The following is a 56,396-nucleotide window of genomic DNA, read 5'->3' as shown; positions in this document are numbered from 1 at the left end:
CCTCGCCGGCTCGCTGGCCGACGGCGACGTGGTGGTCGTGACGTCCAAGGTGCTCTCGAAGGTCGAGGGCCGCCTCGTGCGGGTGCCCAGCGATCCCGACGAGCGCGACACCGCGCGCCGCGCGCTCGTCGACCGCGAGACCGTGCGCCTGCTGGCCACCAAGGGCCGCACCAAGATCGTCGCCAATCCCCTGGGGATCGTGCAGGCCGCCGCGGGGATCGACGCCTCGAACGTCGCCGGTGACGAGGTCGCGCTGCTCCCCGAGGACCCGGACGCCTCGGCCGCCGCCCTGCGCTCCGCGCTGCGCGAGCGGCTCGGGGTCGACGTCGCCGTGGTCGTCACCGACACCATGGGCCGCACCTGGCGCGTCGGGCAGACCGACGCCGCGATCGGCGCCGCCGGGCTGGAGGTCGTGCACGCCTACGGCGGCGCGGTCGACAGCCAGGGCAACGAGCTCGTGGTCACCGAGGTCGCCGTCGCCGACGAGGTCGCCGCGGCCGCCGACCTGGTCAAGGGCAAGCTCGGCGGTGTGCCCGTCGCCGTGGTGCGCGGCCTGCCCGCCTCCCTGCGGTCGGAGGCGGCGCGGGGTCGCGACCTCGTGCGCCCGGTCGACGAGGACCTCTTCTGGCTGGGCACGGACGAGGCGCTCGCGCGGGGACGGCGCGAGGCGGTGCCGGCGCGACGCTCGGTGCGGGCGTTCGCCGACACCCCCGTCGACCCCGAGGCGCTGCGCCGGGCCGGCGCCGCGGGCCTCACCGCGCCCGCGCCGCACCACACCCGCCCGGTGCGCTTCGTGCGCGTGGCGACACCGGAGCTGCGCACCCGGCTGCTCGACGCCATGGCCGAGGCGTGGCGCGCCGACCTGCGCGGCGACGGGTTCTCCCCCGACGCGATCGAGCGCCGTGTCGCCCGCGGCGACCTGCTGCGCGCCGCGCCCGAGGTCGTGCTGCCGTTCCTCGTCCTCGAGGGCGCGCACGCCTACCCCGACGCCCACCGGGCCTCGGCCGAGCACACGATGTTCACGGTCGCGGGTGGCGCGGCCGTCGGGAGCCTGCTCGTCGCCCTGGCCGCCGAGGGGCTGGGGTCGTGCTGGGTGTCGTCGACGATCTTCGCGCCGGAGATCGTGCGCGAGGTGCTCGACCTGCCCGCCGACTGGGAGCCCCTCGGCGCCGTCGCGATCGGCCACCCGGCCGCCGAGCCGCCGCCGCGGGGCGGGCTCGCCGTCGACGACCGGTGGGTGGAGAGATGACGGACACGGAGCGGACGCTGGCGTCCACCACGCGCGCGGCCGTCTCGACGGCCGCCGTGCACGCCGACGCCCGGGAGGTCCTGGGCCGGTGGCGGGCCGGGACGCGCGAGCTGGAGTCCGTGCGCCTGGGGCTGGTGTCCTACCTGGACGCCCGCCCCGACGCGTGCTCGCGCTCCTGCGCGCCGGGGCACCTCACGGCCTCGGCGCTCGTCCTCGACGCCGCGGGCGAGCGAGCGCTGCTGACCCTGCACCCCCGGGTCGGCGCGTGGATCCAGCTCGGCGGGCACATCGAGCCGGAGGACACGACCCTCGCCGGCGCCGCGCTGCGCGAGGCGGAGGAGGAGTCGGGCATCGAGGGCCTGACCCTCGACCCCGAGCCCCTCCACGTCGAGATCCACGCCCTGACCTGCTCGCTCGGCGTCCCCACCCGCCACCTCGACGTCCGCTTCGTCGCCCACGCCCCGCCCGGCGCCGTCGAGGCGATCAGTGACGAGTCGCTGGACCTGCGCTGGTGGCCGCTGACGGAGCTCCCGGACGAGGTCGCGTTCGGCCGGTCGCTGGTCCGGGCCGCCCCGGGTCGAGACCCTCGCTGACGACGCTTCGGTTCCCGAAGCGTCGTCACCATCGATCACGGTCGCGGGGGCGCGTCGCGGCCGGGTCGGAACCACTCCTGACGACGCTTCGATTTCCGAAGCGTCGTCACGACCGAGCGGGACGCGGGGTCAGTAGCCCCGGTAGTCCTTCGGCGAGAAGCGCGGCCCGAAGCGGGGCCGGCGGAACCCCGAGGCCTCGATGTAGCGCACCGCCCGCTGGCGCTGGGGGGCGTAGCAGGCCAGGACCTCGAGCATCCCGGCGTCGTCGAGCTTGCGCCCCACCAGGGCCCAGCCGACGGTCGAGGGGATGTGGAAGTCGCCGACGCTCACGGCGTCCGGATCGCCCCAGGAGCGCTGGGCGACCTCGGCGGCGGTCCACACGCCGATGCCCGGGATCTTCATCAGCAGCGCGCGCCCGGCCTCGCCGCGCAGCTCGGCGGCCTTCTCCAGGCGGTGGGCGACCGTTGCCGACGCGAGGATCGCCCGGCGCCGCGACTGGTCGACGCCGGCGCGGTGCCACTCCCAGTCGGGGATCTCGCGCAGCCGCCGCGGCGTCGGCGGGAGCTTCATCCGGCGCGGGCAGGGGCCCGGGGCGTCCTCGCCGAACCGCCAGCACAGCTCGCGCCACGACCGGCGGGCCTCGGTGCCGGTGACCTTCTGCTCGAGGATCGCGGGCACCAGCACGTCCCACACCGTGCGGGTGCCGCCGAGGCGCAGGCCCGGCATGCGGCGGCGGGTCTCGGTAACGAGCGGGTGGTGGCCGACGAACCCGGAGTCGTCGTCCTCGGCACCCAGCAGCATCGGCACCCCGTCGACGGCCCACTGCGCGCCCGGACCCCAGGCGCGGGCCCGGACCTCCCCGTCGCGTCGCGAGATCGCGAGCGTGGCGGGGCCGTCGGGGGTCGGCGTCGAGCGCCAGATCTCGCCGCCCTCAGCGCCCTCCAGCTCCATGTGGAAGGTCGGGTCGCCCCGTCCGCGGCGCAGCGGCGCGAGCAACGCCCGGACGTCGAGGACGAACTCCGGCCGCCACACCCGTTCAGCCGCGGCAGCGAGGACCTCAGGCACCACCCGAGAATCGCAGACCGCCGTCCGGGACGACGAGTCCGGGCCAGACGCGCAGCCCGGCCAGCAGCTCGCAGGACGCCCCGATCGAGGCGCCGTCGCCGACGACCGCGTCGCGCACCACGGTCTCGTCGCCGATCGACGCGCCGGGACCGATCACCGAGCGCTCGATGAGGGCGCCGTCGCCGATCCGGGCGCCGTCCATGAGCACCGAGCCCGAGACGCGGCTGCCGTCGCCGATCTGGACGTCGGCACCCACCGTCGTGCCGTCGGTGAGCGACGCCGAGGGCGCCACCTTCGCCCCGGCCAGCAGCAGCGCGGTGCCCACGGGGCCGGGCAGCGCGGCGGTGGGCGCCGCCCCCTGCACGAGGTCGGCGCTGCCGCGGACGAAGGACGCGGGGGTGCCGAGGTCGAGCCAGTACGACGACTCGACGTGGGCCTGCAGGCGGCGACCGCTCCGGAGCAGCCCGGGGAACGTCTCCCGCTCCACCGACACCGGGCGCCCGGCGGGGATCGCGTCGAGCACGTCGCGGCGGAAGACGTAGCACCCGGCGTTGACCTGGTCGGTCGGCGGCGTGGGCGTCTTCTCCAGGAACGCCAGGACGCGCCCGTCGGCGTCGGTGGGGACGCAGCCGAAGGCGGTGGGGTCGGGGACCCGCACGAGGTGCAGGGTCGCGTCGGCGCCCGCGGCCCGGTGCTCGCCGACGACCGCGCGCACGTCGACGCCCGAGAGGATGTCGCCGTTGAACACGACGACCTCGTCGTACCCGGGCTCCAGCGCGTCCGCGGCGAACCGGATGCCGCCGCCGGTGCCCAGCGGCTCCGGCTCGGGGCAGCACTCGAGCTCGAGGTCCTCCAGCCCACCGGTGGTCTGCTCGCCGAGGAACGCCTCGAAGACCTCCGCCCGGTAGGCGGTGCCGAGCACGACGCGGCGGATCCCGGCCGCCGCGATCCGCGAGAGCAGGTGGGCCAGGAACGGCACCCCGGCCGTCGGCAGCATCGGCTTCGGCGTGGTCAGCGTGAGCGGCCGCAGCCGGCTGCCCTGACCACCGACGAGGACGACCGCGGCCGTCCGCGCCGGGTCGATCTCGGCGGTCTGATCTGCCGCGTGTCCCGCCGTACGCCCTGCCGTGTCCCCCGAGTGCTCCACTCGAGACCCCCCTCGTCGATGACGAATCGTGACCGAGGGCGATAGTGTGGACCCTCCCGGGGCCGCCGACGGCAGTGACCCGGAAGTGACCCGCCCGTCGGGGGAACGAGCAGGAGGGTCGTGGTGGCCTCGAATGCATGGGAGCGTGCCCAGGACGCCATCGCGCACGCCTCCCAGCGGGCCACGGAGCGTGACGACAATGTGATCACGCCCGACAACGCCGAGTCGCCGTTCGACGCCTCCGCCACCACCGTCCTCCCGGGCGGGCTGGCCGCCCGTCGCGGCGTGCCGGTGGACCCGGAGCTCACCCAGCGGCTCCCGCAGAACACCGGCGGCCGCCGCACCAACGGCCACCACCGGCGGCCCGACGAGGACGTCGACGACGACAGCGACGCCCGCACCGTGCGTTTCGGCACGGGCCCGGCGCACCCGGGCACCTCGCCGTTCCCCGCGAGCCCCTTCACCTCGGGCCCCTTCCCCGCCGGCGACGACGGCGCGCGTGCCGAGAGCCCGCAGGAGAAGCCCCGGCGCCCGTGGTGGCGCCGCCTGTTCGGCGGCTGACCGCGGCTGTGGCCGCGACCAGCACGAGCAGCAGCAGCGCGAGCCGGTCGACGCGGCGCCGCCGCACCAGCGCCGCGAGCACCCGCACCGCCGGCCACAGCGCGCCGAGCAGCAGCGCCGGCACCGGCGCGACCCCGAGCGCCCGCGCCACGTAGTAGACGACCACGGGCGCGACCACCTCGACGCCCGCCAGGACCAGGCCGCGCCGCCCGCTCACGCGTCCACCCGCGCGTGGAACGCCTCGAGGCGGGCGTCGACCGCGTCCGCACAGGCGCTCGGCAGCGCGTGGGTCGCGTCCGGCCAGACGTCGACCTCGACGTCGGCGATGCACCGCCGGGCCCGCGCCGCCCCCCGCCCCGCGTTCCCGACCGTGCTCCGCCCGCCGAGCAGGGCCAGGACGGGCATCGCGAGCGAGCGCAGCGCCGCGTCCGTCGGGTAGCCGGGCGGGCCGAGCGCCATCCGGTAGGTCGCCGACCCGAGCTCGAGCACGGGGCCGAGCGGGTCGTCGGCGGGCGGCGTCTCCCCGCCGGCGTGGCGCAGGAAGAACCGCCGGGCCCCGACGAGCGAGGCCAGCGACGCCAGCACGAACCCCGCGCGCAGCCGGGACAGCGTGTGCGCCGGCTCGAGCAGCGCCAGCGAGCGCACGAGGTGCGGGTGCCGCACGGCGAGCTCGGTGCCCCATCGCCCGCCCAGCGACGCGCCGACGACGTGCAGCGGGCCGCCGAGAGCGTCGACCACCTCGGCGAGCCAGGACGCCTGGTCGGCGTCACCGGTGATCAGCGCGGTCTGGGTGCTCGCGCCCGGCTCGCCGAGCAGGTCGAGCGCCCACACCGTGCGCCGGGCCGCGAGCGCCGGCAGGTTCGGCGCCCACATCGCCGTCGTCCCGAGCCGCCCGGGCAGCAGGAGCACCGGGGTCCCGGTGCCCCGTCCGAACCGGTGGACCCGCACCGTCCCCCAGCTCGTCGCCACGTCGTCGCTCTCGTGGGGCGGGAGCGCGGCCATCGCGGTCTCCAGCGCCGCGGCGTACCGCGCCCGGGCGCCCTCGTCGACGAACCCACCGACCGCCATGACGCCCTCCCCGCTCGCGGTACGATCGGATCGTAACACCGTTGCAAGCCGATCGGACCGTCAACGATGCCCAAGGTCGTCGACCACGACGCCCGGCGCCGCGAGATCACCGGCGCGCTCTGGCGCCTCGCCGCGCGCGAGGGCCTCGAGGCCGCGAGCCTCGCGTCGGTGGCCGCGGAGGCCGGCGTCTCCAAGGGCCGTGTCCAGCACTACTTCGCGAGCCGTGACGAGCTGCTCGCGTTCGCGGCCTCTGCGCTGCGCGAGCGGCTGGGTGCCCGGGTCCGCGCGCGGGTCGCGGCGGCCGACGAGGACCCGCGCGCGGTCGTGCGGGCCCTGCTCGCCGGCCTGCTGCCCCTCGACGAGGAGGGGCGCGCCGACGCGCTCGTCGGCTCGGCGTTCCTCGTGCGCGCGATCGCGGACCCGGCGGCGCGTGCGCAGCTGCGCACCGGCGAGGAGGAGATCCTCGCCGCGCTCGCCGACGGCCTCGCGGCCCTGCCGGGGGTGCGGGACCCGCGCGCCGAGGCCGAGGTCCTGCACGCCCTCGTCGGCGGCCTCGCCGACTCCCTGCTCGTCGAGCGGCACACGCCCGACTCGGCGCTCGCGGTGCTCGACCGCCACCTCGCAGCGCTGGGCTGATCAGGGAGCCGCGCGCACCCCGGTGCGGGCGCGCAGCCCCAGGCCCAGGCGCAGGCCGAACCGCACCGGCGCCCAGCGCGCGCCGCGGTAGCGGTCGGCGAGGAACCGGTAGGCGCTGCGGTGGTGCTCGGCGAGCATCCGGGACGACGTGGGGGCGTCGCGCTCGGTGGCGTGCCCGCCGGTGTGCACGACCTCGGCGTCGGGGACGTAGACGTTCAGCCACCCCGCCCGGCCCAGCCGGTCGCCGAGGTCGACGTCCTCGAAGTACATGAAGTAGCGCGGGTCGAAGCCGTCGACGGAGTCCCAGGCCTCGCGGCGCAGCAGGACGCACGAGCCCGACAGCCAGCCCGCGGTCCGCTCGGCGACCGAGCCCTCCTGGCGGTAGGAGCGCGTCCACGGGTTCGCCGGCCACACCGCCGCGAACAGCGCGTGCCCGACGCCGCGACCGAGCGACGGCTGCAGGCGCGCCGACGGGTAGACCTCGCCCCCGGTGCGGATCAGCGGCCCGAGCGCGCCCGCGCGCGGCCAGCGGTCCCCGGCCTCGATCAGCGTGTCCAGCGCGCCGGGGTCGACGACGATGTCGGGGTTGGCGACGAGCACCCAGCCCACCTCGGCGGGCAGCCCCGCGACGCCGCGGTTGGCGGCCGCGCCGTACCCCACGTTCTCGCCGATGCGCAGCAGCTCGACCCGCTCGTCGGCGGCCGCCGCGGCCTCGGGGGCGCCGTCGACCGACCCGTTGTCGGCGAGCACCACCCGGTACGGGCGCGTCGTGGCCTTCTCCAGGGACGTCAGGAACTCCGCGAGGGAGTCGCCCGGCGAGTAGGTCACGGAGACGACGGCCAGCCCGGAGCCGTAGGGGGCGGACACGGGTTCGGGCAGGTCAGGGTCGGACACGCCCCGCATTGTGGCCGACTCAGTCGTCCCACTCGTCGACCAGCCCGCGGTACTCGGCCTCGAGCACCGCCAGGGCGTCCGGGTCGCCGCGCCAGGCCGCCTCCTCGAAGAACGGATGGGCGTCGTCGGTGCGCCCCTGGTCGTAGAGGAAGCGCGCGAGGTGGAAGGCGGCCCCGGGCTCCTTGACCTCGTGGGCCCGGCGCAGCTGCTCCTCGGCCCCCTCGGGGTCGGCGCGCCGGTCGCGCAGGAACCAGCCGTAGTAGATGTGCGCGCACGCCCCGCCGCCCTCCGCGGCCTTCCGGTAGAGCTCCTCGGCCTCGTCGACGCGGTCCTCCGCGAGCCGGCAGTCGGCGAGCGCGACGAGCGTGGAGGGCTTGGCGTCGTCCCGGTACGCCTCGGCGAGCTCGGTGGCCGTGAACGGGTCGTCGAGCTCCTCGAGGTGCAGGGCCACGAGGTTCAGCGGGGCGAGGTCGTCGCCGAGCCGGGCCGCACGGTCCAGCACGTAGGCGGCCTCCTGCGTGCGGCCGCGGGCACGCAGGAAGACGCCGTAGTCGTTCATCGCGTCGGGGTGGCCGCCGTCGATCCCGACGAGGAACGCCGCCTCCGCGCCCTCGTGGTCGCCGAGCGCCTCGAGCGTCTCGCCCAGCAGGCCGGCGAGGTCGCTGCGCCGGCGCCCGTGCACGGCCCGGGTGAGGACCTCGACGGCCTCGCGGCGCTCGCCGTGGTCGAGGTGGGCGTCGGCGAGCAGGCCGGGCGCGGAGTGCTCGCCGCTGGCGTGGGCCCGCCGCAGCAGGGCCACGAGGTCCTCGTGGTGCTCGACCGGATCGTCGCCCGGCGAGGCGGCGAGCGCGCGCGCCTGGGCACAGAGGGGTTCGTCCGTGGAGTCCGATCCCGACGAGGTGGTCGTCCCCGGCGCGGCCTGCTCCGTCATCGCCTCAGGGTGTCACGCTGGGGCGCCCAGACCCAGGAACTCGGACCCAGCACGTCAGAGCCGCGGACCGCGCGAGGTGTCGTCGGCGGACGGCAGTGTCATCGGCCAGTACCGCCAGGAGTTCGGCGTCGGGACCGACGAGGCCGTCGGGGCCGCGAGGCGTGCCGCGCGGCGGTCACTGCGCCGTCGCTCGGCCTGCCACCGCTCGTCCCGGGCCACGCGGGCACGCAACCGATGACGCTCACGCCCGGCGTCGATCACCAACCACACGGCGACGAGACCGAGCAGCGCGAGGAGCACCGTCTCCACAGCCATGACCGCTCAACGCGCGACGGTGCGGCGAGGACACGCATATGACACCGATGGGATTAACGAGCAGGGCCGTTCAGCCCAACAGGAGGTCCGGATGGCGGACGACGGCGGTGTGCAGGGCGTCCCGCCAGGGTGGTAGCGGCGCGAGGCCGGCCGCGCGCCACGACGCGTCCGAGAGGACCGACCAGGCGGGACGCGGCGCGGGGCGCGGGAACGACGCCGTGTCGCACGGCTGCACCCGCGACGGATCGGCGCCCATCTCCTCGAGCACGGCCCGGGCCAGGCCGCACCAGGTGGTCGCCCCGCCGCCGGCCGCGTGCCGCGTCCCCGGGGGCGCCGCGGAACGGGCGAGGGCGAGCAGGCCGTCGGCGAGGTCGCCGGCCCAGGTCGGCGAGCCGTGCTGGTCGTCGACGACGGTCAGGGTGTCGCGCTCGCGGGCGAGCCGGGCGATCGTGCGGACGAAGTTCGCGCCGGTCGGGCCGTAGACCCACGCGGTCCGGACGATCTGGTGGGCGCCGGGCAGCGCCGCGCGCACCCGCTCCTCCCCCGCGAGCTTGCTGCGGGCGTAGACGCCTTCCGGGCCGACCGGGTCCCCCGGCTCCAGCGGCCGGTGCGCGCCCCCCGGCAGCGGCCCCAGGACGTAGTCGGTGGAGACGTGGACCATGGCCGCGCCGACCTCGCCGCACGCCGCCGCGAGCAGGCCGGGCGCCTCGGCGTTCACGGCCCAGGCGTCGGCGGCCGCCTCGGGATCGGTCTCGGCGCGGTCCACCGCGGTGAAGGCGGACGCGTTGAGCAGCACCGCCGGCTCGTCGCCCGGGGCCAGGCCGGCGTGCACCGCGTCGCGCACGGCGGCCGGGTCGGTGACGTCCAGCTCCGCGCGCGTCAGGGCGACGACCCCGCTCGGTGCCCCGTCGGCCGCCGGGGCGTCGGGCGGGGTCAGCCGTGCGACGAGCTCCCCACCCAGGGCGCCGCCCGCCCCGGTCACCATCCACCGCACGAGAACCCCCCACCCGTCGATCACGCACGGGGAGTCTCCCACCGGTCACGGAGGGCTCCGAACGCGGCGGGTCACCGGCCGGGCGTCCCGTCCACCCCCGGAGACCCTGCTCGGGAGCGGATTCCTGATCGACAGCTGACCCGCCGTGGCCACGACGCGCCGAAGGGCCGTCGTACGGGTGAGAAGCCCCGAACCGCTCGGGCGCCGTCTAATCTGCGATCCGGACGTCCTCCCGGGCCGCGCAACGCCGGTGACCAGGGATCGCGTGCCCCGGACCGATCCGGTCGACGGGGTGCTGCGGACACCAGGGCGACGGTGGACGAGATCGAGAGCGGCCCGTGGGCCCGCACGTGGAGGGAGGCCGGGCCGATGGACGACGACGAGCCCGGCCAGACAGGTCGCGAGCAGGCCCGTCGCGATCCGGCCCGCCGCTACGGCCCCACGGCCGCCCGCCGCAGCCCCGGGCGTGCCGGCGGGCCACCCGACGTGGACGTCGACCCCACCGTCCCCGAGCGCGAGCCGGTCCGCCGGGAGCCCGAGCGCGGCGGGGCCCGCCTGCGCCGGCGCGACCTCGCCGAGCTCTCGACCCCGTCGGTGGAGGTGCGGGGGTCGTCGAAGTCCGCCAAGGGGACGACCAAGGCACGGCCGTCGCGCCCCGACGACGACCGCCCCCGCCGACCGGCTCCCCCGCCCCGTGAGCGCGACCCCCGGGACCGCGACCCCCGGGACCGCGACCCCCGGGACCGCGACCCCCGGGACCGCGACCCCCGGGACCGCGACCCCCGTGACACGCGCGCGGTGCGCGAGCGCGACCGCCGCCCCGGGTCCCCGCCGCCGCGGGCCCCGCGCCCGCCCGCTCCGGGCCGCGGCGACGTCCCGCCCGAGCGCGGTCGCCGGTCGATCGGGCGCACGCTGCGCCTCGCGATGATCGTGCTCTCGGTGCTCGTATTCGCCCTGTCCGGCACGGCGTGGGCGGCGCTCTCGGGCTCCATGGGCTCGTCCGGGGCGCTCGGCGACGGCCCCGTCGGCGACGCAGCGGACGGCGCGACCGACATCCTGCTGGTCGGTGTCGACAGCCGCACCGACGCGCAGGGCCAGGCGCTGCCCGACGACGCGCTGCGCGCGATCGGCGCCGGCGCCGCGGACGGCGTCGTCAACACCGACACGATGATCCTGGTCCGGGTGCCCAACGACGGCAGCCGCGCGGTGGCCTTCTCGATCCCGCGCGACAGCTACGTCTCGATCCCCGGGGCGTTCCGCCGTGACAAGATCAACTCCGCGTACCCGGGCGCGAAGGCCGACGAGGCCAACCGGCTGGTGGCGTCCGGCGTCACCGACCCGCGCGAGGTCGACGTGCGCTCCTCGGAGGCGGGCCGCCAGGAGCTGGTGCGCTCGGTCGCCGACCTCACGGGGCTGACCGTCGACCACTACGCCGAGGTCAACCTCATGGGCTTCTACACGCTGACCAACGCCATCGGCGGGGTCGACGTGTGCCTCAAGAACCCGGTCGACGACGAGCTCTCCGGCGCCCGCTTCCCCGCGGGCCCGCGCACGGTCGCCGGGCACGACGCGCTCGCCTTCGTCCGCCAGCGCCACGGCCTGCCCAACGGCGACCTCGACCGCATCCGGCGCCAGCAGGCGTTCCTCGCGTCGATGTCCCGCAAGATCCTCTCCAGCGGCACGCTCGCCGACCCGCTCACCCTGGCGCGGCTGCTCGACGCCGTCCGCGGGTCCGTCGTCCTCGACGGCAACTGGGATCTCCTGCGGTTCGGCCAGCAGATGCAGGACGTCAGCGGCGGCGCGGTCGCGTTCCTGACCATCCCGACCCAGGGCACCCAGAACATCGACGGGCGCGGCGACGTGATCGCCGTCGACCCCACGGCCGTCCAGCGGTTCGTCGCCGACGCCATCGGCCCCGAGAACTCGGCCGCCGAGGACGACGGGCCCGCGCCCAGCACCATCCCCGTGGACGTGCGCAACGCCTCGGGCGCGGAGGGCGCCGCGGCCCGCGTCGTCGCGGTGCTGTCCGCGCAGGGCTACGCGCGCACGGTCGCCGGCAACGCCGAGGCGCCCGCCCCGCGCTCCGAGGTGCTGTTCGGTCCCGCCGGCGATGCGGCGGGCGCCCGCGTGGCGCGCAGCCTCGGCGACCTACCGGCACGCTTCGACCCCGCGGTACCGCCGAACTCGGTGCGCGTCGTGCTCGGCAACGACTACGACGGCCCCGGCGCGGCGCCGCCGCAGGCCACGGGCCTGGGTGGCTCCGGCGGCGAGTCCTCGAACGGGCTCACGGGCTCCGCGGAGACCCCCGCGCCGGTGCCCCCGCCCCAGCCGGCGATCACCGCCGAGGGCGTGGCCTGCGTCGACTAGCCTGCGTCGACCAGCCTGCGTCGACCAGGGCCCACCGATAGCGTCGCGCCCCGATGACCGTGACCGACGCCCTGCTGAACCCCGTGCTCGCGGCCGACGCCGCGCGCCCCCTGATCACCTTCTACGACGACGCCACCGGCGAGCGGATCGAGCTCTCGGGCGCGACGTTCGGCAACTGGGTCGCCAAGACCGCCAACCTGCTGCGCGACGAGTGCGATGTCGAGCCCGGCACGACCGTCGCCGTCCTGCTGCCGGCGCACTGGCAGACCGCCGCGGCCCTGTGCGCGATCTGGTGGTGTGGCGCGGAGGCCGTCGCCGACCCCGCGGGCGCCGACGTCGCCCTCGCCGCCGAGGACACGCTCGAGGCCGCGGCCGGCGCCGGCCTGGTCGTCGGGTTCTCCCTCGACGCGTTCGGGCGGGGCCTCGGTTCTGTCGAATCGGGTGGGCGACTGCCGTCCGGGGCCGTCGACTACGCGACCGAGGTGCGCCTGCAGGGCGACCACTTCGACCCGCTGACCCCGGTGCCCGACGACGCCCCCGCGCTCGCCGGGACCGACGTCGCGGGCGTCGTCGCCGGCGCCCGGGCGCGCGCCGCCGAGCTCGGCCTCGGCGCGGACGACCGCGTCCTCAGCACCGCCGCGTGGCCCGTCGCGAGCACCGGCGGCCTCGTCGACGGCTTGCTGGCCGTGCTCGCGGCGGGGGCCTCGCTGGTGCACGTCCGCCACCCCGCCCGCGACCAGGAGCGGCGCGCGGGGACCGAGAAGGTCACCCGGGTGCTCGACGCGTGATCAGCACCGAGATCACCCCCGAGCTCGTGCGCGGGGCGCTCGAGCTGGAACCCACCGGCGACGGCCTGCGCCCGCACCGCCTGCCCGCCCGGGCCCGCGCGCAGGCGGATGGGCAGTTGCTCATGGCGGAGGCGCAGCCGTCGGGGGTGCGGCTGGTCCTGCGCACGCGGGCGTCGGTGGTCGAGCTGGACACGCTGCGCACCCGCGTCGGCTACCGGGGCCTGCCGCTGCGCCCCGACGGCGTCTACGACCTGCACGTCGACGGCCGGCTCGTCGCCCGCGCGGGGACCTCGGGCGGGCGGGTGCTGCGTCTCGACCCGGCCACGGGTGACGCGGAGACCGAGCCGGGGCCGGCGGGCACGGTCCGGTTCGACGGCCTGCCCGCGCACGACAAGGAGGTGGTGGTCTGGCTCCCGCACACCGAGATCACCGACCTCGTCGCCCTGCGCACCGACGCGCCGGTCACCGTGCCGCCCCTGGAGCGCCCGGTGTGGCTGCACCACGGCAGCTCGATCAGCCACGGCTCGAACGCCGCGAGCCCGTCGACGACCTGGCCCGCCCTCGCGGCCGCGGCGGGGGGCGTCGACCTCGTCAACCTGGGCTTCGGCGGCAGCGCGATGCTCGACCCGTTCGCCGCCCGGGCGCTGCGCGACACCCCCGCCGACCTGATCAGCATCAAGATCGGCATCAACCTCGTGAACGCGGACGTCATGCGCCGGCGCGCCCTCGGGCCCGCGCTGCACGGGTTCCTCGACACCATCCGCGAAGGCCGCCCGACGACGCCGCTGCTCGTCGTGGCCCCGATCCTGTGCCCGATCCACGAGGACACCCCCGGACCGGGCGCCGTCGACGTGGACGAGCGCGGGGCGATGTCGTTCCGCGCGACGGGCGACCCCGCCGAGGTCCCCGCCGGGCGCCTCACGCTGCGGGTGATCCGCGAGGAGATCGAGCGCGTCCTCACCCAGCGGATCCCCGACGACCCGCACCTGCACCACCTCGACGGCCTCGAGCTCTACGGCGAGGCCGACGCCGCCGAGCTGCCGCTGCCCGACCGTCTGCACCCCGACGCGGCCACCCACGTCCGGATCGCCGACCGCTTCGCCGCCCGCGTCTTCGCGCCCGGCGGGCCGTTCGCCTGACGGCCGCACCCAGGCAGGCCCCGACACGACGACACCGGACCCGGCGGGCGCCGGATCCGGTGTCGGGGTCGTGCGGGGTGGGGCGGGATCGGATCAGGGCTGGCCCTGGTACCCCTGCTGCTGCGGGTAGCCACCCTGCTGCGGGTAGCCCGGCGCCTGCTGCTGGGGGTAGCCGCCCTGCGGGTAGCCGCCGCCCATGGCGTCCTGCTTCGGGTCCATGCCGTGCTGGTTGGGGCCGCGGGTGCCCTCGAGGCACATGAACACCAGCAGGACGATGCCGCCGACGATCGGGATCAGGCCGATGAGGAGCCACCAGCCGGTGCGGTCGGTGTCGTGGAGGCGACGGACGGTGACGGCCAGCGTCGGGATCAGGACCCCGAGGGCGTAGATGCCCTGGAGCAGGCCGGGCGAGTAGAAGACGCTGGACCCGGTCGCGACCATCGTCGACGTCCCGATCAGCGTGTCGATCAGGCCCAGGACGATCGAGGCGATCGCGCTGAACAGCGTGAACATCCAGAATTCGGTGCGACGCGCACGCCCGCTGAAGTCGGCGTACTGCTTGAGCACCTTCAGGTACCACTGCATGGGGGAGACCTCTCACGGAGCGTGGGCGGGGCCGCTCCGTTCTGGCGGTCCCTTTCGCCCGGCCAGACTAGCTACTCTCACGCTCCGTGAGGAGTACCCCGAACGGGTTACTTCTTGAGGAGGCTCCTGGCCATGACCATGCGCTGGATCTGGTTGGTGCCCTCGTAGATCTGCGTGATCTTGGCGTCGCGCATCATCCGCTCGACCGGGAAGTCGACCGTGTAGCCGGCGCCACCGAAGAGCTGCACCGCGTCGGTGGTCACCGACATGGCGGTGTCCGAGGCGAAGCACTTGGACGCCGACGCGATCAGGCCCATGTTCTTCACCCCGCGCTCGGCCCGGGCGGCCGCGGCGTAGACGAGGTGCCGCGCGGCCTCGGTGTTCATCGCCATGTCGGCGAGCATGAACTGGACGCCCTGGAACTCGGCGACGGCCTTGCCGAACTGCCGGCGCTCGCGCACGTAGTCGACCGAGGCGTCGAGCGCGCCCTGCGCGATGCCGACCGCCTGCGCGCCGATGGTGGGCCGGGTGTGGTCGAGGGTGGCGAAGGCCGTCTTCAGCCCCGTGCCGGGCTCGCCGATGATGCGGTCGCCCGGGATGCGGCAGTTCTCTAAGTAGATCTCGGTGGTGGGCGAGCCCTTGATGCCGAGCTTGTGCTCCTTTGGCCCCACGGAGAAGCCGGGGTCGTCCTTGTGCACCACGAAGGCCGAGATGCCGTTGGCGCCCTTGTCCGGGTCGGTCTTGGCCATGACCGTGTACCAGTCGGAGATGCCGCCGTTGGTGATCCAGCACTTGGTGCCGTTGAGCACCCAGTCGTCCCCGTCCTGCTGGGCGCGGGTGCGCATCGAGACGGTGTCCGAGCCGGCCTCGCGCTCGGAGAGCGCGTAGCTGATCATCGACTGGCCCGAGGCGATCGTCGGCAGCACCTGCTGCTTGAGCTCCTCGGAGCCGCTCAGGATGATCGGCATCGAGCCCAGCTTGTTCACCGCAGGGATCAGCGACGCCGACGCGTCGACGCGCGCGATCTCCTCGATGACCATGCAGGCCACGATGGAATCGCCGCCCTCGCCCCCGTAGGCCTCGGGGATGTGGATCGCGTGGAACCCGGCCTGCACGAGGGCCTTGCGCGCCTCCTCGGGGAACCGGGGCGTCTGGTCCACCTCGAACGCGTGGGGCGCGATCTCCTTCTCGGCGAGCGCCCGGACCGACTCACGCAGCGCGTCGCGCTCCTCGCCGAGGCTGTACAGGTCGAAATCGGGGTCCACGGCGATCCTCCATACACGGCTGCGTTCCGCCACACGATACTCGGACGTCCGACCATCGTGGCCCCTCGCACGACCCCGAAGGGATGTGGTCCCGGCTACGCTCCGCCCCCGTCGCCACGTCCACAACCCCGAGGCGAGGGAGTCCTGCGATGCGGGCACTGCTGGTCACCGCGGGGTCGCGGGGAGACGTGGCGCCGTTCCTCGCGCTGGCGCGCCACGGGGTCGCCCGGGGCGACGAGGTGCACCTCGCGGTCACCCACGAGGCCCGCGACGACGCCGACCGCACGGGCGCCGTCGTGCACGGGCTCGACGGCGATTTCGCCGCGCTCATCGCGGCGCAGGGCACCTCGCCGTGGACCGCTCTGCGGACCTACCGGACGACGATGGCGCCGATGCTCGCGGCCATCGAGCGCTCCGCGGTCGCCGCGGCGCTCGCCGCCGCGCCGGACGTGCTGCTCACCCATCCGAAGATCCTGACGGCCGGCGCGATCGCGGCCCGCCGGGGACGGCCGTGGGTGCGCGCGGAGATCGTGCCGACGCTGACGCCCACCCGCGCCTTCCCCGCCGCGGGCCTCCCCGTCCCGAACGTCCCGGCCCTGAACCCCCTGACCTTCCGCGCACTCGCCGCCGGGGCCCGGCTCGGCGAGCGCGCGGCCCGGCGGCGCGTCGAGCGCGACATCGGACCGTTGCCGCCCGGCGCCGCCCCGACCCGCACCGTCGTGCCCGTCAGCCCGGTGCTGCTCCCCCGCCCGGACGACTGGCCCGCCACGACCGTCGTCACCGGCCGGTGGGTGGACCCGCCCGACGGCGCCGCCGGCCCGCCCGACCCCGAGCTCGACGCCTTCCTCGCCGCCGGCGACGTCACCTACGCGGGCTTCGGCTCGATGGCGCGCGGCGACCCGCGTGCCCGGGCCCGCACGATCGTCGACGTCCTGCGCGCCCGCGGTGCGCGGATCCTGCTGGTCACGGGGTGGGGCGGGCTCGAGGTGCCCGAGGACCTCGCCGGCCCGGACGTGCTCGTCCGCCGGTCCGTCGACCACGCGTCCGTGCTGCCGCGCTGTACCGCCGCGCTCCACCACGCCGGCGCGGGGACCGCCCACGCCGTGGTGGCCGCGGGCGTGCCGTCGGTGCCCGTGCCGATGTTCGCCGACCAGCCCTTCTGGGCGCGGCGACTGCACGCGGCCGGGCTGGCCGGACCGCCGGTGCCGGGCGGCCGGCTCACCGCCGCGCGCCTGGACCGTGGTCTCGACGCCCTGCCGCTCCGCACCGACCTGGCCGGCCCCGCCGCCCGGATGGCGGCCGAGGACGGGGTCGGCGTGGCGTGGGGGGTGCTCGAGGAGACGGCCGGCCTCAGGCGGCCGTGACCGGCGCCCGGCGGGCGAAGTCGGGGGCACGCTCGGGCCGCAGGCCCACCCCGATGAGGTAGGCCGGGACCGCCGTCACGGACGGGAACGTCGCGGCGAGGCGCCGCACGATGCGCGGCGGGCCCGCCATCCGCCCCTCGAGGGCCGGCGTCACGATCGCCCGGTGCATGAGGCGCTGGAGCGTCTGCACGGCGATCGTCGGCAGCAGGCGGCGGCGGCGCACGCGGTCGAGGTCGGCGCCGGTCACGCGGTGTCCTCCCCTCCGGCCGCCGAGCAGCGGCTCCGCCAGCAGGGTCGCGGCGGCGACCGCGTCCTGCACCGCGAGGTTGATCCCCACCCCGCCGATCGGGGACATCGCGTGCGCGGCGTCGCCAATGCAGAGCAGCCCCTCGACGTGCCAGCGGCGCAGCCGGTCGAGGCGCACGTCGAGGAACTTGACGTCGTCCATGCTCTCCAGGGCGTCGACGCGGTCGGCGAGGTCGGGCGCGAGGTCCGCGACGTCGGCGCGGAAGGCCTCGATCCCGCGGGCGCGGATCTCGGCGTCGCGGCCCTTCGCCGACATGGAGGCGACCTGGAGGTAGCCCTCGCGCGGGATCACCACCGCCATCCGCCCCGGGCCGATGCGCGGGGTGAGCGCGGGCCGGTCCTCGCCGGCGTGGCGGGGCAGCCGGAACCACCAGGCGTCCATGGGGCACGGGAAGTCGACGACCTGCAGCCCGGCCCGGGCGCGGGCCTCCGAGCCGCGCCCGTCGCAGGCCACGGTGAGGTCCGCGGCGAGCTCGCCGGTGGCGCCGTCCGCGGTCCGGTACGCGACCCCGGAGACGCGTCCCGCGGCGTCGCGACGCAGGTCGGTGACCTCGGTGCTGCGACGCAGCGTGAAGGTCGGCTCGGCCTCGGCCGCGTCGGCGAGCAGGTCGAGGAGGTCCCACTGCGGGACCATCGCGACGTAGGGGTGGGCGACCCGGCCGGCGAGGCGGCGGAAGTCGCCGACCACCAGGCTCTCCCCGTCTCCGACCGGGAACGCGACCTCCTCCATCCGGCTCTGCGGCAGGGCGTCGAAGCGCTCGCCCAGGCCGAGCTCGTCGAGCAGGTCGAGCGTCGTCGGGTGGACGGTGTCGCCGCGGAAGTCCCGCAGGAAGTCCGCGTGCTTCTCGAGCACGGTGACCTCGACCCCGGCCCGGGCCAGCAGCAGCCCGAGCACCATCCCCGCCGGGCCGCCCCCGACCACACAGCACGTCGTGCGCTCCACCGTCCCCACCCCGCCTCTCCTGATCTCAACGCCTGTTGAATCCGAGTGTGCGCGCACGCGCGCGGGAAATCAACGGCTGTGGAAAAACGGTAGGGTCGGCCTCGTGGCCGACACGAGCGGGTCCGCCCGGCGGGGGCGACGCCCCGGCGACTCCGGCACGCGGGAGTCGATCCTCGACGCGGCGCGGAGCCGGTTCAGCTCGGAGGGTTTCCGGTCGGCCACCGTGCGGGCCATCGCCGGCGACGCGGGCGTCGATCCCTCGCTGGTGATGCACTTCTTCGGCACCAAGCAGGCGCTGTTCGTGGCCGCCATGGAGTTCCCGATCAACCCGGCGGACGTGGTGCCCCACATCGTCGGGCCCGGGGTCGACGGGCTGGGCGAGCGGCTGGTCCGCTTCCTGCTCGGGCTGGTCGACGAGCTCGGCGAGGCCAACCCGATGCTCGGGCTCGTGCGCTCGGCCGTCGGTCACCCCGACGCGGCCCGGATGATGCGGGAGTTCCTCGGCGAGGCGATCCTCGACCGGGTGGCGGCCGCCATCGAGGCCGACCGGCCGCGCCTGCGCGCCGACCTGTGCGCCTCGCAGATCGTCGGGATCCTGATGGCCCGCCAGATCCTCGCGCTGCCCGAGCTCGCCGCCGCCGACCGCGAGACCCTCGTCGGGGTCTACGGGCGGACGATCCAGCGCTACCTCACGGAGCCGCTGGACTCTCCCTGAGCCTCACCGTGAGCGCGCGCCGCGAGCGCGGCGTCCTTGGTGGCGACGGTCTCGGCCAGCCCCGCCTGGAAGCGCTCCATCGCCCGGGCGAGCTCCGGGTCCGACGCGCCGAGGATGCGCACCGCGAGCAGCCCCGCGTTGCGCGCCCCGCCGATCGACACGGTCGCGACGGGCACACCGGCGGGCATCTGCACGATCGAGAGCAGCGAGTCCATGCCGTCGAGGTGCGCGAGCGGCACCGGCACGCCGATCACCGGCAGCACGGTGGCCGAGGCGATCATGCCGGGCAGGTGCGCCGCCCCGCCCGCGCCGGCGATGACCACCCGCACACCGCGGCCCGCGGCGGCGCCGGCCCAGTCGAGCATCGTGCGCGGGGTGCGGTGCGCCGAGAGGACGCGCGCCTCCCAGCCGACGCCGAACTCGTCGAGCGCGGTCGCGGCGGCGCGCATCGTCGGCCAGTCGGAGTCGCTGCCCATGACGACGGCGACGGGTGCAGTGGCCTGGTCGCTCACGAGTGGCCCCCGATCAGTCATGTGCTGTCCATCCGTCGCCCCACACGCCGGTGGAGAGGTGGTCGGCGGCGAGGCGGGCGCGGGTGCGCACCTCGTCGAGGTCGTCCCCGCGCACGGTGACGTGGCCGATCTTGCGGCCGGGACGCTCGGCCTTGCCGTAGAGGTGCACGCGCGCGTCGGGGAAGCGCGCGTAGGTGTGGTGGAGACGCTCGTCGATGCGCATCGCGGGCGTCGGGTCGCCGCCGAGGACGTTGGCCATGACGGTGACCGGCGCGGTGGTCGTCGTCGCGCCGAGCGGGTAGTCGAGCACCGCCCGCAGGTGCTGCTCGAACTGCGAGGTCACCGAACCCTCGATCGTCCAGTGCCCCGAGTTGTGCGGGCGCATCGCGAGCTCGTTGACGACGAGGCCGTCCTCGGTCTCGAAGAGCTCGACGGCGAGCAGGCCGACGACGCCGAGCGCCGCGGCGATGCGCAGGGCGAGCTCGCCGGCCTCCTCGGCGCGCTCCGGGTCGAGCCCCGGCGCGGGGGCGAGCACCTCGGTGCAGATGCCCTGCTCCTGGACGGTCTCGACCACCGGCCACACGGCCGCCTGCCCGAAGGGCGAGCGCGCCAGCAGGACGGCGAGCTCGCGGCGCAGGGCCACCCGCTGCTCGACCATGAGCGGGGTGCCGGCGGCCAGCAGCTCGTCGACCGTGCTCCGCGCCTGCTCGGCGTCGTCGAGGATCCACACGCCGCGCCCGTCGTAGCCGCCGCGCACGGCCTTGAGCACCACCGGCCAGCCCTGGTCGGCGGCGAACGTCAGGACGTCCTCGGGGCCCGACACCGCGGCGAACGGCGGCACGGGCTCCCCGAGCCCGGCGAGCCGGGTGCGCATGACGAGCTTGTCCTGCGCGTGCAGCAACGCGTCGGGGCCGGGGTGGACGGTGTGGCCCTCCTCGACCAGGGCCCGCAGGTGCTCGCCGGGCACGTGCTCGTGGTCGAAGGTGATCGCCTCGGCCCCGGCACCGGCCCTGCGGAGGGCGTCGAGGTCGGTGTGCTCGCCGAGGACGACGTCCGGCGCCACCAGCGCCGCGGGCTCGTCGGACCCCGCCGCGAGCACCCGCAGCGACTGCCCGAGGGCCACCGCCGCCTGGTGCGTCATCCGGGCCAGCTGACCGGCGCCGATCATCGTCACCACGGGCAGGCCGGTGCGCTCGTCCACGGTCGGGAGACAGTACGCGCCGATCAGAACTCTGCGGGGCCCGGCTCGTCGGGGCCCGTCTCGTCGGGGCTCGTCTCGTCGGGGCCCTCGTCACGCAGCCGCTCCAGCAGCGCGCAGGCGCCGTCGTGGGTGGCCGGCAGGCGCGCGATCCGCACCGAGGGCGTCCCCACCAGGCCCTCGGCGGCGGCGAGCCGGCGCGCCAGCAGGCGGCGCAGGACGGCCGCCCGCTCGGCGAGGCCGCCGCGCGGGGCGAGGACGACGACGGTGCCGCGCCCGACGACCGCGATCGACTCGCCGGCGTCGAACACCACCCCGGCCGCCTCCCCGGCGATCGTGAGCGGCGCGACGCGGCGCCAGTCGCGGACGTCGAGCGCGAGGACCACCAGCGCGTGCTCCTCGCCCGCGGCGCGGCCGTGGGCGCGGGCGAAGCGGTAGACCTCGGCCAGGCGGGTCCGCAGGTAGCGGACGCTCGCGAGCCCCGAGAGCGGGTCGACGGCGGCGGTGTCGGCGAGGTCGCCGCAGGCCACGTCGGTCCAGGCCAGCGAGACCGCGCGCAGCAGCCGCACGCCGTCGGGCCCGCGGCCGGGGGACGGGGACACGTCCAGGGCCGACGGCCTGGGGTCGTCCCGGCCCGGCGCGTCGGGCCCCGCGCCGCCGGAGACCGCGGTGTTGAGGGCGGCGAGGTCGGTGAGGGTCTCGGCCAGCCCGACGCCCGCGCCGGCCCGGGCGCCCGCCCACCGGGCGAGGGCCCGCTCCACCGCGCGGTCGCGGGCGGCCGGGCCGGCGTGGCGGGCGGTCACCACGGCGCACACCGCGTCGACCGCCGGGTCGGGCCACTCGACCGCGGCACCCCAGCCCAGCGCGCTGCTGCACGCGAACCACCGCTCGCGCAGCGCGGCGGCACGCCCGGGTCGCGGAGTGGCCCCGTCGACCACGACGCGACCGGGTCCGGTGCCGGCCGGGCCACCCGTGTTCGTCCTCACGTCCATCCCCGCGCCGACCTCCGGCGTTCGTCGTTCTGCTGCCTGCCGTCCCAGGACCCGCGTGAGGTCCACGGGGAGGAGACGCGCGGGGACGTCGCCCATGACGGTGACGGTCACCGGTTCGGCCGATTGCTGCAGGACACACTGCGCCGAGCGGGTGAGGGGGTGGTCAGAGACGATGCCGCAGGACGAGGACGAGCAGGTCGGTGACGTCTCCGACCCCTCCGACGCTGCTGACGACTCTGCTGGGCGTCCCGGGGAGGACCTGCGCAGCGACGCCGAGCTCATCGCCCGCCTGCGCGGCCGCGGCGCGGACCGGGACTCGACCGACGCCTTCGCGACGCTCTACGGGCGCCACCAGCAGGCCGCGCGCGCCCTGGCGCGCCAGCTCGCCCGCTCCCCCGCGGACGTCGACGACCTCGTCGCGGGCGCCTTCACGCGCATGCTCGAGATCCTGCGCGCAGGCCGCGGGCCCACCGAGGCGTTCCGGGCGTACCTGCTGACCTCGGTGCGGCACCTCGCCTACGACCGCAGCCGCGCCGAGCGCCGCCTCGACCTCACCGACGACATCACCGACGTCCACGGCATCGACCCCGACGGCACGATCGTCCCGTTCACCGACCCCGCGATCGCGGGGCTCGAGCGGACCCTCGCCGCGCAGGCCTTCGCGACGCTGCCCGAGCGCTGGCAGGCCGTGCTCTGGCACCTCGAGGTCGAGGGCGACAGCCCGGCCGACATCGCGCCGCTGTTCGGCCTGACCGCCAACGCCGTCTCCGCGCTCGGCTACCGCGCGCGGGAAGGTCTGCGGCAGGCCTACCTGCAGGAACACCTCGCGTCCGGGTCCGGACGGTGGGACCGCCGGCACCGCGAGACCGGCGAGAAGCTCGGCGCCTACACCCGGGGCGGGCTCGCCCGCCGGGAGGCGCAGCGGGTCGAGGCGCACCTGGCCGAGTGCGGCGAGTGCCGCGCGCTCGCCGACGAGCTGCACGACGTCAACGCCGGCATGATCCGCTCCGTCGTGGCGCCGCTCGTGCTCGGCGCCGGCCTCGTCGGCTACCTGGCGTCCCGCGGCTCCACCGGCCCGCTGGCCTTCGACGCGAGCACGGGCGAGCTCGCCATCGCCGGGGGCGGCGCACTCGGCGTGCTCGGGGCGCTGACCGGGCTCACCGGCGCGCCCCGCCCGGCCGCGCCGACCCGGATCGGTGTCGCCGGCGCCCTCGGCCTCGCGGGCGTGGTGGGCGTCGCGGCGTTCGTCGTCGGCGACGTCGTCGAGCCACCCGCCTCGCCGCCGCAGGCCGCGCCGTGGCTCGCCCGGCCGCCGCAGGGCGCGCCGGGGCTCGCCCTGCCGCCCATGGCGCTGCTGCCGCCGCGGCTGCCCGGGGTGCCGGTCGCGCCGCCGAACTCCCCGATGTCCCCCTCGTCTCCGATGTCCCCGACGCCGGTCCCCCGCGATCCCGCCCTCGCCGTGCCCGACCTCGCCGGACCCGGGGCCGGGGAGGCGGGGGGCACCGGGAACGCCAGGAGCACCGGGAGCCGGACCGCGGCGACGGTGTCCGCGGGAGCCGATCGCGCCGCGGTGGGAACAGAGCGCACCGCCGCGGGAGCGGATCGCGCCGCCGCCGGAACGGGACGCACCGCCACGAGGTCGCCGTCGGACACGACCCCGCGGTCCGCGGACCGGACCCCGGCGCGCTCCGCCGCCCGGTCCGGGCCGGCGTCGGCCGGAGGACCGGACGGGGAGTCCGCGACGGGCCCCGCCACCGCGGCGCTGGTGGTCCTCGCTCCGGAGCGCACCCGCCGGGCTGCGGCCGACTGTGCCGTGACGACCCGCCTGCCGGTGCTGGGATCCGCCGGCGTGGTCTGCCCGACCGGCCGTGCGGAGCGGGAGGCGTCACTAGACTCGCGCCGATGACCGAGCACCGGACGCGCGGCGTGCCGCTGCTGCGGGGGTGGCCACGACACGGGTGGATCGCCCGGCTCGCGGAGCGTCACGGTGAGCTCTTCAAGTTCGCCGCCGTCGGGGCGATCACGTTCGTGGTGGACACCGCGGTCTTCGTCACCGCCAAGTCGACGGTGCTCGAGCCCAAGCCCGTCACCGCCAAGGTCCTCGCGGTGCTCGTGGCGACGATCGTCGGCTACGTCCTCAACCGCGAGTGGTCGTTCCGCCTGCGCGGGGGCCGGGGGCGCCCGCACGAGGCCCTCCTCTACTTCGCGGTGTCCGGGGTGGCGCTCGGCATCAACGCCGCCCCGCTCGGGATCTCCCGCTACGTGCTCGACCTCGCGCAGCCCGCGGTGTCGGCGCTCACCGAGCACGTCGCCGACCTGGTCAGTGCCCAGATCATCGGCACGCTCCTCGCCATGATCTTCCGCTGGTGGGCGTTCCGGCGCTGGGTGTTCCCCGACGAGGTCGGCCCGCTGCGCTGAGGTCGACCCGACCCCGTCCCCTCGCCCGTCGTGATCGCCCGGGGGCCCGATCGGGGGACCGGACTGGACCCGACGGAGTCGCCGGTCATCGCACGGTCGCGACTCGACGACCGTCGGTCTCCGACCAGGGGCCGGTCACCGCCCGATCGCGGAAGGAAACGCAAGGTTCTTGATACCTTCGGTACCGCGCTCCCGACCGGACGGTCGGGTGGTTCGGGACACCAGGACGCGGAGGAGGACCTGCTGTGCCCAGACTACCGTGCCCCCGTCGGCCCGCCCGCCGGGCCGTGACCACGGATCCTCTGCTGGAACACGACGAGCTCGAACACTGCGACGGCCTCATGGTCCTCGTCCTCGATCCCGTCACCGGCGCCGCCGACACCTACGGCCCCTACCCCGCCGGACGGGCGCGCGCCGAGGCCGACGGTCGGCGCCAGGAGCTCGACGCGGAGGACCTCACCGAGGTCACCGTCGCGCTCGTGCGCCACCACCGCCCCCGCTAGACATCCCACGGTCGTAAACGTCAAGCGGCGCAGGTCTCTGCGTGCTCAGCGGGTGGTGGCCAGGCGGTGGCTTCGTCGTAGGGCTGCTGGTGGCGCAGCCAGCCGTGCAGGACGCCGACGAGGCGGTTGGCCAGGGCGCGTAGGGCTTGGTGGTGGGTGTTGCCGCGGGCGCGGTGGGCCTCGTAGAAGGCCCGTGCGCCGGGCGAGGTATTCAGGGCGGCGAAGGCCTGTTGGTAGAGCGCGTCGGCCAGGCGGCGGTTGCGGGCGTGGCGGGCCAGCACGACGCGGGCCTTGCCCGAGGCGCGCGTCACGGGCGCCATCCCGGAGTAGTTCTTGCGGGCCCGGGTGTCGGCGTAGCGGGTGGGGTCGTCTCCGAACTCGGCGAGCACCCGGGCGGCGAGCACCGGTCCCAGTCCGGGCTGGGACAGGTAGAGCTCAGCGTCCGGGTGCCGGACCGGCCTCGGACGTCGTCCCGGCCGGCCGGAGATCGGCTCCGGCTGTAGATCACCGGACCGAGGGACACCTCAGATCGGCCTCCGGACGTGTCTCGCGACCTGCTGATCTCGCGGACCGGAGCCCCTACCGCGGCCCCGTCGTCGGCAGCGGTCGCGGGGCGGCGACGGTCTTATCGGTGCGGGGCACGGGCAGGAACAGCGCGAAGGTCGCCGGCTTGGTCCGCGCGAGCTCGAGGCGCCCGCCGTCGGCCTCGACGAGCGCGCGGGCGAGGGCCAGCCCGACGCCGGTCGACGCCGCTCCCGACACCCCGCGGTCGAAGACGTGCGGGACGAGCTCGGGCGGGACGCCGTCCCCGTGGTCGCCGACCTCGACGACGATCATGTCGTTGTCCGAGACCCGCGCCGCGAGCGTGACCGTCCCGCGCCCGTGGCGCAGGGCATTGTCGACGAGCACCCCCAGCGCCTCGCGCAGGCGTCCCGACGTGGCGCGCGCGACCAGCCCCTCCGGCGCCCGCACCCGCACCGTCCGGCTCTCGGCGCGCAGCGGGTCGCGCCACTCGGCGGCGACCGCCTCCAGCTCGCCCGACACCTCGACCGGCGCCGCCCCCGCGGCCCGCGCCTCGCGGGCGGACGCGAGCAGCTCGTCGAGCACCTCGGCGAGACGCTCGGCCTGCTCGAGGGCCGCCGCACCCTCGCCGGCGACGTCGTCGTCGGGGTGGGCCGCGAGCTCGTCGAGGCGCAGCTGCAGCGCGGTGAGCCGGCTGCGGAGCTGGTGGGACACGTCGCCCACGAGCTCGCGCTCGCGCTGGAGGAGCTCGGCGAGCGCCGTGGCCGAGGAGTCCAGGACGTCGGAGACCCGGTCCAGCTCGGGGATGCCGTGGCGGTGCGGCGCGGGCCGGAAGTCGCCCGCGCCGAGCCGGGCCGCGCGTCCCGCCACCTGCTGCAGAGGGTCCGCGAGACGCCGGGCGGTGAGCGTCGCGACGACCGCACCCACGCCCACCGACAGCAGCACCGCGGCCAGCACGAGCGCCGTCGCCTGCAGCTGGCGGTTGCGCATCTCGGTGATCGGCTCCGAGAGCACCGCCGACCCGGACAGCCCGAACGGCAGCGTCTCGCTGACGGTGGCGCCGGGCTCGAGGATCCCCAGCGTGCTGACCCCGCGCGGCGTGCGCACCACGAGCGACCCGCCGGGCGGCACCGCGATGCCCACCGCGCTGAGGTCCACCGGCCGGTCGGCCGAGACCTGCGTGTCCAGCGTCGCGACCACCTGGCGCAGCCGGGAGTTGATGTCCGCGCGGGTGAAGTCCTCGACCAGCCGCCACGTGGTGAGCGCCAGCGGCCCGCCCAGCACCGCCACCGTGATGGTGACGACGAGGAGCGTGGAGATCAGGATCCGACGGCGCACGCGGACGACCTAGGTGTTGAAACGGAACCCGACGCCGCGCACCGTGCTGATGCGGCGGCCGCCGCCCACCCCGGTGCCGCCCTCGTCGGCGAGCTTGCGCCGCAGCCACGACATGTGCATGTCGAGGGTCTTCGACGTCTTCATCTCCGGGTCGTTCCACACCTCGCGCAGGATCTCCTCGCGGGAGACCACCTGCCCGGCGTGCGCCATGAGCACCCGCAGGAGCTCGAACTCCTTGTTGGCCAGCCCGACCTCGACCCCGTCGACGGTGACCCGGCGCGCCGACGGCTCGAGCCGCACCCCGCCCGCGTCCAGCACCTCCGGCGCCCGGCGCCGCAGCAGCGCCCGCACCCGGGCCAGCAGCTCGGCCAGCCGGAAGGGCTTGCCCACGTAGTCGTCCGCGCCCGCGTCGAGCCCGACGACGAAGTCGACCTCGTCGGTGCGCGCCGTGAGCATGAGGACCGGGAGATCGGGCTGGTCGACACGCACGCGCCGGCAGACCTCGAGGCCGTCCATGCCGGGCAGGCCGAGGTCGAGCACCATCAGGTCCGGCCCCGCCGCACCCGCGCGGTGGAGCGCGGCCTGACCGTCGCCGACGACGTCGACCTCGTAGCCCTCGCGCTGCAGCGCCCGGGACAGGGGTCCGGCGATCGCCGCGTCGTCCTCGACGAGCAGCACCGTGGTCACGTCGCCACAGTAGACCGGCGGTCGGCGTCTGCTGGCACGATCGCCCGCCATGAGCCCCACGGACGGCCGAGCCGGACGAGCCGGACATCCCGACGACCTGGCCCTCGCCCTGGCCCTCGCCGACACCGCCGACGCCGTGACGCTGCCGCGCTTCCGGGCGGCCGACCTGCGCGTCGAGCGCAAGCCCGACCGCACCCCCGTCACCGACGCCGACACCGCGTGCGAGGACCGCCTGCGGTCGGTGATCGCCGACCACCGGCCCGACGACACCGTGCTGGGCGAGGAGCGCGGCGGCGAGCTCGGCGCGGGACGCGTCTGGGTGCTCGACCCGATCGACGGCACCAAGAACTTCTCCCGCGGCGTGCCGGTGTGGGCCACGCTGATCGGTCTCGTCGAGGACGGCCGCCCCACCGTCGGCGTCGTGTCCGCGCCCGCGCTCGGGCGGCGCTGGTGGGCCGCCGCCGGCAGCGGCGCCCACACCGCCGACCCCGTCCGCGGGGTGGAGGACGAGCGCATCAGGGTGTCCGGCGTCGGCGACCTCGCCGATGCCTACGCGTCCACCACCGACCTCGACCACTGGCGCACCATCGGGCTCCAGGACCGCTGGCTCGCCCTGACGCAGGCGTGCTGGGAGAGCCGCGGGTTCGGCGACTTCTGGCACCACTGCCTGGTCGCCGAGGGCCTGGTCGACGTCGCCGTGGACCCCGGGGCCAACACCTGGGACCTCGCCGCCGCCCAGGTGATCGTCGAGGAGGCCGGCGGGCGTCTGACCGACCTCGCCGGCGTCGTCCGCTGCGACGGCGGCGACGCCCTGGTGACCAACGGACACCTGCACGACGCCGCCCTCGCGATCCTGACGCGCGCTCGCTAGCCGGACGCCGCGAGCCGCGCCCACACCAGCCGCCCGAACAGCGAGAAGCAGGCGGCCGACTCGTCGTCGAACCGCGTCCACTCGAACCGTCCACCCCGCTCGCACCAGAACACCTCCCAGGTCCCGTCCCCGTCGGCCACGGCGCGCACGCACCACGCCCGATCGGCCTCCGCGCCCACGCTGACCGCCGCGTCGGCCACCCCGGCCGCGATCAGCCAGCCCGCCAGCTCACCGGCTCCCACACCAGGTCCGACGCAGCCGGGGCCCGAACGGTTCCGTCGGGATCGGCGTCGGTCGGGGTGGCACCATCCGGCCCGTGACCGACGCCCCTGTGCCCGCCCCCGAGGTGACCGAGCCCCCCACGCCCGACCCCGAGGTGTACTTCGAGGACCTGCCCGCCGGTCGGCGCATCGCACTGGGCTCGGTGGTCGTCGACCGCGAGGAGATGCTCGCGTTCAACCGCCGCTTCGACCCGCAGCCCTTCCACGTCGACGAGGACGCCGCGAAGGCCTCGTTGTTCGGCGGGCTGTGCGCGTCGGGCTGGTTCACCGCCTCGCTGTGGATGCGGTGCTACGTCGACGCCCTGCTGTCGCGGTCGGCCTCGCTGGGCTCCCCGGGTGGCGACGAGATCGCGTGGCCGGCGCCGGTGTTCCCGGGCGACCGGCTGGACGCCACGATGGAGGTGGTCGCCGCCCGCGTGTCGGCGAGCCGCCCGCAGCTCGGGCTCATCACCCTGGCGGGCACGCTGACCAGGGCCGATCCGGAGGCCGTCGTCTTCCGGTCACGCTTCACCGGGATGTTCGGGCGGCGCGACGCCAGCGACCTCGCCTGACCGGCGCGGCCTCCCCGGCCGGGTCCCCGTCGTCCTCGTCCTCGAGATCGTCCTCGAGATCGTCGTCGACCAGGTCGTCGTCGCTCCCGCCCTCGAGGGCCTCCGGACCGTCCGTGTCGTCCGGGTCCGACGGCCAGGCCCCCCAGTCGTCGTCCGCCTCGGCCAGGGCCAGTCCGCCCCGCTCGTCGGCGACCCCCTCGACGAGCGAGGCCAGACGCTCGACGTCGCCCAGGCCGACGAACTCCCAGGGCTCCCGGGTCCCCGCCGTCGAGACGACCAGCGTTCCCGCGCCCAGGACCGAGGTCCGGCGGGTGCGCACGTCGGTGATCGTCGCGCCGGGCACGACCACGCTCTCCCGGGAGAGCACGCCCTCCCGCACGAGCAGCCGCCGGTCGGTGACGACGAGGTGCGTGCAGCGCCAGCGCACGAGCGGGAGCACCGCGAGCCAGACGATGGCGATCACCGCGAGCAGCACGAGCGCCAGGCGCACGGCGGTGCGGGTGGACCCGGTGGGGATCGACCCCGCGAGGCCGGCGAGGAACGCGGCGAGGAACACCGCGACGGGCGGGACCACCGCGGGCACGAGCAGCATGCGCCAGTGCGGCCGACGGTGGGCCAGCACGTGCTCGCCGCGCCGCAGCACCGCGTCGGGGTAGGCCACGCGCACCCCCTCGACCCGCCCGGCCGTCGCCGGGATGCGGAGAGGCTAGCGAGCGGCGGGCCGCACGTGGACCACGTCGCCCGCCGACACCACGGTCGTGTCGCCGCCGGGCTCGCGCACGGCCAGGCGCCCGTCGCGGTCGACGTCGACGGCCCGGCCCTCGAGGACCCGCCCGCCGGGCAGCGTCACGGTCACCTCGCGCCCGAGCGTCGCGCACCGCGCCCGGTAGTCCTCGACGATGCCGGCCGCGACGACGTCGCCGTGCGCGCCGCGCCAGCGCGCGTCGAGGTCGGCGAGCGCGCGCAGGACCGCGACGAGCACGGTCTCCAGGTCGAGGTGCCCGAAGCCCTCGGCGGCCAACGACGTCGCCCCGGGGGGCAGATCGGCGACCGCGGTGCCGACGTTGAGCCCGATCCCCACGACGAGCGTCCGGTCGTCGTCCCGTCCCCCACCGACCTCGGCGAGGATGCCGGCGCCCTTGGCGGGGTCAGCACCGAGCAGCAGGTCGTTGGGCCACTTCAGGGCCGCGGGCACCTGTCCGCCGGTGACCCGGTCGATCGCCTCGACGAGCGCGAGCCCGGCGAGCAGCGGCGCCCAGCCCCACCGCTCGACGGCCACCTCGCGCGGGCGCAGCAGGATCGAGAAGGTCAGGCCCTCCCCCGCGCGGTCCTCCCACACGCGGTCGCGCCGGCCGCGTCCCGCGTCCTGGTGCTCGGCGACCAGCACGGTGCGGTCGGGGGCCGCGTCCGGGCCGGAGGTGCGCGCGAGCAGGTCGGCGTTGGTCGAGCCGGTACGCGCGACGACGTCGAGCGACGCCCAGGGCCCGGTGGGCGGGCCCACGGCGTGACGCAGCGCGTCCTGGTCCAGCGGTCCGGGTGTCACGCGCGCACCGTAGTGCCGCTGATCACCTCATCGGCGCGAAGCCGGGCCGTGTCGGGGCCGGTCGCTACAGTGCCGGGCCATGACCGCCGCGACGGAGCCGTTGCCGGAGCCGGATGACGCCTCGGGCGAGCCGGACGTCCACACCTCGGCGGGCAAGCTCGCCGACTGGCACCGGCGGCAGGACGACGTCATCCACGCCGGCAGCGAGCGCGCCGTCGAGCGCCAGCACGCCAAGGGCCGCAAGACCGCCCGCGAGCGCCTCGACCTGCTGCTCGACGAGGGCTCGTTCCTCGAGTTCGACGCGATGGCCCGGCACCGGTCCACCAACTTCGGCCTCGAGCAGAACCGCCCGTACGGCGACGGCGTCGTCACCGGCCAGGGCACCGTCGACGGCCGCCCGGTGTGCGTGTTCTCCCAGGACGCGACGGTCTTCGGCGGGGCGCTCGGCGAGGTCTACGGCGAGAAGATCGTCAAGGTCATGGACGTGGCCATGAAGATCGGCTGCCCCGTCGTCGGCATCAACGACGGCGGCGGCGCGCGCATCCAGGAGGGCGTCGTCGCCCTCGGGCTCTACGGCGAGATCTTCCGGCGCAACGTGCACGCCTCGGGCGTCATCCCCCAGATCTCGCTGGTCATGGGGCCGGCGGCCGGCGGCGCGGTGTACTCCCCGGCGCTCACCGACTTCACGATCATGGTCGACGAGACGTCGTTCATGTTCATCACCGGCCCGGACGTGATCAAGACCGTCACGGGCGAGGACGTGGGGTTCGAGGAGCTCGGCGGCGCCCGCACCCACAACGCCACCTCGGGCAACGCGCACTACCTGGCCTCCGACGAGGACGACGCGATCTCCTACGTCCAGGAGCTGCTGAGCTACCTGCCGTCGAACAACCTCACCGACCCGCCGCGCATCCCGGGCGAGGAGGAGGTGGGCTCGGTCCCGGACGGCATCACCGAGACCGACCTCGAGCTCGACACGCTCGTGCCGGACTCGCCGAACCAGCCGTACGACATCCGCGAGGCGATCACCCGCATCGTCGACGACGGCGACTTCCTCGAGGTCCAGGCGCTCTACGCGGCCAACATGGTCACCGGCTACGGGCGCGTCGAGGGCCGCCCGGTGGGCATCGTCGCCAACCAGCCGACCCAGCTCGCCGGCTGCCTCGACATCGGGGCCAGCGAGAAGGCCGCGCGGTTCGTGCGCACGTGCGACACGTTCAACATCCCGGTGCTGACCTTCGTCGACGTCCCGGGATTCCTGCCCGGCACCGACCAGGAGTACAACGGCATCATCCGGCGCGGCGCGAAGCTGATCTACGCGTACGCCGAGGCGACGGTCCCGCTGGTCACGGTCATCTGCCGCAAGGCCTACGGCGGCGCCTACGACGTCATGGGGTCCAAGCACCTCGGCGCCGACGTCAACATCGCCTGGCCCACCGCGCAGATCGCGGTCACCGGGGCGTCCGGCGCGGTCAGCATCCTGTACCGCAAGGAGCTGGCGAAGGTGGCCGACTCCGGTGGCGACGTCGAGGCCCGTCGCGCCGAGCTCCAGCAGGAGTACGAGGACACGCTGGCCAACCCGTACGTCGCGGCCGAGCGCGGGTACGTCGACGCCGTCGTGCCGCCGTCCCACACCCGCGGATACGTGGCCCGCTCGCTGCGGATGCTGGAGACCAAGCGCGAGACGCTGCCGCCGCGCAAGCACGGGAATGTTCCCCTGTGAGCGCAGCGAACGCGGAGGTGTGGCTGTGAGCGCAGCGAACGCGGAGGTGTGGCTGTGAGTGGGGACGACGACGCCACGCACTCTCGACCCGTCCTGCGGATCGTGCGCGGCGAGCCCGACGCGGCGGAGCTGGCGGCGCTGACGGCCGTGCTGGCCGCGGCGGCCGGCGGCAGCGACGACGAGGCCCCGGACCCGACGCCGACGTCGGGCTGGGCGCGCCACGTCGACCTCGTCCGCGCCCCCGTCCACCCCGGCCCCGGCGGCTGGCGAGCCTCGGCCCGGCCCCGATGAGAGCGGGCCGGTGACCTGATGGCCCTGCTGCGCCGACGACGTCGCACACCGATCGGGGGCGAGTCCTACCGCGACTCCGACCACGCCCTCATGCCGATCCCGCCCACCGGCGGGCTCGTCAGCCTCCAGCTGCGCAACGTCGAGGGCCGCCCCCTCCCCGGGGTGACGGTCGCGATCGTCGAGAGCGAAGGCCTGCGGCGCGTGGTCACGGAGTCGCCCACCGACCCGTTCGGCTTCTACACCGCCGCCGTCCCCAGCGGCTCGTACACGCTGCGCGCGAGCCTCGGCGGCTACAGCGCCCTGACCCGCGACATCGTCGTCGGACGGGGTGAGCACGCCGCCCTCGGCGCCCTGATCCTCAACGCCGACCAGGGCAGCACGCGCCCGTCGCCCGGCGAGTGGGTGATCGACGACGCCCACAGCCGGCTCGGGTTCGTGGCCCGCCACATCGCGCTCTCCCGCGTCTACGGGCAGTTCACGCGGTTCCGCGGGTCGATCCAGATCGCCGAGGACATCGAGGACTCGAGCATCGACGTCGTCATCGACGCGGCGAGCATCGAGACCCACAACCCGCAGCGCGACGCGCACCTGCGCTCCCAGGACTTCCTCGCCGTCGACGAGCACCCGCAGCTGCAGTTCTCCAGCACCCGTTTCGTCGTGCGGGCGGGCAACTCCTGGACGATCGACGGCGACCTGACGATCCGCGGGCGCACCAACGACGTGCGCCTCGAGACGACCTACCTGGGCACCCAGACCTGGAACGGCACGCGGATCGGCGCCACGGCGACCACCTCGCTGCACCGCGAGCACTTCACCCTGAACTGGCAGCAGATGGTCGCCCGCGGCGTGCCCGTCGTCGGCTCGACGATCCAGATCCACCTCGACGTGCAGGCGGTCCTGCAGCTCTAGTGCTTGCGTGACGCAAGCCACCGCCCTACCGTGCTTGCTTCACGCAAGTCGACGGACGAGGTGAGGACGATGGCGTTACCGGACGTGGTCTCGCGGGAGGAGTGGCTGGTCGCGCGGCGGGCGCTCCTGGAGCGTGAGAAGGAGATGGCACGGGCACGGGACGTGCTCAACGCCGACCGGCGGCGGTTGCCGATGGTGCGGGTCGAGCCGGACTACCGCTTCACCGGTCCGGACGGCGAGGTCGGGCTGCTCGACCTGTTCGGCGGGCACCGGCAGCTCGTGCTGCAGCACTTCATGTTCGATCCGGCGTGGGACGTGCCCTGCCACAGCTGCAGCGCCATGGCCGCCGACAACGGCGAGGGCGTGCGGGAGCACCTCGCCCGGCGCGACACCGCCTTCGCCGCCGTGTCGCGGGCGCCGTTCCCGCGGTTGGAGGCTGTCGCCTCCGCCCGGGGCTGGACGTTCCCCTGGTACTCGTCGGCGGGCAGCAGCTTCAACCACGACTTCCACGTCACACTCGACGCCTCCGTCACGCCCGTGAGCTACAACTTCCGCGACGCCGACGAGCTCGCCGCGACCGGCTCCGACTGGATGCTCGACTACGTGGGCGAGCAGCCCGGCATCAGCGCGTTCCTGCGCGACGGCGACGACGTGTTCCACACCTACGCCACCTACGGCCGCGGGGTCGAGGCGATGATGCACGCCTACCACCTGCTCGACCTCACGGCGCTGGGCCGGCAGGAGGACTGGGAGGAGCCCACGGGACGGGCGCCGGTCGTGCACGAGGCGGACCCGGGGTTCCGGAGCTGATGGGCGTTCTTGAACGGCGCGTGGTTGTCGGGGGTGCGCGCTAGCCTCGGGTCATGTTCGAACAGGTGTTCGCATCGCTGCCGGAGGGGCTCGCCACGACCCCACCCGGCGCGACGTTGGGCGCCCTGTTGGAGCAGGTCGATCCGCGGGCCGTGTCGCCGCGCGACAGCGTGACGCTCGCGCTCGCCTGGCGCCGGCAGCTCTCGCACCACGAGGCCCGGTACGCCCGCGCCGCCCGCGAGGCGGCGCTCGCCGATCCCGATCTGCCGGGCGGGCGCCGCGAGGGCTACGGCGACTTCGGCGCCGACGAGCTGCGGGTCGCGCTCGTCGAGTCGCGCACCCGGGTGTCGAAGCTCCTGCACCAGGCCCGGACCGCGATCGAGGCGATCCCCCAGCTCTGGGCCGCCTGGGACGCCGGGCTGATCGACACCGACCGGGTGCGCCTCTGCGTCACCTGGACGTCCTCGCTCTCGGCGGAGCACGCCGCGAGCGTGGTGCGCCGGGTGCTGCCGGAGGCGCCGGCGCTGACGCTCGCGGGTCTGATCGAGCGCCTGCAGCAGCTGGCCACCGCGCTCGACCCCCTCTGGGCGGAGCGGCTCTACGAGAACTCCCGCCGCCAGCGGCGGGTGCGGGCGCGGCGTACCGGGTCGGGCACGGTCAACCTCTCGGGGCTCGACCTGCCGCTCGACGCCGGGGCGCTCTCCACCGCCCATGTCGAGGCGCTCGCCCTGCGTGCCAAGGCCCTGGGACACCCGGGGCTGATCGACACGATCCGCGCCGACATCTACCTCGCGCTGCTGAGTCCCCGGCCCGAGGGCTGGGACGACGACGCCCTCGTGGCCCATGTGGCGGCGAACGCCTGCCCAACCGATCCCCGCGGTCGCCGGACCCCGGTGCACGTCGGCGGGCCCCCGGCCGGCCGGTGAGCCAGCCGACGACCACGCCGAGGCCGGCCCCGGGGATGCGGAGCGGGCCACGCCGAGCCGGACGACCCCGAGCCGGACGACCCCGAGCCGGACGACCCCGAGCCGGACGACCCCGAGCCGGAGAGCGCCGAGCCGGAGGGCACCGACGACGAGCGCGATGCCCCCTCCCACGTCCGGGGCGGCGGCACCCGGCGGTCGCGCATCGAGCTCCGGGTCGGCCTGCTGACCCTGCTCGGCGCCGACGAGAAGCCCGGGTTCCTGCCCGGCTACGGGGTCGTCCACGCGCCGTTCGCGCGGAACTTCGCCCGCCAGCTGTGCGCGGCGGAGTGGCGGGTGGCGGTCACCGACGAGGAGGGCCGGCTGATCGCCGCGCTCCTCACCCGGCGCCGGCCCCCGGGGTACGCGACGACGCCCATCGACGTCCCGCCGGTCGTGCCGCATCCGGTCGTCGAGCTGCACGTCCGCGCGTCCGAGCTCGCCGTCCTGCGCCTCCGCGATCACCCGGCCTGGGTCCCGATGCTGACCGATCTCCAGGAGCAGCTCGGGGTGTGGCGGCCACCCGAGCCCCGCACGCCCGACGACGCGCAACGACGCGTCCCTCCCGCCGCGCTGGCCCGGTGGATCCAGATGCGGGACCGCACGTGCGTGTTCCCGCCCTGCCGGGCGTCGGCGCTGACCGCGGACATCGACCACACGGTCGCCGTCGTCCACGACGGGCCCACGGCGGGCCCGAACCTCGCCGCGGCGTGCCGGCACGATCACCGCGTCAAGCACGAGGGCGGCTGGCACCTCGCCCAGCCCGAGGCGGGGACGTTCGTCTGGACCAGCCCCACCGGCCACTCCTACGAGCGTTCGCCCCGCCCCGTCATCCCCGACGTCCCGGACCCCGCGCCGGGCCGGTACCGCTCGAGCACCGCCCCGGAAGGGCTGGCGTCGGACGAGCCGATCTGGACCGACGACCCCTACCCGACCGACGCCCCCACCAGCCGACCACCACCCGCTGGTCCACCGCCCGGGGGCCCGCCGCCCCGCGCCGCCCGCCTGCCCGACGAGCCGCCGTTCTGAGCCGACCCCCCGTCGTGATCGGGCCTGGACGTCGTCGACGTCTGCCCTTGGCGGTGCTCCGAGCGCCCGACTCACCTGTCGCTCCTCGTCGGGGTGGACCGGCTCCCGGCGCCGCCGGACGCCACTGCGGACCACACCGCGGACCGCACCGCGGACCGCACCACGACCCCACCGTGGACCGCACCGCAGCCGGCACCACGGGCGCGACGTAGGGTTCCGCGACGTGCGTCTGGTCCTCGCTTCCGCGTCCCCGGCCCGTCTGGCGATCCTGCGGGCGGCGGGTGTGGAACCCCTGGTCGAGGTGTCCGACGTCGACGAGGACGCGCTCCTCGCCGAGCTGGGGGCGGACGCCGAGCCGGTCGACACCGTCACCGCGCTGGCGCTCGCGAAAGCCCGCAGCGTGGCCGCGCGGATCGCCGCGACCGAGCGCGAGTGCATCGTCATCGGCGCCGACTCGATGCTGTTCCTCGAGGGCGAGCTCGTCGGCAAGCCGCGCGACGTCGACGCCGCCCGGGGGCGCTGGGACCAGATGGCCGGCCGCAGCGCCGAGCTGTTCACCGGGCACGCGCTGGTCGCGGTCGGCGGTGGCGAGCTCGGGCGCGAGGTCATCGGCCACGCCCGCACGGCCGTCGCCTTCGGGGTGCCGACCACCGGAGAGCTGGAGGCCTACCTCGCCACCGGCGAGCCGCTGGCCGTGGCGGGTGCGTTCACGCTCGACGGGCGCGGCGGCTGGTTCGTCGAGGGCGTCGAGGGCGACCCGTCGAACGTGGTCGGTCTGAGCCTGCCGCTGACCCGGCGCCTGCTCGCCGAGATCGGGATCGGCGTCGACGCCCTCTGGGCGCGCACCGGCTAGAGCACGGACCGGTCAGGGCGCGGGCACCGGCTCGTCGAGGCGCAGGGAGCGCACCACCTCGTCGGCGGCGTCACCCTCGGCGTCGATGTCCGGCGCCGGCCGCGCGACCGCCAGCACCGTCACGGTGCGGCCCGGTGCGGCGAGGGCGCTGACGCGCACCAGGGCGCCGTCGAGCGCGCCGCCCTCGACGCGGCGCACCGAGGTGCGGGTCGGCAGGTCCGCGATCGCCGCGTCGTTGTCGGTGAGGGCGCCGGTCTCGGCACCCGGTGCGAGCAGGTCGGCGTAGGCGTCGGCCAGCCGGCGCGCCTCGGCCGCGAGGGCGTCCTCCTGGGCGGGGTCGGGCCGCGCCGGGTCGGCGCGCGGCGGTACCCGCTCGGGGTCGGCGAGGCCGACGAGCACGACGGTGCCCGCGCCGCGGCGCAGGATCGTCGCGCCCTCGAAGCGCCCGGGCGGCACCTCGACGACGTCCTGGGTCGGCGCCACCCGCCAGCCGGGAAGGACGGCCAGGGTCGTCGCGGTGCCCGCGTCGGAGACACGTCCGGGCCCCGGACCCGCAACCGGCTCGGCGGGGGACTCAGAGGGCTCGGCAGGCTCCTCGGAACCGGTCGCCGCGGCCGGGGAGGGCGCGGGAGGCACGTCGCTCTCCGACGTCCCCGCCCCGTCCTCCGCGGCGAGGCGCGAGGCGATCGAGCGGTCGGCGCCGACGGCGCCCGCGATCACCGCGACGAGGCCCGCCAGGACCAGCACGGACACGCACGCGGCCACGGACCGCCACCACCAAGGCCTCATCGATCGCCGACGGTATCCGCGCAACCGGTGTGATCCGCACCCGGGCACCGGGAACACACGGTCACCCCGTGGTCACGCATGTGGTCATGACCACGCCCGGGAGGAACCACGGAGGCGACCGGAGTACGAGAGAGTGACCCCGGCGGACGCCCGTCCGGCCGCCCCTACACTGCCCCGACCGCCCCCGGCTCAGCGACGATCCCCAGGAGGTCTCCCGATGGCCGCGTCCGCCCCCTCGGGGTTCGACCCGCTGCACACCGTCCTCGTCGCCAACCGCGGCGAGATCGCGGTGCGGGTGGTGCGCGCGTGTGCCGACGCGGGCCTGGCCAGCGTGGCCGTCTACGCCGACCCGGACCGCGACGCCCCGCACGTGCGGATGGCCGATCAGGCGTTCGCGCTCGGTGGCGAGACCGCGGCGGACTCCTACCTGGACGTCGAGAAGCTGCTGAAGGCCGCGCGCGACTCGGGCGCGAACGCGGTGCACCCCGGCTACGGCTTCCTCTCCGAGAACGCCGACTTCGCGCAGGCGGTGATCGACGCCGGGCTGATCTGGGTCGGGCCCTCGCCGCAGGCCATCCGCGACCTGGGCGACAAGGTCACCGCCCGCAAGATCGCCGAGCGCTCGGGCGCACCGCTCGTGCCCGGCACGAAGGACCCGGTCGCCGACGCCGACGAGGTCATCGCGTTCGCCGACGAGCACGGGCTGCCGGTGGCCATCAAGGCCGCGTTCGGCGGCGGCGGGCGCGGCATGCGCGTGGCGCGCGAGCGCGAGGAGATCGCCGAGATGTTCGACGCCGCGGTGCGCGAGGCCGTCTCGGCGTTCGGGCGCGGCGAGTCGTTCGTCGAGCGCTACCTGGACCGCCCGCGCCACGTCGAGGCGCAGGTCCTCGCCGACCAGCACGGGCACTGCATCGTCGTGGGCACCCGCGACTGCTCGCTGCAGCGTCGTCACCAGAAGCTCGTGGAGGAGGGGCCGGCGCCGTTCCTGTCCGACGAGCAGCGCAAGCGCATCCACACCTCGGCGCGCGACATCTGCGTCGAGGCCGGCTACTCGGGCGCGGGCACCGTCGAGTTCCTCGTGGGCGAGGACGGCACGATCTCGTTCCTCGAGGTCAACACCCGCCTGCAGGTCGAGCACCCCGTCTCCGAGGAGACCAGCGGGATCGACCTGGTGCTCGAGCAGTTCCGGATCGCGGCGGGCCAGGAGCTCCGGTTCTCCGAGGACCCGACGCCGCGCGGGCACTCCATCGAGTTCCGGATCAACGGCGAGGACGCGGGGCGCGGCTTCCTGCCCGCGCCCGGCACCGTCACCCGCTTCGTCGCCCCCGACGGCCCCGGCGTCCGCGTCGACTCGGGCGTCGAGACCGGCACCGTGATCGGCGGGCAGTTCGACTCGATGGTCGGCAAGCTCATCGTCACCGGCGAGGACCGCGAGCAGGCCATCGCCCGCTCGCGCCGGGCCCTCGCCGAGCTCGTCGTGGAGGGCCTGCCGACGGTCATCCCGTTCCACCGCGTGGTCCTGGAGGATCCGGCGTTCACCGCGCCCGAGGGCGCCGAGTCGTTCGTGGTCCACACCCGGTGGATCGAGACCGAGTTCGACAACCAGATCGAGCCGTTCCAGGCCGCCGAGCCGGCCGAGGACGACGACGAGGAGGCCGCGCCGCGGCAGACGGTGGTCGTCGAGGTCGGCGGCAAGCGCCTCGAGGTCTCGCTCCCGGGCGACCTCGCGATCGGCGGCGGGGGCGGCGGCCGCGGCGCCGCGCCGAAGAAGAAGTCGCGCAAGCGCTCCGGCGGCGGCGCGAAGGTGTCCGGCGACGCGATCACCGCGCCGATGCAGGGCACCGTCGTCAAGGTCGCGGTCTCCGAGGGCGACACGGTCGCGGCCGGCGACCTCGTCGTGGTCGTCGAGGCCATGAAGATGGAGAACCCGGTCACCGCCCACAAGGACGGCGTCGTCACCGGCCTCACCCTCGAGGCCGGCGCCAGCGTCAACCAGGGTGCCGTGATCTGCGAGATCCCCGACGCCGGCTGAGCGCGGCGCATACTTGCTCCATGGCCGACGTCGGGGCGCACGAGCGGGAGCTCGCCATGGAGGCTCTCGACGCGCACCGGCGTGCCGGGCGCCTCGAGCGCGAGGAGCACGCCAACCGCTGCGCCGCGGCCTCGCGGGCCGGCTCGCGCTCCCAGCTCGACGCCCTGTTCCGGGACCTGCCGGAGCCGCACCCGGCGTACCCGTCCGGCGCCCCCGCCGCGCCGTCCCCGGTCCCGTCGGGCCCGCCCGCGGCCCCGGACCTGCCGGAGCTGGTGGCGCCGACCGGGGCCGCCGTCGCCCGGCACGCGGGCATGATCTCGATGCTGACGCCGGTCGCCGCCGCGCTCCTCTTCGCGGTGAGCGGCGGGCGGTTCCCGTGGGTCTTCCTCCTCGTCCCGATCGTCATCGCGGCCGTGGCCTTCGTCTCCCACCGCCACCAGCAGTAGGGCGTTCGCGCTCGGCGCAATCTCTCCCGGGCCCGGAACACGGACGCCTGACCAGGCGTTGATCCCGTCGTTCGCCGGGCGTGGCGTCGCTGCACGCCCGGCCGGCCCCCGTCCGTAAACCGCTCGCCTGTCGGGGGTCCGTGTGATGCTCTTCCAGACCGGCCGTGACCGCCACGGCCGTCGCCCTGAGGGGGAACGATGACCGGCCAGACCCCAGGCGGGTCCGACACCGCCGGACCCACCACCACGAGTGGGTCCGCGCGGCCGATGGTGATCATCATGACGCTCGTCGTCTCGGCGTTCGTGATGATCCTCAACGAGACCATCCTCAGCGTGGCGCTGCCGCACCTCACCGGTGACCTCGGCGTGTCGGCCACGACGGTGCAGTGGCTGACCAGCGGGTTCCTGCTCACGATGGGCGTGGTCATCCCGACCACCGGCTACATCCTGCAGCGGTTCACGCCGCGCCAGGTCTTCCTGGCCGCGATGACCCTGTTCAGCCTCGGCACGCTGATCTGTGCGCTGTCGCCCGGCTTCCCGCTGCTGCTCGCCGGCCGCATCGTGCAGGCCACCGGCACGGCGGTGATGATCCCGCTGCTCATGACCTCGGTCATGAAGCTGATCCCGGCCGACCGGCGCGGCGCGACGATGGGCACGATCTCGATCGTCATCGCCGTCGCGCCCGCGATCGGGCCGACCATCGGCGGGCTGATCCTCACCTCGCTCGACTGGCGCTGGATGTTCTGGAGCGTGCTGCCCCTCTCGGTGGCCGCGCTCGTCGTCGGCTTCGTGATCTTCAGGCTGTCCAGTGAGACCCGGTCGACGCCGCTCGACCTGCTCTCGGTGGCCCTCTCGGCGGTGGGCTTCGGCGGCATCGTCTACGGGTTCTCCACGCTCGGGCACGGCGGCGACGCCGCGCTCCCGCCGTGGGCCGCGCTGGTGATCGGCGTCGTCTCGCTGGTCGTGTTCATCGCGCGCCAGATGAAGCTCCAGCGCACCGAGTCGGCGCTGCTCGACCTGCGCCCGTTCGGCCACAAGCCGTTCGTCGTCGCGATCATCCTGTCGGCCCTGCTGTTCATGACCCTGCTGGGCGCGGGCGCGATCCTGCTGCCGATCTACCTGCAGAACGTGCTCGGGGCGAGCGCGGCCGTCACCGGCCTCGCCGTGCTGCCCGGTGGTCTGCTGCTCGGCTTCATGGGCCGTCCGGTCGGTCGGCTGTTCGACCGCGTCGGCGCCCGGCCGCTCGTGATCCCGGGCGCCATCGGGCTCGCGGTCTCGATGTGGCTCTTCGCCGCACTGGGTGCCTCGGCGTCCCTGTGGATGGTCATCGTGGTCCACCTGGTGCTCATGGCGTCGCTCGGCCTGATGATGACGCCGCTGCTCACCGAGGGGCTCTCGGTGCTCCCCGAGAACCTCTACTCGCACGGCAGCGCGATCCTCACGACGCTCCAGCAGGTCGCGGGCGCGGCGGGCACGGCCGGCTTCGTCACCATCGCGGCCATCGGGTCGACGGCGGCCACCGGATCGCCGGACGCGGCCGGCCTCCGGCTCGCGTTCATGGCCGCCGGGGTCATCGGGCTGATCGCCGTCGGCGTCTCGTTCATGGTGCGGCCGAAGTCGGAGCGCACCGAGGCCGACATCGAGAACGTCGGCACCGACGAGACCTCGCCGGCGCCGGTCGCGGGGCACTGAGCCCCGTCAGAGCAGGAGCGCCACCGCGCCGACGGTGGTGAACGCCGTGCGCACGAGGTGCGCGCGCACCCACGGACGCTCGAAGGCCTCGCGGGCCCGGACGATGTCGCCGGCATCGTCCGGGTCCGCACGATCGAGCGCGGTGTTGAGCGGGATGTTCACCGCCACCGTCGTGACGATCGACGCGACCTGCAGCACGGCGCCCACGAGGACGGCGAGCACCGGCGCGCCCGCCAGCAGGGCCAGCACCAGCGCCACGACCGCCACCCCGGGCGCGCCGAGGAACAGCACCACGAACGCCGGCCGGACGATCACGCGGTTGACCGTCTGCATCACCGACACGAGCACCCGATCGGGCAGGCGGGCCAGTGACGGCATGATCACCACGCTGAACGCGAGGTAGAAGCCCGCGAGCAGGGCGGACAGCACGCCCGCGAGCAGCGTCACGGCCGGGATCGCGATCGTCATACCGACAGCACAGCGCCCGGCACCGGCCGCAGCCAGTGCCGGGCGTCCGGCGTCCGTGCCCCTCCGTCCGGAGCGAGGGCGTCCTCGACTGCGCCGGACGCAGCGAGGGTGACCCTCGCTCCCCCCTCGGGAGGGTGCGCTCTCAGCCGGTGCCGAGCGCCGCGAGCCTCGGGGCCCGCGGGTCCGGTGCGGCGACGCGCAGCTTGTCGGCCTCGACGTCGGTGTCGACCGACTGCGAGTCGCGCTCGGCCTCCACACGCTCGATGTACGAACGCACCTCGAGGTCGCGCTGCTCGTCGGACCAGCCCAGCAGGGTCGCCATCTGCGCCCCGACGGCCTCGGCCGAGTCGACGCCGCGGTGGGCGTACTCGATCGAGATGCGGGTGCGGCGGGTGAGGACGTCGTCGAGGTGGATGGCGCCCTCGTAGGCGACCGCGTAGGCGATCTCCACGCGCAGGTAGTCCGACGAGGCCGGCACCGGCTCGAGCAGCGACGGGTCGTCGTCGCCCATGGCCAGCAGGCCGTGCAGCAGCGAGCCGTAGCGGTCGAGCAGGTGGCGCACGCGGTGCGGGTGCAGCCCGTGCTGCTTCCCGAGCTGCTCGGCCTGGTTGACCAGCGCGAAGTAGCCGTCCGCGCCGATGAGCGGCACGCGATCGGTGACCGAGGGCGCGACCCGGGTGGGGATGTCCTCGGCCGCGGCGTCGATCGCGTCGGCGGCCATCACGCGGTAGGTCGTGTACTTGCCGCCCGCGATCGCCACGAGACCGGGCATCACCCGGGAGACGGCGTGCTCGCGGGAGAGCTTCGAGGTCTCCTCGCTCTCCCCGGCCAGCAGCGGCCGCAGACCCGCGTAGACGCCCTCGATGTCGTCGTGCGACAGGGGCGTCACCAGCACGGAGTTGACGTGCTCGAGCAGGTAGTCGAGGTCCTTGCGCGTGGCCGCGGGGTGGGCCAGGTCGAGGTTCCAGTCGGTGTCGGTGGTGCCGACGATCCAGTGGTTGCGCCACGGGATGACGAACAGCACCGACTTCTCGGTGCGCAGGATCATGCCCGTGTCCGACGGGATCTTGTCGCGGGCGACGAGGAAGTGCACGCCCTTCGAGGCCTTGACCCGGAAGCGGCCGCGGGTGCCCGCGGCGTGCTGCATCTGGTCGGTCCACACGCCGGTGCAGTTGACCACCACCGACGCGCGGACGTCGGTCTCGCGCCCGGTCTCGACGTCCCGCACGCGGACGCCGGCGACCCGGTCGACCTCGTGGAGGAACTCGACGACCTGGGTGGAGGTGCGGACGACGGCGCCGTACTGGGCGGCCGTGCGGCCCACCATCATCGTGTGGCGGGCGTCGTCGGCCTGGGCGTCGAAGTAGCGGATCGCCCCCACCAGCGCGCTGCGCTTGAGCGCCGGCGCCATCCGCAGCGCCCCGGACCGGGTCAGCTGCTTCTGGTGCGGCAGCGAGCTCTTGCCGCCGATCGTGTCGTAGAGCGTGACGCCGGCCGTGACGTACGGGCGCTCCCAGTGCTTGGTCAGCGGGTACAGGAAGCTGACCGGCTTGATCAGGTGCGGGGCGAGGCGGGTCAGGCTCAGCTCACGCTCCCTCAGGGCCTCGCGCACCAGCCCGAAGTCCAGCTGCTCCAGGTAGCGCAGCCCGCCGTGGAAGAGCTTCGACGACCGGCTCGACGTGCCCGAGGCGAGGTCACGGGCCTCGACGAGGGCGACCTTCAGCCCGCGGGTCGCGGCGTCGAGCGCCGCCCCGGTACCTACCACACCGCCGCCGACCACGACGACGTCGAACTGCTCGGAGGCGAGGCGGTCCCACGACCGCGCCCGGTCCCCCGGCCCCAGACGGGCGGGCTCCGCCGCCGCGTCCAGCTCCTCGGCCGGCGCGGCCGTCCCGGCGTCCGGGCCGGCCGCGCTGCCGTCCTGCGTGCCTCGTCCAGCGTCCACGTCCGACCCCTCTCTGCCGATGCTGTCTCCGAGGTGGCACAGGGCCCGTCCGCGCGCCGCTGACGAGCCGCGGGCGCCGGCGCCCCCGAGGACGCTCTCGTGTTCCACGCTAACGCGCCGTCGCCACTGCAGCACCGTGCAGCCGGGCCAGCTCCCTGCTCCTTCCCCCACATGGAGTGCCCCGAGTCGGACCACGCCACCCTGAGATCGGCCGCAAGCGTTTACACGTGTGGAACACGCCACTAGCGTCCTGACGATCACGTCCGGCCTCGACTCCCACTGGGTCGGGTTTCGGACGCGGCATCAGGGGTAACGGGTCGCCGTCCGACAGGAGCCGTCGTGGGCGCTGGAAGCATCATTCTCTCGGAGTTCCTCGGCACCATGGTGCTGCTCCTCTTCGGGTGCGGCGTGGTGGCGAACGTCCTCCTCACCCGCACCAATGCCGACGGGGACACGGCATCCTGGGTGCTCATCACCTTCGGCTGGGGCTTCGGCGTCTTCGCCGGCGCCAGCATCGCCGACGCGTCCGGCGGCGCGATCAACCCCGCCGTCACCCTCGCGAGCGCCATCAACGGCGGCACGCCGTGGGCACAGGTGCCCTGGTACCTCATCGGCCAGTTCCTGGGTGCCTTCGTCGGCGCGACGCTCGCCTGGCTGGTCTACAAGCTGCAGTTCGACGCGAACGAGGACAACTCGGGCACGCTGAACATCTTCTCGACCAACCCGCCGATCAAGAAGCCGGTGTGGAACATGGTCACCGAGATCATCGCGACGTTCGCGCTGGTCCTCTTCCTGCTCGTCAACCCCTACGGCTCCAGCCCGGCGATCTACGGCGCCGCCGCCGCGGTCGTCATGGGTATCGGCCAGGCGCTCGGTGGGCCGACCGGCTACGCCATCAACCCGGCCCGTGACCTCGGGCCGCGCATCGCCTACGCCGTGCTGCCGATCCGCGGCAAGGGGCGCCCCGACTGGGGCTACTCGTGGGTCCCGGTGATCGGCCCGCTGATCGGCGCCGTGCTGGCCGCGCTCGTCGCGATCGTCGCCCCGGTCTCCGCGACCTGATCCCCGGCCGCCCCCGGACCCGCGGCGGCCCCTGCCTTCCGTCCGTCCCGACTCGCCAGGGAGCTCTCGCATGACCCAGTACGTCGCCGCGATCGACCAGGGCACGACGTCGACCCGATGCATGATCTTCGATCACTCGGGTCAGGTCGTCGCGGTCGATCAGCTCGAGCACCAGCAGATCTTCCCCAAGGCGGGGTGGGTGGAGCACGACGCCTCGGAGATCTGGACCAACACCCGCCAGGTCTGCGGTGGGGCCCTCGCCCGCGCCGACCTCGACGCGACCTCGATCGCCGCGGTCGGCATCACCAACCAGCGCGAGACCACGGTCATCTGGGACAAGTCGACCGGCGAGCCCATCCACAACGCCATCGTCTGGCAGGACACGCGCACACAGGCCATCTGCGAGGAGCTCGGCGCCCTCGGCGGCGGCGCCGAGCGCTACCGCGCGAAGACGGGTCTGCCCCTGGCCACCTACTTCGCGGGTCCGAAGGCGCGGTGGATCCTCGACAACGTCGACGGCGCCCGCGAGCGGGCCGAGCGCGGCGAGCTCGCGTTCGGGACGATGGACACCTGGGTGCTGTGGAACGCCACCGGCGGCACCGAGGGCGGGTTGCACGTCACCGACCCGACCAACGCGTCGCGCACGCTGCTGATGAACATCGACACCCTGGAGTGGGACCCGCAGCTCTGCGAGGAGATCGGGGTGCCGATGGCGATGCTCCCCGAGATCCGGTCCTCCTCGGAGAACTACGCCCCGATCCGGGCCCGCGGCACGTTCCGCGACGTCCCGGTCGCCGGCATCCTCGGCGACCAGCAGGCGGCGACGTTCGGGCAGGCCTGCCTGGCCGTCGGCGAGGCCAAGAACACCTACGGCACCGGCAACTTCGTGCTGCTCAACACCGGCACCGAGAAGGTCGAGTCGAAGAACGGCCTGCTGACCACCGTCTGCTACAAGATCGGCGACGCCCCGCAGGTCTACGCGCTCGAGGGTTCGATCGCCGTCACCGGCTCGCTGGTGCAGTGGATGCGCGACAACCTCGGGATCATCTCGTCGGCGCCGGAGATCGAGGAGCTCGCCAAGAGCGTCGACGACAACGGCGGGGCCTACTTCGTGCCGGCGTTCTCGGGCCTGTTCGCGCCGTACTGGCGCGCCGACGCCCGCGGCGCGATCGTCGGGCTCACCCGCTACGTCAACAAGGGCCACCTCGCCCGCGCGGTGCTCGAGGCGACGGCGTTCCAGACCCGCGAGGTCATCGACGCCATGAACGCCGACTCCGGCGTGCCCCTGACGACGCTCAAGGTCGACGGCGGCATGGTCGGCAACGAGGTCCTCATGCAGTTCCAGGCCGACCTGCTCGGCGTCGAGGTCATCCGGCCCCAGGTCGCCGAGACCACGGCCCTTGGTGCCGCCTACGCGGCCGGGCTCGCCGTCGGGTTCTGGGACTCCGAGCAGGACATCCGCGACAACTGGGCCCAGGACAAGGTCTGGAACCCGCAGATGGACCCGGCCCTGCGCGACGAGACCTACGCGCAGTGGAAGAAGGCGGTCACCCGCACCTTCGACTGGGTGTGACCGGCAGGTCGCCCGAGCGGCCGGTCCCGGCACGAGGGCGCCGACACGGGCACGCCGCGCCGGCGCCCGGGTCGGTGCCGGTCCGACCTCCGCGCCCCGCCCATGGGGGGGACGGGCGGGACGAGCTGTCGTCGACGGCCGCTCGGGCGACACCGTCCACTGTCGTCGGCCACGGAGGCCCTCGCCCCAGGCAGAATCCCTAGTCGTCCGTCGCTCCGGGGGGAGGACGCGTGGAGGGTGTCGGTCGCGGCGTCGAGCTCGGCCGTCTGCTCGACGTGGCGCGGCGGGTCCGCACCGCCACCCCGCCCCCGGTCCTGATCACCGGGCCGGCCGGGATCGGCAAGTCCGAGCTCGTCGACCGGCTGCGCCGGCACGTCGAGGGTCCCGACGGCCCGGCCGGTCCCGACGGGATGACCGTGGTGCGGGCGGTGGCCCCCGACGTCGAGGTGAGCCGTCCCGGCGCGCTGCTCGAGGGCTGCCTCGCGGCCGCCCGCGCGGCCGGCGCCCGGCCCGACGACGTCCCGACGGGTCCGTCGCGCCCGGGGGCGGCGGCGCTGCTCGCGGCCCTCGAGGACCTGGCCGACCGCCGACCCGTGCTGCTCGTCGCGGACGACCTGCACCGCGCGGACCCCGAGTCGCTGGCGACGCTGCGGCGCCTGCTGCACCGCCTGGCCCCGCTGCGCGTGATGACCGTGCTCGCCGGTCACGACCGGCCCGACGACTGGCTCGAGCCCCCGCCCGGCGACGCGTGGCCCGAGGACACCGTGCGGCTGACCCTCCGCGGGCTCACCGACGCCGAGGTCGCCGAGCTGGCCCGGGAGATCGACCCCCACGTGACGCCGTGGACGGTCGCGCGCCTGCGCGAGGAGACCGACGGCAACCCGATGTACCTGCGCGCGGTGCTCGCCGACAGGCACTCCACGGACGGGGACCTCGCGGGCCGCTACCGGCTCGGGCGCCCGCGCCCACCCGGATCGCTCGCCGCGGGCCTGCGGCGGCGGCTGGCCGGCGCCCCGCCGAGGGCCCGGGAGGCGCTCGAGGCCCTGGCCGTCCTGGGCGAGCCGGCGTCGGTGCACGTCCTGCGCACCCTGACCGGCCACGACACGGTGTCCGAGGACTGCGCCCCGGCGGTGCGGGAGGGGCTCCTCGAGGCGCAGGTCGACGAGACCGACGAGATCCTCTCCTACCGGTCCGCCCTCGTCCGCGACGCCGTGTACGGGAGCCTCCCGGCCGCCCGGCGCCGCGCCCTGCACCGGCACGCCGCCGACCTCACCGGCGGCACCGCGCACTGGCGCCACCTCGTGGGGAGCACCGACGGTCCCGACGCCGATCTCGCCGACGCCCTGGAGAAGGCGGCGACCGGCGAGTTCGAGCAGGGCGCCCTGGTCGCGGCGGCGGAGTACCTCCTGTGGGCCGCCGCGCGCAGCGCCGACGAGGGCGCCCGGGCCGCTCGCCTCACCGAGGGCGTCCGCCTGCTGGTGCACGCGGCGCGGGAGGGCCACGCCCTGACGCACACCGCCGAGATCCAGGCGCTCCCCGACGGTCCGGCGCGCTCGGAGCTGCTCGGGCTGCTGGCCTTCGCCCGCGACGAGGTCACCGCCTCGCGTGACCTGTTGGTCGCGGCGCGGGCCGGGATGGTCGACGGGGCGGTGCCGGGCGAGTCCGTCGCGCGCCTCGACCTCGAGCTGGCCTACGTCCACTGCCAGCTCGGCGACGGGGAGGCGGCCGTGCGCGCGGCCGACGACGCCCGCCGCCAGATCCCCGCGCAGCACCGGCTGGTGCCCCTCGCCCGCGCCTTCCTCGCCGCCGGCACGGCCCTCACCGACGGCCCCGTGCGCGGCCTCGAGCACCTCGCCTTCCTGCCGGCGTCGCCGGCGCGCGCCACCCCCTACGAGCTCGCCGCCCTCACCCAGCGCGGCACCCTCAACGGGCTCCTCGGCCGGCTCGCCCCGGCGTGCGCCGACCTGACCGTCGTCGCCCGGCGCCGGGGCACCCCGCTCGCCCACCTGCTCGGGGTGTCCGCCCAGGTCCACCTCATCTGGTGCGACTACCTGCTCGGCGAGTGGGACGCCGCCCGCCGCGAGCTCGAGGTCGCCGTCGAGGCCGTCACGCGCCACGGACGCAGCGTCGACCACGCCACGCTCTGGTCGCTCTCGTCGATCCTGCACGCCGGGCGTGGCGAGTACGACGCCGCGCGCGCCGACCTGGCGCGCGCCCGGATGCTGGCCGAGGCCGCCGACTTCCTCGGGCCCCGGATCCACCTCACGCTGGCCGACGCCGCCATCGCGCAGGCCGAGGGCCGCGCCGGGGACGTCGCGAGCACGCTGAGCGCGCTGACGCCCGACGAGGTCGAGCCCGACCGCGTCCAGCTGTACTCGGGGTGGTGGCTCCCGGCGCTGGTCGACAGCCACCTCGACACCGGACGGCTGGACAGCGCGGCGCGGGCCCTCGCCGCGCTCGACCGGGTGCCGTCGGCGGGCAGCTGCCTGCCGGTCGCGCGGGCCTGGCTCGCCGGTCGGCTCGCGGCGGCCCTCGGCGACCTCGCCGGAGCGCGCCGGGCCTTCGAGGCCGGCCTCGCGCTGCCGGCCGAGGGCGGCGAACCCGGCTGGTACCGGACGCGGCTGCGCCACGCGTACGGGACGACGCTCGTGCTCGCCGGCCACCGGTCCGCGGGCCGGACCGCCCTCGACGCCGCGGCGGACGCCTTCAGCCGCCTCGGCGCCCGCCCGTTCCTGGAGCGCTGCCTGGCGGACCTCGCGGACGCGGCGGATCCCGCCGACCCGGCCGTCGGGGCCACTCCGGCCCGCGGGCGCTGGGCCGACGACCTCACCGACCGCGAGCGGGAGGTCACGACGCTCGTCGGGCGCGGGTGGACGAACCCCGAGATCGCCGCCGAGCTGTTCGTCTCGACCAAGACCGTCGAGTACCACCTGCGCAACGTCTACGGGAAGCTCGGCCTCCGCGGCCGGCGCGCGCTGCGCGATCGGGTGCAGAGCCGCTGACCAGCAGGAACTAGTCCAAGTCGTCGTGCTGCATCAGGCGACGGCCCGCCTCGGTGACCGAGCCCGAGAGCGACGGGTAGATCGAGAACGTGTGGGCGAGGTCGTTCACCGTCAGGTTGTTCTGCACGGCCATGGCCAGCGGGAGGATCAGCTCGCTGGCCACCGGCGCCACGATCACCCCGCCGATGACGACGCCCGTCGCCGGCCGGCAGAACACCTTGACGAAGCCCTCGCGCAGGCCGGACATCTTCGCCCTCGGGTTCGTGCCCAGCGGCATGATGACCTCGCGGGCGTGGAACTCCCCGCTCTCCACCTGGGCGTGGCTGATGCCGACGGTGGCGACCTCGGGGCGGGTGAACACCGCCGAGGCGACGGTCTTGAGACGCAGCGGGGCGACGCCCTCGCCCAACGCGTGCCACATGGCGATCCGGCCCTGCATCGCGGCCACCGACGCGAGCGGCAGCAGGCCGGTGCAGTCGCCGGCGGCGTAGACGCCGGGGATCGCGGTGCGGGAGACGCGGTCGACGTCGATGTGACCGCTCTCGCGCAGCTCCAGGCCGATGTTGGCGGCGCCGATGTCGGCGGTGTTCGGCACCGAGCCGACGGTCATCAGCGCGTGCGACCCCTCGACGTCCCGCCCGTCGGACAGCGTCACCCGCACCCCGTCGGCGGTGGCGACGACCTTGTCGGCCCGCGAGCGCGGCTCGATCGTCACGCCGCGCTCGGTGAACACCTCCTCGAGCGTCGTCGCGGCGTCGGGGTCCTCGTGCGGCAGGACGCGGTCGCGGCTGGAGATCAGCGTGACGGGCACGCCCAGCTCGGCGTAGGCGGAGACGAACTCGGCGCCGGTGACCCCGGAGCCGACCACGATGAGGTGCTCGGGCAGCGCCTCGAGGTCGTAGATCTGGCGCCAGGTCAGGATCCGCTTCCCGTCCGGCTGCGCGTCGGGCAGCACGCGCGGGGACGCCCCGGTGGCGACGAGGGCGACGTCCGCGGTGACCGTCTCGGTGGAGCCGTCGGGGTACGCGATACAGACGTCGTGGGTGGCGCTGCTGCGGTCGCTCTCCTCGAACCACGCGCGGCCCTGCACGACGCGCACGCCCTCGGCCTGCAGCTTCGTGCGCACGTCGGCGGACTGGGCGAGGGCGAGCCCGTGCACACGGGCGTTGACGCGCGGCAGGTCGACGCGCGGGTCGTCGACGTCGACGCCCATCTCGGCCGTCGCGCGGAACCCGGCGCGGACCCCCGCCGAGGCGATGAAGGTCTTGGAGGGCACGCAGTCGTACGCCACGCAGTTGCCGCCGAGGCTGTCCTCCTCGACGACGGTGACGTCGGCCTCGTGCTGGGCGGCGACGAGGGCCGCTTCGTACCCGGCCGGCCCTCCACCGAGGATGACGATGCGGGTCATGCGGTGCTCCTCCTGCAACCTGTGGTGACTCCCAGTGTCCCCCGCCCCGACGACCGGTACGCACCGACCGTGTTCCGGAACTCGACGGACCGGGTCGCGGCCGGAGCCCACCCTGGCTGACTACCCTGTCCGCCGTGCCGCTCTACGCCGCGTACGGATCCAACATGGACCCCGAGCAGATGATGCAACGGGCGCCCCATTCCCCGATGTCGGGGACGGGGTGGCTCGAGGGGTGGCGCCTGACCTTCGGCGGGGAGGACCTCGGTTGGGAGGGCGCCCTCTCCACCGTCGTCGAGGAGCCCGACTCCCGCGTGTTCGTCGTGCTCTACGACGTCAGCCCGCTCGACGTCGACCAGCTCGACCGCTGGGAGGGGGGCGAGCTGGGGATGCACAAGAAGCTCCGGCTGCGCATCCAGACGATGGACGGGCCGCAGCTCGCCTGGGTCTACGTCCTCGACGCCTACGAGGGCGGCCTGCCGTCGGCCCGCTACATCGGGGTGCTCTCCGACGCCGCCGAGGGCGCCGGAGCCCCCGACGACTACGTGCGCGCCCTGCGCGAGCGCCCCTGCCGCTCCGTCGGCCCAGGGCCCGGCTCGGAGCCCTAGAGAGCTGACTCCGGTGACGAGACCCGCGCTCAGCGCGGGTTCCGCCACCGACGTCGCTCAGCTGTTGTAGCCGGCGCGGCGCAGGGCCTCGGCCATGGCGCCGTTGGTGGGCGCGGGCCGACGGTCGCGCGAGCCACGCTGGTCGCGGCCCCCCTGACCGCCCTGGCCGGGCTTGCCGCGGTCGCCACCCCGGGCCCGGTCCCCGCCCTTGCCCCGGTCGTCCCGGCCCTGGCCACCGCGCTCGCCCGGGCCGCCCTGGCCCCGGCCGCCGTCACGCCGGCCCCGGCCGCCGCGCTCGCCGGGCTTCTGGTCAGCAGCCTTCTGGTCAGCAGCCTTCTGGTCGCCGGGCTTCTGGTCGCCGGGCTTCTGGTCGGCGGGCTTCTGCTCGGCCGGCGCCTCCGCGGCCGTGGCCTGGGCGGCCGGCGTCTGCTCGGCGGGCTTCGGCTCGCCCTGGCCCCGTCCGCCGCCCCGGCCCCCACGACCACCGCGGCGTCGGCGCTCGCCGCCGCCCTCGGTCGGGGTGGTGGTGGCGTCGGAGGGCGTCGCCTCGGTCGCCGACCCGGCACCCGGACGTCCACGCCCCCCACGGCCGCGGCCACCCCGGCCGCCGCCGCCGGCTCCACCGGGGCGCGCGCCGCCGGTCTCGGCGGGCTGCTCCTCGTCGAGGCGCAGGGTCAGCGAGATGCGCTTGCGCTCGACGTCGACGTCGAGCACCCGCACGCGGACGACGTCGCCCGGGCCGACCACCGAGCGGGGGTCCGAGACGAAGTCCCTCGACATCGCCGAGATGTGCACCAGGCCGTCCTGGTGCACGCCCACGTCGACGAACGCGCCGAACGCCGCGACGTTGGTGACCTGGCCCTCGAGCACCATGCCCGGCGTCAGGTCGGTGATCGCCTCGACGCCCTCGGCGAACTCCGCGGTGGTGAACTCGGGGCGCGGGTCACGTCCGGGCTTGTCCAGCTCGGCGAGGATGTCGACGACGGTCGGGCGCCCGACGCGCTCGTCGGTGAAGGTGTCGGGGTCCAGGCTCGTGAGCAGGGCGGTGTTGCCCACGAGGCCCTCGACGTCGAGGCCCGTCGACTCCGCGATGCGGTGCACCACCGGGTACGACTCCGGGTGCACCGCCGAGCGGTCGAGCGGGTCGGGGCCGCCGGAGATGCGCAGGAAGCCCGCGCTCTGCTCGAACGCCTTGGCGCCCAGACGCGGTACCTCGCGCAGCGCGGTGCGCGACGCGAACGGCCCGTGCTCGTCGCGGTAGCCGACGATCGTGGTGGCGAGCCCGGTGCTGATGCCCGACACGCGGCGCAGCAGCGGCGCCGAGGCCGTGTTGACGTCGACGCCCACGGCGTTCACCGCGTCCTCGACGACGGCGTCCAGCGAGCGCGACAGGGCCGTGCCGGCGATGTCGTGCTGGTACTGCCCGACGCCGATCGACTTCGGGTCGATCTTCACGAGCTCGGCCAGCGGGTCCTGCAGGCGCCGCGCGATCGAGACCGCGCCGCGCAGTGACACGTCGAGGTCGGGCAGCTCGGCCGACGCCTGCTCCGAGGCGGAGTAGACCGACGCGCCGGCCTCGGAGACCACCGCGGCGGTGAGCCCGAGGTCGGGCTCGCGGGCGATGAGGTCGCGGACCAGGGCGTGGGTCTCGCGCGAGGCCGTGCCGTTGCCGATGGCGACCAGCTCGACACCGTGCTCGCGGGCCAGCTCGCCCAGGCGGGTGCGCGAGGCCTCCCACTGCCGGCGCGGGACGTGCGGGTGGATCGTGTCGGTGGCGACGACCTTGCCCGTGCCGTCGATGACCGCGACCTTCACGCCGGTGCGCAGGCCCGGGTCGAGGCCGAGGGTGGGTCGGGCGCCCGCGGGGGCGGCGAGCAGCAGGTCGCGCAGGTTGCCGGCGAACACCAGCACCGCGCCCTCCTCGGCCACCTCGCGGAGCCGCACCCGCAGGTCGACGACCAGGCGGGACAGGATGCGCGTGCGCCACGCCCAGCGCACGGCGTCGGTGAGCCAGCGGTCGGCGGGTCGGCCGCGGTCGGCGACGCCCACGGCCGCGGCGATGCGCGACAGGTAGACGTCGGAGATCGCGGTCTCCTCGTCGTCCGCCGCGAGCGGGTCCAGCGAGAGCGCCAGCACCTCCTCGGTCTCCCCGCGCAGCACGGCGAGGATCCGGTGCGACGGCAGGCGGGTGAACTTCTCGTCGAAGGCGCCGTAGTCGGAGAACTTCGCGGCCGCGGTGTCGCCCTCGCCGCCGCGTCCGTCGCGGTAGGTGGCCGTGAGCCGGCCGCGACGCCACATCTGCTCGCGCAGCTCGCCCACGAGGTCGGCGTCCTCCGCCCAGCGCTCGACGAGGATCGCGCGGGCGCCGTCGAGGGCGGCGTCGCGGTCGGGCACGCCGTGGTCCGGGTCGACGTAGGCGCCGGCCGCGGTGCGCGGGATGTGCGTGGGGTCGGTGAGCAGCGCGTCGGCCAGCGGCTCGAGGCCGGCCTCGCGGGCGATCGCGGCCTTCGTGCGCCGCTTCGGCTTGAACGGGAGGTAGACGTCCTCAAGGCGGCTCTTCGTCTCCGCACCGAGGATGCGCGCGGCGAGCTCGTCGTCCAGCTTGCCCTGGCCGCGGACCGACTCGAGCACCGCGGCGCGGCGCTCCTCGAGCTCGCGCAGGTAGGTCAGGCGCTCCTCGAGCGTGCGCAGCTGCGCGTCGTCGAGACCGTCCGTCGCCTCCTTGCGGTAGCGGGCGACGAACGGCACCGTCGCGCCGCCGTCGAGGAGCTCGACCGCGGCGCGCACCCGGCTCTCGGCGACGCCGAGCTCGTCGGCGATGCGGCGGGTGACCGGGGGCAGGACAGGGGCGACGGACACGCCCGGACCACCCTCTTCGGTGGTCGGGACGTCCGTGGCGGTCACCGTTGCATCGCTCACGGCCGCCATCGTGCCCGACCGTTCGCCGGGCGCGCCAAGCAGATGCGTCCGGGTCAGCCCGCGAGGGTGGCCAGCGCGGCGTGCGCCAGCGTCCGCACACCGACCGGCAGGGCACGCTCGTCGAGGTCGAACGTGGGCTGGTGCAGGTCGGACATGTCGCCCGACCCCGACCAGACGCCGAGACGGCCCATCGCGCCCGGGACGTGCTCGAGGTACCAGCCGAAGTCCTCGCCGCCGCTGGACTGCTCGGTGCCGACCGCGGCGTCGAGCCCGACGGCCCGCTCGGCCGCGCGGGCCAGCAGGTCGGCCGAGACGGCGTCGTTGACCACCGGCGGGACGCCGCGGCGGTGCTCGAGCACGTAGCCGACGCCGGTGGGCGCGAGCAGCGCGGTGACCAGCGAGCGCACCAGCGGCTCGAGCTCGTTCCACGTCGCGTGCTGGGCGGTGCGCAGCGTGCCGCCGAGCATGCCCTGCTGCGGGACGGCGTTCGTGGCGTTGCCGGCCTGGACGGTGCCCCAGACCAGGACGGTGCCCGAGCGCGGGTCGACCCGGCGGGAGAGCAGGTCGGGCAGGCCGGTGATCACGGTGCCGAGCGCGTGCACGAGGTCGGCGGTCAGGTGCGGGCGCGAGGTGTGCCCGCCGGGCGAGGTGAGGCGCAGCTCGAGCATGTCGCACGCCGAGGTGATCGCCCCGGTGCGCGTGCCGACCTTGCCGACCTCGAGACGCGGGTCGCAGTGCAGCGCGAAGATGCGGTCGACCCCGTCGAGGCCGTCGGCGGCGATGACGTCGAGCGCGCCCCCGGGCTGCACCTCCTCGGCGGGCTGGAAGATCAGCCGCACCCGGCCGGGCAGCTCCTCCGGGGACGCGGCCAGCGCGAGCCCGGCGCCGAGCACCATGGCGGTGTGGGCGTCGTGGCCGCACATGTGCGCGACACCCGGCACCTGGGACGCCCAGGGCACCTCGGTCTGCTCGGTGAGCGGCAGGGCGTCGATGTCGGCGCGCAGGGCCACCGTGCGCGGCCCCTCGCCGATGTCGCAGACCAGGCCCGTACCGGGCAGGAGCCGGGGACGCAGGCCCGCGGCGACCAGGGTCTCGGCCACCAGGCGGGTGGTTTCGTGCTCGCGGCGGGCGAGCTCGGGGCGGGCGTGGATGGCCCGACGCCAGGAGACGACGTCGTCGGCGTGCGCGGCGAGCCAGCGGTCGATCCACTCCGGGCCGTGGCCCGCGCCGAGATCGGCCACGGGGGCCGTCACCGGGCGTGGCTGTGCCAGAGTCATCGAACACACCTCCTGTGCCGAACCCGTTGCGAGTCCGACTGTCCGGCCCAGCATGCCTGCGCCGGACGGCGGTTGTGGGCAACGAGACCGCCCTCGCGCCGAGGGGTCGCGACCGCTCTGTGTGCGGCGGACCACCCCACCGGACGGTCCGACGAACGGGCGGACGGTGCTGGTCACCGGTGTGCCGGGCCGCTGCCCGGCGGTCGCCGCCCGTCCGTCGCACGTCGTTCGTCACGGGGTACCCCGGGGGCGGTCCGCCC

General features: G+C 75.3%; 53 protein-coding genes and 1 pseudogene (1 of these 54 running past the window's edge). 28 read left to right on the top strand and 26 right to left on the bottom strand.

Annotated elements, in window-relative coordinates:
• Both PH191_RS02490 and PH191_RS02485 read left to right on the top strand, forming a co-directional pair.
• A protein-coding gene (locus tag PH191_RS02490) for a coenzyme F420-0:L-glutamate ligase (RefSeq protein ID WP_274193046.1) crosses the window boundary here: on the top strand, positions 1–1,249 show its 3' portion. It extends 101 nt beyond the left edge of the window; the window shows 1,249 of its 1,350 coding nt (coding positions 102–1,350); its start codon lies beyond the left edge, outside the window; its stop codon occupies positions 1,247–1,249.
• Entirely contained in the window at positions 1,246–1,842 is a 597-nt protein-coding gene (locus PH191_RS02485; protein WP_274193045.1) for an NUDIX hydrolase, read from the top strand. The genes PH191_RS02490 and PH191_RS02485 overlap by 4 nt, the downstream gene beginning before the upstream one ends.
• Positions 1,843–1,971: 129 nt before the next feature.
• On the opposite strand, the gene PH191_RS02480 is transcribed toward PH191_RS02485, so the two are convergent.
• Both PH191_RS02480 and manB read right to left on the bottom strand, forming a co-directional pair.
• The gene (locus PH191_RS02480) at positions 1,972–2,907 is read right to left on the bottom strand and encodes a DNA-3-methyladenine glycosylase family protein (protein WP_274193044.1); all 936 of its coding nucleotides are present in this window, start codon (positions 2,905–2,907) and stop codon (positions 1,972–1,974) included.
• Entirely contained in the window at positions 2,900–3,991 is a 1,092-nt protein-coding gene (gene manB / locus PH191_RS02475; protein ID WP_274193661.1) for a mannose-1-phosphate guanylyltransferase, read from the bottom strand. Before manB ends, PH191_RS02480 begins: the two co-directional genes overlap by 8 nt.
• Before the next feature lie 186 nt (positions 3,992–4,177).
• On the opposite strand from manB, the gene PH191_RS02470 reads away from it, so the two are divergent.
• Positions 4,178–4,615 carry a hypothetical protein gene (locus PH191_RS02470; RefSeq protein WP_274193043.1) on the top strand — a complete coding sequence of 146 codons (438 nt, stop codon included), beginning with the start codon at positions 4,178–4,180 and terminating at the stop codon, positions 4,613–4,615.
• Here PH191_RS02470 and PH191_RS02465 read toward each other — a convergent pair.
• Both PH191_RS02465 and PH191_RS02460 read right to left on the bottom strand, forming a co-directional pair.
• A complete protein-coding gene (locus PH191_RS02465) occupies positions 4,515–4,832 on the bottom strand; it encodes a hypothetical protein (protein ID WP_274193042.1) in 318 nt (105 codons plus the stop codon). The two genes, PH191_RS02470 and PH191_RS02465, sit on opposite strands and share 101 nt — an antisense overlap.
• Positions 4,829–5,683: an alpha/beta fold hydrolase gene (locus PH191_RS02460; protein WP_274193041.1), complete on the bottom strand. Its 855-nt coding sequence runs from the start codon at positions 5,681–5,683 to the stop codon at positions 4,829–4,831. Before PH191_RS02460 ends, PH191_RS02465 begins: the two co-directional genes overlap by 4 nt.
• Positions 5,684–5,749: 66 nt before the next feature.
• Here PH191_RS02460 and PH191_RS02455 point away from each other — a divergent pair, with 66 nt between their 5' ends.
• Positions 5,750–6,319: a TetR/AcrR family transcriptional regulator gene (locus PH191_RS02455; RefSeq protein ID WP_274193040.1), complete on the top strand. Its 570-nt coding sequence runs from the start codon at positions 5,750–5,752 to the stop codon at positions 6,317–6,319.
• Here PH191_RS02455 and PH191_RS02450 read toward each other — a convergent pair whose 3' ends face one another.
• From PH191_RS02450 to rfbD, 4 genes are all read right to left on the bottom strand, one after another.
• On the bottom strand, positions 6,320–7,213 hold the full coding sequence (locus PH191_RS02450; RefSeq protein ID WP_274193039.1) for a glycosyltransferase family 2 protein: 894 nt from the start codon (positions 7,211–7,213) through the stop codon (positions 6,320–6,322). It lies immediately after the preceding gene.
• Between the two features lie 19 nt (positions 7,214–7,232).
• A complete protein-coding gene (locus tag PH191_RS02445; protein ID WP_274193038.1) occupies positions 7,233–8,144 on the bottom strand; it encodes a tetratricopeptide repeat protein in 912 nt (303 codons plus the stop codon).
• Between the two features lie 54 nt (positions 8,145–8,198).
• Positions 8,199–8,459 (bottom strand): hypothetical protein, encoded by a 261-nt coding sequence (locus PH191_RS02440; protein ID WP_274193037.1) that lies wholly within the window; start codon positions 8,457–8,459, stop codon positions 8,199–8,201.
• A gap of 70 nt (positions 8,460–8,529) precedes the next feature.
• A complete protein-coding gene (gene rfbD / locus PH191_RS02435; protein WP_337994033.1) occupies positions 8,530–9,477 on the bottom strand; it encodes a dTDP-4-dehydrorhamnose reductase in 948 nt (315 codons plus the stop codon).
• Between the two features lie 345 nt (positions 9,478–9,822).
• Between rfbD and PH191_RS02430 the strand changes: the two genes are divergently transcribed.
• From PH191_RS02430 to PH191_RS02420, 3 genes are read left to right on the top strand one after another with little or no spacing between them, the layout of a single operon-like run.
• Positions 9,823–11,820 carry an LCP family protein gene (locus PH191_RS02430; RefSeq protein ID WP_274193036.1) on the top strand — a complete coding sequence of 666 codons (1,998 nt, stop codon included), beginning with the start codon at positions 9,823–9,825 and terminating at the stop codon, positions 11,818–11,820.
• 53 nt (positions 11,821–11,873) lie between these two features.
• Positions 11,874–12,608: a TIGR03089 family protein gene (locus tag PH191_RS02425; protein WP_274193035.1), complete on the top strand. Its 735-nt coding sequence runs from the start codon at positions 11,874–11,876 to the stop codon at positions 12,606–12,608.
• Positions 12,605–13,747 (top strand): GDSL-type esterase/lipase family protein, encoded by a 1,143-nt coding sequence (locus tag PH191_RS02420; protein ID WP_274193034.1) that lies wholly within the window; start codon positions 12,605–12,607, stop codon positions 13,745–13,747. The genes PH191_RS02425 and PH191_RS02420 overlap by 4 nt, the downstream gene beginning before the upstream one ends.
• Before the next feature lie 93 nt (positions 13,748–13,840).
• On the opposite strand, the gene PH191_RS02415 is transcribed toward PH191_RS02420, so the two are convergent.
• Both PH191_RS02415 and PH191_RS02410 read right to left on the bottom strand, forming a co-directional pair.
• Positions 13,841–14,332 (bottom strand): DUF805 domain-containing protein, encoded by a 492-nt coding sequence (locus tag PH191_RS02415; RefSeq protein ID WP_274193033.1) that lies wholly within the window; start codon positions 14,330–14,332, stop codon positions 13,841–13,843.
• Positions 14,333–14,439: 107 nt separating this feature from the next.
• Complete coding sequence (locus PH191_RS02410) at positions 14,440–15,597, bottom strand: acyl-CoA dehydrogenase (protein ID WP_274193032.1); 1,158 nt, start codon at positions 15,595–15,597, stop codon at positions 14,440–14,442.
• A 149-nt stretch (positions 15,598–15,746) separates the two neighbouring features.
• On the opposite strand from PH191_RS02410, the gene PH191_RS02405 reads away from it, so the two are divergent.
• On the top strand, positions 15,747–16,961 hold the full coding sequence (locus tag PH191_RS02405; RefSeq protein WP_274193031.1) for a glycosyltransferase: 1,215 nt from the start codon (positions 15,747–15,749) through the stop codon (positions 16,959–16,961).
• Here PH191_RS02405 and PH191_RS02400 read toward each other — a convergent pair.
• Positions 16,948–18,219: an FAD-dependent oxidoreductase gene (locus PH191_RS02400; RefSeq protein ID WP_274193030.1), complete on the bottom strand. Its 1,272-nt coding sequence runs from the start codon at positions 18,217–18,219 to the stop codon at positions 16,948–16,950. The genes PH191_RS02405 and PH191_RS02400 overlap by 14 nt on opposite strands.
• A gap of 94 nt (positions 18,220–18,313) precedes the next feature.
• On the opposite strand from PH191_RS02400, the gene PH191_RS02395 reads away from it, so the two are divergent.
• Positions 18,314–18,925: a TetR/AcrR family transcriptional regulator gene (locus PH191_RS02395; RefSeq protein WP_274193029.1), complete on the top strand. Its 612-nt coding sequence runs from the start codon at positions 18,314–18,316 to the stop codon at positions 18,923–18,925.
• Here the strand turns inward: PH191_RS02395 and purE are convergent.
• From purE to PH191_RS02380, 3 genes are read right to left on the bottom strand one after another with little or no spacing between them, the layout of a single operon-like run.
• Positions 18,895–19,401, bottom strand: a complete 507-nt coding sequence (gene purE, locus PH191_RS02390; protein ID WP_274193659.1) for a 5-(carboxyamino)imidazole ribonucleotide mutase — start codon at positions 19,399–19,401, stop codon at positions 18,895–18,897. The genes PH191_RS02395 and purE overlap by 31 nt on opposite strands.
• 49 nt (positions 19,402–19,450) lie before the next feature.
• Positions 19,451–20,638 (bottom strand): 5-(carboxyamino)imidazole ribonucleotide synthase, encoded by a 1,188-nt coding sequence (locus PH191_RS02385; protein WP_274193028.1) that lies wholly within the window; start codon positions 20,636–20,638, stop codon positions 19,451–19,453.
• 23 nt (positions 20,639–20,661) lie between these two features.
• Positions 20,662–21,621 (bottom strand): GGDEF domain-containing protein, encoded by a 960-nt coding sequence (locus tag PH191_RS02380; RefSeq protein WP_420791738.1) that lies wholly within the window; start codon positions 21,619–21,621, stop codon positions 20,662–20,664.
• Between the two features lie 178 nt (positions 21,622–21,799).
• Between PH191_RS02380 and PH191_RS02375 the strand changes: the two genes are divergently transcribed.
• The 3 genes from PH191_RS02375 (at position 21,800) to PH191_RS02365 (ending at position 24,548) form a co-directional block, all read left to right on the top strand.
• Entirely contained in the window at positions 21,800–23,533 is a 1,734-nt protein-coding gene (locus PH191_RS02375) for a sigma-70 family RNA polymerase sigma factor (RefSeq protein ID WP_274193026.1), read from the top strand.
• The gene (locus tag PH191_RS02370; protein ID WP_274193025.1) at positions 23,530–24,045 is read left to right on the top strand and encodes a GtrA family protein; all 516 of its coding nucleotides are present in this window, start codon (positions 23,530–23,532) and stop codon (positions 24,043–24,045) included. The genes PH191_RS02375 and PH191_RS02370 overlap by 4 nt, the downstream gene beginning before the upstream one ends.
• Before the next feature lie 287 nt (positions 24,046–24,332).
• Positions 24,333–24,548: a hypothetical protein gene (locus PH191_RS02365; protein ID WP_274193024.1), complete on the top strand. Its 216-nt coding sequence runs from the start codon at positions 24,333–24,335 to the stop codon at positions 24,546–24,548.
• 20 nt (positions 24,549–24,568) lie between these two features.
• Here the strand turns inward: PH191_RS02365 and PH191_RS02360 are convergent.
• From PH191_RS02360 to PH191_RS02350, 3 genes and pseudogenes are all read right to left on the bottom strand, one after another.
• A pseudogene (locus tag PH191_RS02360) lies at positions 24,569–24,997 on the bottom strand (transposase); the annotation flags it as partial.
• A 130-nt stretch (positions 24,998–25,127) separates the two neighbouring features.
• The gene (locus PH191_RS02355) at positions 25,128–26,408 is read right to left on the bottom strand and encodes an ATP-binding protein (RefSeq protein ID WP_274193023.1); all 1,281 of its coding nucleotides are present in this window, start codon (positions 26,406–26,408) and stop codon (positions 25,128–25,130) included.
• A gap of 9 nt (positions 26,409–26,417) precedes the next feature.
• A complete protein-coding gene (locus PH191_RS02350) occupies positions 26,418–27,095 on the bottom strand; it encodes a response regulator transcription factor (RefSeq protein ID WP_274193022.1) in 678 nt (225 codons plus the stop codon).
• 49 nt (positions 27,096–27,144) lie between these two features.
• On the opposite strand from PH191_RS02350, the gene hisN reads away from it, so the two are divergent.
• The gene (gene hisN, locus PH191_RS02345) at positions 27,145–27,966 is read left to right on the top strand and encodes a histidinol-phosphatase (RefSeq protein WP_274193021.1); all 822 of its coding nucleotides are present in this window, start codon (positions 27,145–27,147) and stop codon (positions 27,964–27,966) included.
• Here hisN and PH191_RS02340 read toward each other — a convergent pair.
• Positions 27,963–28,208: a hypothetical protein gene (locus tag PH191_RS02340; protein ID WP_274193020.1), complete on the bottom strand. Its 246-nt coding sequence runs from the start codon at positions 28,206–28,208 to the stop codon at positions 27,963–27,965. The two genes, hisN and PH191_RS02340, sit on opposite strands and share 4 nt — an antisense overlap.
• A 74-nt stretch (positions 28,209–28,282) precedes the next feature.
• Between PH191_RS02340 and PH191_RS02335 the strand changes: the two genes are divergently transcribed.
• Positions 28,283–28,798, top strand: a complete 516-nt coding sequence (locus PH191_RS02335; RefSeq protein ID WP_274193019.1) for a MaoC family dehydratase — start codon at positions 28,283–28,285, stop codon at positions 28,796–28,798.
• Here the strand turns inward: PH191_RS02335 and PH191_RS02330 are convergent.
• Together PH191_RS02330 and PH191_RS02325 are read right to left on the bottom strand one after the other, a co-directional pair.
• The gene (locus PH191_RS02330) at positions 28,755–29,459 is read right to left on the bottom strand and encodes a PH domain-containing protein (RefSeq protein ID WP_274193018.1); all 705 of its coding nucleotides are present in this window, start codon (positions 29,457–29,459) and stop codon (positions 28,755–28,757) included. The genes PH191_RS02335 and PH191_RS02330 overlap by 44 nt on opposite strands.
• A 45-nt stretch (positions 29,460–29,504) precedes the next feature.
• Entirely contained in the window at positions 29,505–30,341 is an 837-nt protein-coding gene (locus PH191_RS02325; RefSeq protein ID WP_274193017.1) for a biotin--[acetyl-CoA-carboxylase] ligase, read from the bottom strand.
• A 79-nt stretch (positions 30,342–30,420) separates the two neighbouring features.
• Here PH191_RS02325 and PH191_RS02320 point away from each other — a divergent pair, with 79 nt between their 5' ends.
• The 7 genes from PH191_RS02320 (at position 30,421) to PH191_RS02290 (ending at position 36,918) form a co-directional block, all read left to right on the top strand.
• Positions 30,421–32,064 (top strand): acyl-CoA carboxylase subunit beta, encoded by a 1,644-nt coding sequence (locus tag PH191_RS02320; protein ID WP_274193016.1) that lies wholly within the window; start codon positions 30,421–30,423, stop codon positions 32,062–32,064.
• A gap of 54 nt (positions 32,065–32,118) precedes the next feature.
• Positions 32,119–32,355 (top strand): acyl-CoA carboxylase subunit epsilon, encoded by a 237-nt coding sequence (locus PH191_RS02315; RefSeq protein WP_274193015.1) that lies wholly within the window; start codon positions 32,119–32,121, stop codon positions 32,353–32,355.
• Positions 32,356–32,373: 18 nt separating this feature from the next.
• Positions 32,374–33,264 carry a YceI family protein gene (locus PH191_RS02310; RefSeq protein ID WP_274193014.1) on the top strand — a complete coding sequence of 297 codons (891 nt, stop codon included), beginning with the start codon at positions 32,374–32,376 and terminating at the stop codon, positions 33,262–33,264.
• 69 nt (positions 33,265–33,333) lie between these two features.
• A complete protein-coding gene (locus PH191_RS02305) occupies positions 33,334–34,074 on the top strand; it encodes a DUF899 domain-containing protein (RefSeq protein WP_274193013.1) in 741 nt (246 codons plus the stop codon).
• 53 nt (positions 34,075–34,127) lie between these two features.
• Positions 34,128–35,000 (top strand): 13E12 repeat family protein, encoded by an 873-nt coding sequence (locus PH191_RS02300; protein ID WP_274193012.1) that lies wholly within the window; start codon positions 34,128–34,130, stop codon positions 34,998–35,000.
• A 333-nt stretch (positions 35,001–35,333) separates the two neighbouring features.
• The gene (locus tag PH191_RS02295) at positions 35,334–36,065 is read left to right on the top strand and encodes an HNH endonuclease signature motif containing protein (RefSeq protein ID WP_274193011.1); all 732 of its coding nucleotides are present in this window, start codon (positions 35,334–35,336) and stop codon (positions 36,063–36,065) included.
• A gap of 223 nt (positions 36,066–36,288) precedes the next feature.
• The gene (locus tag PH191_RS02290; protein ID WP_274193010.1) at positions 36,289–36,918 is read left to right on the top strand and encodes a Maf family protein; all 630 of its coding nucleotides are present in this window, start codon (positions 36,289–36,291) and stop codon (positions 36,916–36,918) included.
• A gap of 12 nt (positions 36,919–36,930) precedes the next feature.
• Here the strand turns inward: PH191_RS02290 and PH191_RS02285 are convergent, their stop codons facing one another.
• Positions 36,931–37,671 (bottom strand): hypothetical protein, encoded by a 741-nt coding sequence (locus PH191_RS02285; protein WP_274193009.1) that lies wholly within the window; start codon positions 37,669–37,671, stop codon positions 36,931–36,933.
• Positions 37,672–37,924: 253 nt separating this feature from the next.
• On the opposite strand from PH191_RS02285, the gene PH191_RS02280 reads away from it, so the two are divergent.
• The 3 genes from PH191_RS02280 (at position 37,925) to PH191_RS02270 (ending at position 41,877) form a co-directional block, all read left to right on the top strand.
• A complete protein-coding gene (locus tag PH191_RS02280; RefSeq protein ID WP_274193008.1) occupies positions 37,925–39,739 on the top strand; it encodes an acetyl/propionyl/methylcrotonyl-CoA carboxylase subunit alpha in 1,815 nt (604 codons plus the stop codon).
• A 20-nt stretch (positions 39,740–39,759) separates the two neighbouring features.
• Positions 39,760–40,185, top strand: a complete 426-nt coding sequence (locus PH191_RS02275; protein ID WP_274193007.1) for a DUF1707 SHOCT-like domain-containing protein — start codon at positions 39,760–39,762, stop codon at positions 40,183–40,185.
• 279 nt (positions 40,186–40,464) lie between these two features.
• On the top strand, positions 40,465–41,877 hold the full coding sequence (locus tag PH191_RS02270) for an MDR family MFS transporter (protein ID WP_420791737.1): 1,413 nt from the start codon (positions 40,465–40,467) through the stop codon (positions 41,875–41,877).
• A 6-nt stretch (positions 41,878–41,883) separates the two neighbouring features.
• On the opposite strand, the gene PH191_RS02265 is transcribed toward PH191_RS02270, so the two are convergent.
• Together PH191_RS02265 and PH191_RS02260 are read right to left on the bottom strand one after the other, a co-directional pair.
• Positions 41,884–42,345 (bottom strand): anthrone oxygenase family protein, encoded by a 462-nt coding sequence (locus PH191_RS02265; RefSeq protein WP_274193006.1) that lies wholly within the window; start codon positions 42,343–42,345, stop codon positions 41,884–41,886.
• Between the two features lie 142 nt (positions 42,346–42,487).
• A complete protein-coding gene (locus PH191_RS02260; RefSeq protein ID WP_274193657.1) occupies positions 42,488–44,215 on the bottom strand; it encodes a glycerol-3-phosphate dehydrogenase/oxidase in 1,728 nt (575 codons plus the stop codon).
• A 414-nt stretch (positions 44,216–44,629) separates the two neighbouring features.
• Here PH191_RS02260 and PH191_RS02255 point away from each other — a divergent pair, with 414 nt between their 5' ends.
• From PH191_RS02255 to PH191_RS02245, 3 genes are all read left to right on the top strand, one after another.
• The gene (locus PH191_RS02255) at positions 44,630–45,352 is read left to right on the top strand and encodes an MIP/aquaporin family protein (RefSeq protein ID WP_274193005.1); all 723 of its coding nucleotides are present in this window, start codon (positions 44,630–44,632) and stop codon (positions 45,350–45,352) included.
• 70 nt (positions 45,353–45,422) lie between these two features.
• Positions 45,423–46,925 (top strand): glycerol kinase GlpK, encoded by a 1,503-nt coding sequence (gene glpK, locus PH191_RS02250; protein ID WP_274193004.1) that lies wholly within the window; start codon positions 45,423–45,425, stop codon positions 46,923–46,925.
• Between the two features lie 230 nt (positions 46,926–47,155).
• Positions 47,156–49,927: a helix-turn-helix transcriptional regulator gene (locus tag PH191_RS02245; protein ID WP_274193003.1), complete on the top strand. Its 2,772-nt coding sequence runs from the start codon at positions 47,156–47,158 to the stop codon at positions 49,925–49,927.
• A gap of 10 nt (positions 49,928–49,937) precedes the next feature.
• Here the strand turns inward: PH191_RS02245 and PH191_RS02240 are convergent, their stop codons facing one another.
• A complete protein-coding gene (locus PH191_RS02240; RefSeq protein ID WP_274193002.1) occupies positions 49,938–51,335 on the bottom strand; it encodes an NAD(P)H-quinone dehydrogenase in 1,398 nt (465 codons plus the stop codon).
• A 134-nt stretch (positions 51,336–51,469) separates the two neighbouring features.
• On the opposite strand from PH191_RS02240, the gene PH191_RS02235 reads away from it, so the two are divergent.
• Positions 51,470–51,940 carry a gamma-glutamylcyclotransferase family protein gene (locus PH191_RS02235; RefSeq protein ID WP_274193001.1) on the top strand — a complete coding sequence of 157 codons (471 nt, stop codon included), beginning with the start codon at positions 51,470–51,472 and terminating at the stop codon, positions 51,938–51,940.
• 57 nt (positions 51,941–51,997) lie between these two features.
• Here PH191_RS02235 and PH191_RS02230 read toward each other — a convergent pair whose 3' ends face one another.
• Together PH191_RS02230 and PH191_RS02225 are read right to left on the bottom strand one after the other, a co-directional pair.
• Entirely contained in the window at positions 51,998–54,781 is a 2,784-nt protein-coding gene (locus tag PH191_RS02230) for a Tex family protein (protein WP_274193656.1), read from the bottom strand.
• A 131-nt stretch (positions 54,782–54,912) separates the two neighbouring features.
• Positions 54,913–56,136, bottom strand: a complete 1,224-nt coding sequence (locus PH191_RS02225; protein WP_274193000.1) for an amidohydrolase — start codon at positions 56,134–56,136, stop codon at positions 54,913–54,915.
• Positions 56,137–56,396: the final 260 nt, after the last annotated feature.

It is taken from the genome of Actinomycetospora callitridis (assembly GCF_028737265.1).
GTDB classification, from domain to species: Bacteria; Actinomycetota; Actinomycetes; order Mycobacteriales; family Pseudonocardiaceae; genus Actinomycetospora; species Actinomycetospora callitridis.
Note: the sequence above shows the minus strand (reverse complement) of the source record. Positions and strands in the feature narration are given on the sequence as shown.

What these genes read in the sequence shown, in the direction of transcription:
- PH191_RS02430 (WP_274193036.1), top strand. Translation starts at nt 9,823, where the DNA reads ATGGACGACGACGAGCCCGGCCAGACAGGTCGCGAGCAGGCCCGTCGC.
- PH191_RS02370 (WP_274193025.1), top strand. Translation starts at nt 23,530, where the DNA reads ATGACCGAGCACCGGACGCGCGGCGTGCCGCTGCTGCGGGGGTGGCCA.
- PH191_RS02310 (WP_274193014.1), top strand. Translation starts at nt 32,374, where the DNA reads ATGGCCCTGCTGCGCCGACGACGTCGCACACCGATCGGGGGCGAGTCC.
- PH191_RS02455 (WP_274193040.1), top strand. Translation starts at nt 5,750, where the DNA reads ATGCCCAAGGTCGTCGACCACGACGCCCGGCGCCGCGAGATCACCGGC.
- PH191_RS02485 (WP_274193045.1), top strand. Translation starts at nt 1,246, where the DNA reads ATGACGGACACGGAGCGGACGCTGGCGTCCACCACGCGCGCGGCCGTC.
- PH191_RS02445 (WP_274193038.1), bottom strand. Translation starts at nt 8,144, where the DNA reads ATGACGGAGCAGGCCGCGCCGGGGACGACCACCTCGTCGGGATCGGAC.
- PH191_RS02460 (WP_274193041.1), bottom strand. Translation starts at nt 5,683, where the DNA reads ATGGCGGTCGGTGGGTTCGTCGACGAGGGCGCCCGGGCGCGGTACGCC.
- PH191_RS02240 (WP_274193002.1), bottom strand. Translation starts at nt 51,335, where the DNA reads ATGACCCGCATCGTCATCCTCGGTGGAGGGCCGGCCGGGTACGAAGCG.
- PH191_RS02305 (WP_274193013.1), top strand. Translation starts at nt 33,334, where the DNA reads ATGGCGTTACCGGACGTGGTCTCGCGGGAGGAGTGGCTGGTCGCGCGG.
- PH191_RS02225 (WP_274193000.1), bottom strand. Translation starts at nt 56,136, where the DNA reads ATGACTCTGGCACAGCCACGCCCGGTGACGGCCCCCGTGGCCGATCTC.
- PH191_RS02270 (WP_420791737.1), top strand. Translation starts at nt 40,465, where the DNA reads ATGACGCTCGTCGTCTCGGCGTTCGTGATGATCCTCAACGAGACCATC.
- glpK (WP_274193004.1), top strand. Translation starts at nt 45,423, where the DNA reads ATGACCCAGTACGTCGCCGCGATCGACCAGGGCACGACGTCGACCCGA.
- PH191_RS02415 (WP_274193033.1), bottom strand. Translation starts at nt 14,332, where the DNA reads ATGCAGTGGTACCTGAAGGTGCTCAAGCAGTACGCCGACTTCAGCGGG.
- PH191_RS02320 (WP_274193016.1), top strand. Translation starts at nt 30,421, where the DNA reads ATGACCGCCGCGACGGAGCCGTTGCCGGAGCCGGATGACGCCTCGGGC.
- PH191_RS02280 (WP_274193008.1), top strand. Translation starts at nt 37,925, where the DNA reads ATGGCCGCGTCCGCCCCCTCGGGGTTCGACCCGCTGCACACCGTCCTC.
- PH191_RS02425 (WP_274193035.1), top strand. Translation starts at nt 11,874, where the DNA reads ATGACCGTGACCGACGCCCTGCTGAACCCCGTGCTCGCGGCCGACGCC.
- hisN (WP_274193021.1), top strand. Translation starts at nt 27,145, where the DNA reads ATGAGCCCCACGGACGGCCGAGCCGGACGAGCCGGACATCCCGACGAC.
- PH191_RS02440 (WP_274193037.1), bottom strand. Translation starts at nt 8,459, where the DNA reads ATGGCTGTGGAGACGGTGCTCCTCGCGCTGCTCGGTCTCGTCGCCGTG.
- PH191_RS02300 (WP_274193012.1), top strand. Translation starts at nt 34,128, where the DNA reads ATGTTCGAACAGGTGTTCGCATCGCTGCCGGAGGGGCTCGCCACGACC.
- PH191_RS02405 (WP_274193031.1), top strand. Translation starts at nt 15,747, where the DNA reads ATGCGGGCACTGCTGGTCACCGCGGGGTCGCGGGGAGACGTGGCGCCG.
- PH191_RS02375 (WP_274193026.1), top strand. Translation starts at nt 21,800, where the DNA reads ATGCCGCAGGACGAGGACGAGCAGGTCGGTGACGTCTCCGACCCCTCC.
- PH191_RS02275 (WP_274193007.1), top strand. Translation starts at nt 39,760, where the DNA reads ATGGCCGACGTCGGGGCGCACGAGCGGGAGCTCGCCATGGAGGCTCTC.
- purE (WP_274193659.1), bottom strand. Translation starts at nt 19,401, where the DNA reads ATGGGCAGCGACTCCGACTGGCCGACGATGCGCGCCGCCGCGACCGCG.
- PH191_RS02265 (WP_274193006.1), bottom strand. Translation starts at nt 42,345, where the DNA reads ATGACGATCGCGATCCCGGCCGTGACGCTGCTCGCGGGCGTGCTGTCC.